The sequence below is a fragment of the Idiomarina xiamenensis 10-D-4 genome (genome assembly GCF_000299895.1).
GTDB lineage: Bacteria > Pseudomonadota > Gammaproteobacteria > Enterobacterales > Alteromonadaceae > Idiomarina > Idiomarina xiamenensis.
On the sequence record NZ_AMRG01000013.1, the window covers coordinates 1 to 55466 of the forward strand.

Sequence of the window (55466 nt, forward strand, 5' to 3'; positions counted from 1 at the left end):
AGTGGGTATTTCTTTAGTAAGCTATGGAAAGCCATCAAACCCGTTATCGGTGCTGTCGTGGTAGCGGTGGCATCAATTTATTGCCCAGCTTGTGGCAGCTATTTTGCGAGCTCGTGGTACGGAGCAGCAACGGCCGGTGCCATAGCGGGTGGAATTAGTGCGGGGGTGAATGGCGGCAACGTCTTTACCGGGGCGCTCAGGGGCGCAGTTTTAGGTGGTGCCACCGGTTTCAGCGGTGATAGTCTGTTTGAGCAGTTTATGGGAATGGCAGCGCAAGTCGCGTTAAGACAACAATTTGGACACAGTTTTAGAGCCGCCGGGTCGGGTTATGACACTCACCGCTCACCGGAACGATACTATGCGGGTGCCATATTGGGTAGTACTGTTTCTCACGTTAGTGGTAACAAGTTTGCTAACGGTGCGCATAGCGATGCGTTTTCACGGATGTTTAATAATAAGCCTAAGTCTAATGAGCGATTTTCTCAAGCAACTGAAAAGGGTAGGTGGATAAAAGTTGCTGAATTAGTCGGCGAAGGAAAAAGTATTACGGTTAGGTTAGGTCGGAAAATTAAAATTGTAGGTGGAGATGATAAAGCATCAGCGCATTTGAATCATGTAGCTTATCAGTTGACTTATACTGAAATTGATTCAACTGGAAAACCTCTTGCGGGTATTTATCCAACATATCGCGGAGTTTTATCCGCAGCAGCGTTTAATTCTGTTTCAACAGATAGAGTTTATGACCTTTATGGTCCATATGACGCGATCTTTGATTGGACATTGAGTACAAAATATTTAGCGAAAAGCTGCGATAACTGCGGTAATCCAATGATCAGCATTTATGAGTGGAGAGTTGAATAGTGTTTCGTTTTACACTTTTTTTGTTTTTTTTAATTGGGTTGAATTCTTGTGGAACAGACGCGAGATATACTCGTTCTGAATGTATAGTTCGAGTTAATATTGATTGGACGGGAACCCCCTTAGGAAAAAAAGAAGAGTTAATTGAAAGTATTACAAAAGCGATTAGGAATGCGCCTAATATGGGCTCTAATAAAGTTCCTATGGACTTTACAATTCAAGGGCAGAGTCGAGAATATATTTATTATCAATATAGTACCGACTGTGAAAACAGGTTTGAGAATACGGAAGCGTTGCTGGAGTTTGCTCGAGAACGTGTCAAAAGCCCCCCTTACCTCTCGGTAGATAAAAATAACTATGAACCAGGGAGCGATACTATTCGAGTATCAGGCCCATCATGGATAGATTAAACTAGAGGTACTTTCAATTAGAGTAAAAGATAGTTTTGTAGAATCAAATAATAATGCCCAGACAAACCTGCCAAAGCTGTTATTTTCCCAGCGTGGCCTGCGTATGTGCGCAGGTGACGCGCGTGAGTCATCGTATTGAGGTGGTGGTGTTGCAGCATCCGGCCGAGCGGCGGGCGGCAAAGAATACGGCGCGCTTGTTAGGTTTATCGTTGCAGCGTTATCGCTGTTATTGCGGCGAGTCAGCGGCGGACTTTGCAGAATTACAACAAGAATTACAACAACAGCCACTCTCGACTGAGTCATCTGCTAATCAGCATTTAACCACGGCGGTGCTTTACCCCAGCGCGACCGCGCAAGCAACACATACCCTGGCGCAAACGCACGCTATCAAGCGTTTGATTTTGCTCGACGCCACGTGGCGCAAGGCTTATAAAATGTGGCAGTTAAACCCGTGGCTACAACAGTTGCCGGCGCTTACGCTGGCCGCCGGTCGAACCAGTGCCTATCCCCGTAAAGCTGCTCATGCGCAGCAGTTATCGACTTTAGAAGCCTGTGCTTATGCGCTGCACGATTTGGAACAACTTGCGCCAGAGCCGTTGTTAGCACTGCAACGCCAGCGTATGCAAGCGCTGGTTAAGACAGAATAAATGCTAATCCGAAAGCGCTTTAAACGCCGTAATTGTGGTGTCGATATCGGCGCCGTTAATATCCAAATGAGTGACTAAACGCATCCGCTGACTGGCGGGTACAAGAATGCCCTGAGCGGCTAATTGCTGTTGTGCTTGCTGTGCCCGTTCAGCGTCATGAAAGCGCAAATACACCATATTGGTTTGCACCGATTCGACGCTAAATAGCGGGTGCTGTTGTAAGCCTTCGGCAAGCTGTTGCGCATGGTCGTGGTCGTCTTGTAGGCGGTCAATGTGGTGATCGATAGCGTAATTGATGGCGGCCGCCAATATACCGGCTTGACGCATACCGCCACCGACCATTTTGCGCAGTCGTCTGGCTTTGGCGATTAACGCCGGTGAAGCGCATAACAGCGAACCTACCGGTGCACCTAAGCCCTTAGAGAAGCACACCGATACGCTATCAAACGGCTGGCATAAGGTTGCGGCATCGCTGCCACTTGCTACCACCGCGTTAAACAGCCGCGCGCCGTCTAAGTGCATGGCTAAGCCATGACGATCCGCTACTGCCCGTGCTGCTAACATAAAATCTTGCTCGATGACTTTGCCGGTATGGGTATTTTCCAGCGCCAATAGCCGCGTGCGGGGAAAATGAGGGTCATCAGGTTTAATACGTGCTGCGACAGTGGCTAAATCTAAGCTGCCGTCGCTTTCAACCTCGATGGTTTGTGCTACCACGCTACCTAATACTGAAGCCCCGCCTGCCTCATAGCGATAGGTGTGATATTCCTGACCGACGATAAATTCGTCGCCGCGTTCGCAGTGTGCCAAAAGCCCTAACAAGTTGCTTTGCGTGCCGCTGCTGCAAAATAATGCCGCCGGTTTACCCAACAAGTCAGCCACGCGTTGTTCCAGCGCATTGACGCTAGGGTCTTCGCTATAGACATCGTCACCGACCATGGCTGTCGCCATGGCATCGCGCATAGCAGCGCTGGGTCGGGTCACCGTATCACTACGAAAATCGATAGCTCGAGCGCTCATGGTTAGCTTCCTTTGGTCAAAAAAACAGTGACTTATTCTTGGTAACCCCAAGCCTTGGGTGGTAACTCGACCGGCTCGGTTAAATCAAAGCGGATCTCGAACTCGCGATTGGGGCGCGTCAGTTTATAACTAAACTCGCTTTCATCAATAAAAGTCAGCGTCCAAACGTTATCGACAGAGGCTGCTAAACCATGTTCACGAAATAGCGCTTGGCTAGCCTGATCGACAGGAAACGCTTGTTGATGGCTGCTGCCTTTATCGGCGGTTTGACTCGTCGGGGCTGCCGTCTTCATGAACATGCACATGTTGTAACGAAAGCTGGTCATCTAGGCGTGTGATCACCCAAGTCCGAGAGCGGTCATCACCGACGTGTAAGGGAATTTCAATCTGTTGCGCACTGCAATTACGCACATGCATGATGATCCGTGACGATGCCCAAGCGGTATCTTGCAAGTTGTCGCTGACCACTTGACCGACATAAGCTTTGCCACAATGCTTGGCTAGCTGGGTCATAAAATGATCCTGGGGTGTATTTTTGGGCTGACAAGCACTTAGCAACATAGCTGATAAGCCGATACATAAAATGCCAACATAGCGACGGGGTAGCGCAAACATGGTGTGTTATCCTATTAGCCATCAAGGGGCTTAAGATTGCCATAGAATCAGCGCCGTTAATAGTCGCCTATAACCGAATTGCATGAGCTATGCTGAGCCGAGGTTGTCGGCGCCGGTCTGGTTCGAGATAATAGCCTCAACATTGTCAGATAACTGCAACAGTCGCCTACGTTTAGTGCAGGTTAGGCATTAAATGTATCGCCAACAAAGTGATGGACCCATGAAAGTATTTAACAACGTATTGGAAATGATTGGCCAAACGCCGATGGTGAAAGTTTCGAACATCGATACCGGCCCTTGCGAACTTTATTTAAAACTCGAGTTGATGAATCCGGGTGGTTCGATCAAAGACCGTATTGCGGTGAGTATGATCGAAGCCGCCGAGCAGCAGGGCAAATTAAAGCCCGGTATGACGATTATTGAAGCCACTGCGGGTAATACCGGTCTAGGTTTAGCGTTAGTCGCGGCCAGTAAAGGTTACCCGTTGCGCATCGTCATGCCTGACAAAATGAGCCAAGAGAAGGTCAATAATCTGCGTGCGATGGGTGCCGAGGTGATGATGACTCGCTCCGACGTGCAAAAAGGCCATCCAGAATATTACCAAGATATGGCGGCACGACTAGCCGAAGAAAACGGTTGGTACTACGTCAATCAGTTCGCTAACGACGCCAACGTTGCGGCTCATTACAACACTACTGGACCTGAGATTTGGCAACAAATGGATGGTAACTTAGACGCGTTTGTTTGTGGTGTTGGTTCGGGCGGTACGCTGACCGGTATCGGTCGCTATTTACGCGAGCAACGTGACGATATTGACTTAGTACTGGCCGACCCGGCCGGGTCAATTTTAGAGCCACTGGTCAATCGCAACGAGCAAGTGGAAGCTGGCAGTTGGTTGGCAGAGGGAATCGGTGAAGATTTTGTGCCGAGCATTTGTGATATCCAGTTAGCCAATAAAGCTTATGCCATCAGCGACAAAGAGGGTATGCAAACTGCCCGTATGTTGTTGGAAAAAGAGGGTGTGATGGTTGGCTCATCAAGTGGCACACTGATTGCTGCGGCGCTGCAATACTGTCGTCAGCAAAGCGAAGCCAAGCGGGTGGTGACCCTGGCTTGTGATACTGGTAACCGTTACCTGTCGAAGTTATTTAACGACGAGTGGATGCGCTCGAATAATTTGCTGTAATTCAACGTGTTTAAGGGTACGACAATGGCTAATAAATCGATGAAATTTGCCACTAAGGCAATCCACGGCGGTCAGTCGCCAGAGCCGGTAACCGGTGCGGTGATGCCACCCATTTTTACCAGCTCGACCTATGCACAAGAAAGCCCAGGTCAGCATAAGGGCTTTGAATACTCGCGCTCGCACAATCCCACTCGTTTTGCTTGGGAGCGTGCGGTTGCAAGCCTTGAGGGTGGCAAACAGGGCTTGGCTTTTGCTTCGGGGATGGCGGCAACATCGACCATTCTGGAACTGCTCGATCACGGCGATCACGTGGTCGCTATGGACGACTTATATGGTGGCAGTTTCCGTTTATTCGATAAAGTGCGTAAGCGTTCGGCGGGTTTGCAATTTGATTACGTCGATTTAGCCGATATTGACGCGGTGAGTGCGACGGTCACCGAGAGCACCAAAATGATTTGGGTGGAAACGCCCAGTAATCCAATGTTGAAGCTGGTCGATATCGAAGCCATTGTCAAACTGGCTAAGCCAAAGGGCATCATCGTTGTTGTTGATAACACCTTCGCCACGCCGTTTAATCAATTGCCATTGGCGTTGGGTGCCGACATTGTCATGCACTCGGCGACCAAATACTTAAACGGTCACTCAGACATGGTTGGCGGTATTGCCGTGGTTGGCGATAACGACGACTTAGTTGAGCGCATGTTATTTTTGCAAAACTCGGTGGGTGCGGTTGCTGGTCCTTTTGATAGCTATTTAGCCTTACGTGGCGTTAAAACCTTAGCTTTGCGTATGCGTCATCACAACCAAGCGGCGCTAGAGCTAGCACAATGGCTCGAACAACACCCGCAAGTCGAAAAAGTGATTTATCCGGGCTTGCCCAGCCATCCACAGCACGAGCTGGCAAAACGTCAGATGAGCGGTTTTGGTGGTATGATTTCGATTAACTTGAAAGGCGACTTAGCAAAAGCTCGACGCTTTTTAGAGTCGGTAGAAATTTTTGCCTTGGCGGAGAGCTTAGGCGGGGTCGAATCCTTGATTGAACATCCAGCGATCATGACTCATGCCTCGGTACCAGCCGAAAACCGCGCGAAGTTAGGTATTGCTGATAATTTCGTGCGTATTTCGGTCGGTATTGAAGATCTCGACGATCTGAAAGCCGATCTGGATCAAGCGTTAAACGCCTAAAATAGCTCAAAAAACCAGCAGGTAAAATTGAGCCCGACCTCGAGTCGGGCTTTTTTATTTTTATAAATCAGTTATCTAAACACTTTTTTACAATTCGGTCATAATTGAGTAGGCTTATAGCATAAGCATCTAGCATAAAAAAATCGCACCCAGTGCGTGTATAACAACAACCCTGTTTTACAGGAAGGAAGGTCATGCTATGAGTCTGTTAATTCTACAGAGCCTGCTTGCCGCACTGATGTTTTATGTGCTGGCCGGACAGTATCAGCGACAGCCGTTATGGGGCTTGTTAATGGTGCTATTCAGTGGTTTCGTACCGCCATTAAATTGGGCCATCGTGTTAATCGCGGTCGGTGTGCGGTTATGGAAACGCCAAGAAGCCTTAGCGACTGATTCGGTGCGTTAAGCTGTTACAACCGAGTGGTAACTGATGACAACTGAACACGCTGCCTTACAACCTTTTCACCTTGCCGTAGCTGTGGATTGCTTGCATAAGGCGCGTGAATTTTACGGCCAGTTATTAGGCTTATCTGAAGGACGCAGCAGCGATCACTGGATCGACTGGGATTTTTGGGGACACCAGTTTGTTACCCATTTAGCACCTGAGTTAGCCGGCCAATTACAACATAATCAGGTTGATGACCACGCGGTGCCGGTGCCGCACTTTGGCGTGGTACTGAGCTGGCAAGATTGGCATCAATTAGCCGACCGTTTACGCCACGCCCCGATTAAATTTGTTATCGAACCCTACATTCGTTTTCGTGGTTTGCCGGGTGAGCAGGCGACTATGTTTTTCCATGATCCGGCTGGTAATGCGTTGGAGTTCAAAGCGTTTCAAGATCCCGCACAGTTATTTGCAAAACAGTAACTAATGCCAAGGTAAGCGTTTCAGATCGACATTCCCCCCGCTTAAGATGATCCCGACCTGGCGCCCTGAAAAATACTCAGGATAAGCCAGAACTGCCGCAAGCGTGATGGCTGAAGAAGGCTCCACCACCATTTTTAAGTGTAGCCACAGCAACTGCATGGCGTCGATAACTTGTTCATCGTCGACTAACAGCACCCTATCTAAACCGGCTTGTAAGATAGTAAACGTATGTTCGCCCAAACTGGTGAGCAAACCATCACAGACACTTTCTGGTGGGCGCGCCGGTTGCAGTTGTCCGCTGCGTAATGATTGATAAGCATCGTCGGCGTTGGCGGGTTCGGCACCGATAACCTGCTCAATACCCAAACTACGGGCGACACGCACAGTACCACTGAGCAAACCGCCGCCACCTAACGGCGCCAATAGGGTATCTAACTGAGGTTGTTGCTGACAGAGTTCCCAAGCGGCAGTTGCTTGGCCCTGAATGATATGCGCGTGGTTATAGGGTGGGATCAAGGTACCCGGTTGCTGTTGCCGCGCGTTGATGAATTGCTCGCGCGCGGCCATACCGGGCGCTATTTCAGTGATGTGCTGACAATAACGGGCAATATTGTCTTTTTTAACTTGGGGCGCGTTGTTTGGCACCGCGACCTGTACCGGGATAGCTAATAATTGACCTGCACAAGCCAGTGCTGCACCATGATTACCCGATGAGACGGTAAAGACACCCTGCTGCCGTTGTTGCTGGCTAAGTTGCAGTAGCGCGTTACAGGCGCCGCGAAACTTGAACGCGCCGGTACGTTGCAGGTTTTCGCATTTAAACCATAGCTGTGCGCCGCTTAAGGCATCTAAATAGTCGTTACGTAAACAAGGTGTCAGCACATGATAGGGCGCCAATCGCTGGGCTGCTTGTTGAATATCTTGATGTTGCCAATCCATGCTGTTACCTCATGCTGGTTGCGTAAATGCTTAAAACCGCGAGTTGCTGCAATGATAACGAGTAGTGACCATTAGTAGTGACCACTGGTCAGTAACTTAACTGAACCGTGGTCAGAATATTATTGCTCGCGATGGCCGCATACATTGCTATTAAAATACCTGAAAATAGCTTGTGATTTTACTTTAACTGCTTGAAGTTAAATAAGGGTTTCGTAAATGCGCTCGGCTACTTTATCATAGTGACTGGCTGGGTAGATTAATGCTACCCATAGCGTCGTCATGCGTAACAACGCATGACCCTCTATCGCGATAACGTTTGGAAATAATGCTCTATGGATACTTGGTCCGCCGCTGTTACCCTATTTTTGATCATGGACCCGCTGGGTAACTTACCGGTATTTTTATCGGTGCTGCGTCATATTGACCCAAAACGTCGGCGCATGGTGCTGATTCGGGAGTTGCTGATTGCCTTAGCGATCATGTTACTGTTTTTATACGCCGGTAGCAGCATTCTGAATTTCCTCAACTTGGACCAAGAGGCAGTGAGCATTGCCGGTGCTATTATTCTTTTCATTATTGCGCTACGCATGATTTTTCCGTCGCCCGGTGGCGTGACTGGCTTAGCAATGGGCGAAGAACCATTCATTGTGCCCTTAGCGATTCCGCTGATTTCAGGACCGTCGGTCTTAGCGGCGTTATTATTATTGGCTAACCAGTCTCCCGGACGTATGTTTGATTGGACCTTGGCGTTAATCGGCGCTTGGGGCCTATCAGCGGCTATTCTGATGTTCAGCAATGTTTTTCATCGCTTATTGGGCGAACGCGGCATTACCGCGATGGAGCGCCTGATGGGTATGGTACTGGTGATGATTTCGGTGCAGATGTTTTTGGACGGCATCGCCGCCTACATGTCGCACACGGTCAGCTAAATCGGTAGCAACTGCATGAGTGACTGGCATTTGGTGTATCGTGCGGCGAATGACTTGGAGGCTGAGCTGCTAAAGGGTATGTTGGCGCAATCGGGTATTACCGTGCAGTCGGCCGATAGGCACTTAGCGGGCGGCTTGGGTGAGCTGCCCATGGATGCCGGGCAGGTGCGTTTGTATGTGCAGTTATCGGACTGGCAAACCGCACGCGATTTATTAGATGCCTATGAAGGGCGCGAACAAGTGGCTCGACCAACGACGGCTGATTGGTATTGCCCGCAATGTGGCGAAGCCAATCAGCAACATTTTGAAATTTGCTGGCGGTGCCAAGCACGGCCGCTGACCGACTCGGGACTTGAGAAATAACAGCATGGCAAAATTAAACACTTTCCAACGGATGCGCGATTTAAGCTTTCAACACAAAGCGGTATTGGCGCTTTACTTAGCGCAGCGTATGCTGCCGAATTACGAGCTATTTCATCAAGTGACCGGTTTCGGTGACCCCAAGCCCCTGCACGGAGCAATCAATGCTTGTTGGGGCTGGCTTAGCGCCCCTCAACAAACCAAAGTCAATTTTGCGCGCTGGCAAGAAAAAGTCGATGAAGTGACACCCAGCGAGCATGGTCACGATATGCTTGGCGTGTATCCGGCAATGGACGCCTGCACAGCATTGAGTACCTTACTACAAGGATTATTAGATAAAAATGATGGCGATTTAGTCAACGTCGCTAAAGTGTCGCAAGCCTCAGTGGCTAAATTTATCGAATTATCGGAGGGCGATAAGGTCGATAGCGACACTCTGCAAAAACTGTTGCGAGAACATGAGTTGGTCGAATACGAAATCGACATTCAACAGGCTATGCTAGGCTTCTTAGAGAGTCAGCCCCAGGTCAGCGCAAGTTTGGTTAAACAAGTGCAAACGATGGTCTATGACGAGGGTATGTCAAATATCGGCGTTATGCTGGCGGCGGACGACGAAGCAACGCCAACCAACCAATAATGCCAAATAGCAGTATTTGCCAGTAGTCACCGCGGCGCCACGTTATTTGCTGCCGATAGACGGCGACGAAAATACCCAACAATAAGCCGTGCATGATCAGCAGAACCACCAATAAGAATACCAGCAGCCACTTGCTGTTGGCTGCCATGGGCATCAGTAAGCCGGCGATGATGATCAGCCAGATGACGGCAAATACGCAGCGGCCAGCCCAAATTGCTAAGTTCATAAAAAGTCCTCGTGATCATTAAGCCGAGGTGTCGGCTACTTGATATAAGCGATAAGTTACTTGTCCGGCATGTTTTTCTCGTAATGCCTGCCATGTCCGCGGAAGTTGTCCTTGCCAGCCTTTTTCACTTTCAACATAAATGTAAGCGTTTGCTGCTAGCCAGCCGGATGCCTGTAATAAGTCGATACTCGGCTGCAATAACTGTTGCCGGAATGGCGGATCGATAAAGACGATTTGGTAAGTGTTTGCGGTCGCGGTTTGTAGTAGCTGCAAGGCGTCACTTTGTACGACCTCGGCTTGTGCGCTGTGTAGAGTTTGTAAATGCTGCTTTAGTTGCCGTGCCACGGCTGGCGCTTTTTCGACCATGGTCACGCTGGCGGCACCGCGCGATAAGGCCTCTAACCCCAAGCTACCGCTGCCGGCAAATAAGTCCAAACAGCGTGCGCCGCGAATATCAAATTGCAGCCAGTTAAATAATGTTTCACGCACACGGTCGGTGGTCGGGCGTAGTCCCTCGCTATCGGCAATGGCTAGTCGACGGCCACGCCATTGCCCGCCAATGATGCGAAAACTGCCACTACCTTTTGCGTTTTTCGAGCCTGCCATACTGAACCTGTGCGATTGACCCGCAACAACGGGCGGTTAGGGAATGTCGTCACCAGCGTTCCTGCGTGGTAGACTTGAGCAAATTATGTCGCGCTATTGTAGACGTTCCAGCAGTTGACTTCCAAGGTATTCAATTCATGGCAAAAGGATCATTTTTCTCCCTATTTGGGAAAAAGAAGAAAAAGCAACAGCAACAGGCTCAGGAACAGCAGGCCGAGCAATCATCGTTGCGTGAAGAGCCAGCCGAACCGGAAGCCGATGAGGCCGAGCACACGGCCGCTTCGGTTGCCGAGCTAGCGGCTCCTGATGCTGCCGAAATTTGTGCGCAAGTTAGCGCCGAAAATGCGGCGGCTCAGCTTGAGCAAACATCGAGTTCGGAGCCATCATCGCCACCCGAACCCGAACCCGAACCCGAACCCGAACCCGAACCCGAACCCGAACCCGAACCCGAACCGACGGTACAGAAAAAAGGGTTATGGGGGCGTTTAACGGGCGGTTTAAAACGTACGTCTGAGAATATCGGTTCCGGTTTAGCATCGATTTTCAGTGGTAAAAAAATCGATGATGAGCTGTTTGAGGAATTAGAAACACAATTATTAATGGCCGATGTCGGCATGGACACCACTACTCGCATTATCGAGCGTCTGACCAAACAAGCCGACCGACGTCAGCTAAAAGATGCCGATGCGTTATACGACGTTTTGCAGCAACAAATGACCGAGATCCTACAGCCGGTTGAGCAGCCACTAACGTTAGACAGCGGCGGTGAAATGCCCTACGTGATGTTGATGGTGGGTGTTAACGGTGTTGGTAAAACGACGACTATCGGTAAGCTAGCTAAGCAATTCAAAGCACAAGGTAAATCGGTCATGTTGGCCGCTGGTGATACGTTCCGCGCGGCGGCGGTAGAACAGTTGCAAGTGTGGGGTGAGCGCAACGATATTGCTGTGATTGCACAGCATACCGGTGCCGACAGCGCATCGGTGATTTACGATGCGGTGGCCGCGGCAAAAGCGCGTGGTATAGACGTGTTGATTGCCGACACCGCGGGTCGATTGCAGAATAAAGCCAATCTGATGGACGAATTAAAGAAAATTGTCCGGGTGATGAAAAAGATAGATGCCAACGCACCGCACGAAGTAATGTTAACCTTAGACGCTGGCACCGGCCAGAATGCCATTAGTCAGGCACGTTTGTTTAGCGAAGCGGTGGGGGTATCGGGCATTACCTTGACTAAATTAGACGGTACCGCCAAGGGTGGAGTGATTTTTGCTATTGCCGATCAGTTTAATATCCCTATTCGTTATATTGGCGTAGGCGAAGCGTTAGAGGATCTGCGGCCTTTTGTCGCCGACGATTTTATCGAAGCTCTGTTTGACCGGAATAAGTCAGCAAGTTAGTGGTTTTTAAGGCTCATTGATAGGACATCATTGCCATGATCAAATTTGACAACGTCAGCAAAACTTACGCCGGGGGCCACCAAGCTCTACGGCAAGTGAATATGCATTTGCAGCCCGGTGAAATGGCGTTTTTGACCGGCCATTCTGGTGCCGGTAAAAGCACCATGCTGAAATTGATCAGTTTGATGGAGCGACCCACTGCTGGCCACGTGTTTATCAACGGGCATGACCTAAATCGAATTAAGCCGGGACAAGTTCCTTACGTGCGACGTGATATTGGTATGATTTTTCAGGATCACCGCCTATTGATGGATAAAACGGTATTCGATAACGTCGCGTTGCCGCTGTTGATTGAGGGTTACAGCATTCAAGAGGCACGTAAGCGAGTACAAGCAGCGCTGGACAAGGTTGGCCTGCTGAGCAAAGAGCGTCATTATCCCGTCATGTTATCGGGCGGAGAGCAGCAGCGCGTGGGTATTGCCCGTGCGGTGGTGACCAAGCCGCCACTGCTGTTGGCCGATGAGCCGACCGGTAATCTGGACCCGAAGTTGTCGATGGACATCATTCGATTGTTCGAGGAATTCAATGCCGTCGGCGTGTCGGTACTGATAGCTACCCATGATTTAGGTCTGATCGCTCGTTTGCGTTATCGCACATTAACGCTGAAAGAGGGCACCATGGTTGATGATGGATTACAGGAGCCAGTGGTATGAGCTTACTGTTTCGTAATCGTCCCAGTAGCGCCTCGGGCGCCAAGAAAAATAATCTATCGCTAACAAAACGCTTCGTGATGTTTTTTGTTCATAACGCCCAGCAAGCCGTTGCCAGTTTGGGCGAGCTGACGCGCAATCCGATCGCATCGTTAATGACCATGGCGGTACTAGGATTAAGCCTGACGTTGCCAGCTACGCTGTATATTTTGGTAAAAAATACCGATGCGGTGGCTAATGAGTTTCAGCAGGCGTCAGAAATTACATTGTTTTTGCGTAAAGATTTATCCGACACTCAAATTCAAACGCTGTTAGAGCGGTTAAAGCTTGATTCACAGCTAGATGCGGTACGTTACATCAGCCCCGAGCAGGGGTTAGCAGACTTTAAACAGCGCGCCGGTTTTGGCGAGGCCTTGGATTACTTAACCAGCAACCCGCTGCCGCCGGTGGTGATTGCTACGCCGGGTGAGCTGTTTAGCGACCCGACTCAGGCACAACGTTTATTACAAAACTTAGAAAAACAACGCGAAATCGAGTTTGGCAAACTGGACGTGCAATGGTTAACGCGCTTGCAAGCGATGCAGCGATTAGTCAGCGATGTCTTTGTGGGCTTGGCGCTGTTACTCTGCTTGTCAGCACTGCTCATTGTCGGTAACACCATTCGTTTGAACATTTTGAGCAAGCGCGAAGAAATCGTCATTATGAAACTGGTCGGTGCGACCAATGCGTATATTCAACGGCCATTCTTATATACCGGCATTTGGTATGGCGTGGTGGGTGGCATCATCGCTTGGTTGGCGACTTTCTTGTTGGTGTGGTGGCTATCAAGCTCGGTGATAGCTATCACCGAACTGTATGACGGACAGTTCCGCTTGGCTGGCTTATCCTTTAACGAGATGCTGGTTTTATGGGGCATTGCTATTGGCTTAGGCTTGTTAGGTTCTTACATAGCGGTGCGGCGACACGTACTCAGTATTGAACCGCGCTGACACGACTTGTTACCGATCTTTTCATCAATTTGTCACGTAATTGTGATAGCGTTGACGACTAGTTAAGTCATATCGATGCAGACGAGTGCTTTAAATCGTCTTGATCGATACCGATCCTTTGCTAGAATGTAGAGTCCGGTGAACTCTCGACGCAAATGGTGGTCGAAGTTGACATGCCCGGTTGGGCGTTAAAAGTAGTCAGAAGAGGTGTAAAACGCATGAGCGCTGATTTAAAAACCATGGCTTTAACCGTTCCACAAAGCGGTAGCCTGGAATCTTACATTCAGTCAGTAAACCGCATTCCTATGTTGTCTGCGGAAGAAGAGCGTGATCTCGCTGAACGCCTGCATGATGGCGGCGACTTGGCCGCTGCGAAGCAATTGATCCTCTCGCATTTACGCTTTGTGGTGCATGTTGCTCGCAGTTATTCAGGCTATGGTTTACCGCAAGCCGATTTGATTCAAGAGGGTAACATCGGCTTAATGAAAGCGGTAAAACGCTTTAATCCTGCGGTGGGTGTGCGCTTGGTATCGTTCGCGGTGCATTGGATTAAAGCCGAAATTCATGAATACGTATTACGTAATTGGCGTGTAGTTAAAATCGCCACCACCAAGGCGCAGCGTAAGTTATTCTTTAACTTGCGTAAAATGAAAAAGCGTCTGGGCTGGTTTAGTCACGACGAGGTACAAACCGTAGCCGACGAGCTCGGTGTGAGCACTTCAGAAGTGATGGAAATGGAAGCGCGCATGAGCGCCCATGACCAAGCTTTTGAATTAAGTTCTGATGACGATGACGCGCGTGACGGTAATACCTATTCGCCAGCTTTATACTTGCAAGATCAACGTTCTGATTTGGCGGCTGAGGTTGAAGCAGAAGATTACGAATCTCACACTAATCAACGTTTGTGGTCAGCACTGAAGACACTAGACGAACGCAGCCAAGACATCGTCAAGGCACGTTGGTTAGAAGAAGACAACAAGACCACATTGCAAGAATTGGCCGACAAATATTCGGTTTCTGCAGAGCGTGTGCGTCAGCTTGAAGCGAATGCCATGAAAAAGCTACGTGCAGCCATGCAATAGCATTGACCGAACTGAACAGGTTATTGAAGAAGAAGCGCCCATCGGGCGCTTTTTTGTTTGTTTTGTCGCGATGTATGGTATCCCTAAAAATATCGAAATTAAGACTAAATTTTGAACTGTTATTGTTTTAATGTTAATTTTTTGATTCTAGATCTTTAGAAGGGACTCATCATGCTAAAAGACAGCCTCGGTTTTGTTGTGGTTATAGGCTTGCATGCTCTATTTTCACCAGCCAGTGATGCACAGGCTCTGCCTGAAAAAAACGTACAAGCATACACCTGTGACGACTGTAGCTTCAGCGAGGCCAAAAATCTGGTAAAAGCACATAGCTATCCGCTTTTACGCTGTGTGGCGAAAGACAACAGTGAGATCATATCGATTGATAATCAGGCTTGTTACAGCACGCCACGTTATGCTGCGGTATTGAACGAAGCCAGCGGCAGGCTTTGGGGATTTCAGCTGAGCCATAGCCATCAAGGCATGTTTCCACCAGTGATGCAGTTGCAGGTAGTCGCTTATGATCATCCGCAAACTGTCGACGCGATGATTCGTAACGGTGTTGAATACAGTAATCGATTGGCTGCTCGCGCGGATAGTATCGCCAATAACCTCAGTACAACCTTTGACACATCGCAAGCGTTCTACGATTGGCTCGGAGACCAAGCACAGGGGGCGACTAAAATAACGGCAGCTAACACGGCGAGTGCCAATGACTTTTCTTGCGCCAATGGGAGCTCACAGTATCAAGCCGTAAAAGCCGCAACTAGCGGAGAGTTTGAGAGTCGTTTGCAAATGCAAGTCAACGAGCAGTATGCAAATTTCGATGGCACACCGGGTGATTTTTTCGATGAGGTCGAATTCACCGGTATCGGCTTGGGCTTACAAAAGCTGGGATTTAATGTCTCGCTAAGTTGGGATAATAAACAAATACAAAAAAATGTTGCTTTCAACTTCCCGTTACCCGATGGCTTAGCTGCAGAGGGTAATAATCAACCCTCTAAGGTGATTTTTACATTAACGCCAAAAGGCTCTCATATCGAAATTTCGTTGAATCACAGCCTAACCTACATTGGTGGTCAGTCTTGGTCGGTATTGACCAATCCCGCGAAAAGTACAGTGGAGCTGTCTCCCTGCGTCAAAGTCGCACTAACCGAAGCTTTTGGTAGCCCGCAAACGACCCCCGCTGGTAGCGTTAGCGGAGGCGGTTACAAGCCGCTACCGACAACCGGTGGTGGCATTGGTGGTGGTACACCAATAGGCGGTGGTTGGGATTATCAACTTTGCGACGCTCATTTTTATGATCGCAACGGCAATCCGCTAATCACCATCAAAGTGCGTTGCTGATAGGGACGTTATGCCGCTTAGTGCTAAACTTTTATAAGTCAGGCTAGGAGTGTCTTAGAATGCAGTGTCGAATGGGTTGCGGTGCTTGCTGTATCGCGCCTTCAATTAGTTCACCCATCCCCGGTATGCCTGCTGGCAAAGCCGCTGGCGAACGTTGTGTACAATTAGATAGCGATAATCTTTGTCGACTATTTGGACAACCCCAACGGCCCGACGTTTGCGCTCAGTTTGATGCCAGCGAAGACGTCTGTGGTGAGCATCGCGAGCAAGCCTTATGGTTACTCACAGAACTGGAAAAAGCCACCGGCTGAGTCGCTTATTGAGGCATACTGACGGTCAATTCCGAAGCGAATACTAATTCGATGCCACGCCTCTCGATTTCGTTGATATGTGCTTGTAAGAAGGCAACGGTTTCTGGGTAAGGGTGGCCAATACCGATAGCGCTACCGTGGCGTTCCGCGTAGCGAAGTAGCTGATTAAACTGCCGACTCAGTGCGGCACTATCTAATTCGTTATCCAAAAACACATTACGCCGTGCCGTTGCTAAACCTAAACGCCATGCGATGTCTTCGGCAACGGTGTACTCGGTGGTACGACTATCGATAAAGTAAAGCTGTCGCGACGACAGTACCTGCATCACCCAGTTCATTACTGAGGGGAGTTGTGTCAGCTTACTGCCCATATGGTTATTAGCGCCCTCAACGAAAGGCACACTATCCAACGCTTGTAGCAAGGTGTTTTGAATGTCGATACGAGCCATATTGCTGGTTAGCGCATCGGGTCCTAAGGCATTGCCATTCAACGTTTCCATCGGCATATGTAACATCAGTTGTTTATTAGCGCGATGCGCGCGTAGCGCAAAGCTGCGCGCATAAGGCGTATGCGGCAATACCGCAAAGGTGATGGAGCCGGGTAAATCAAGCAAGTTCAGGTCGTGAGCGTTATTGCCAACGTCATCGATAATGATCGCGATACGTGGTTTAAGGGCAGGTGTTTGTCGCGAGTTGGCGTGGCTAGGAGAGCTCATTAACAACAGCAATAGCGACAACATCAGGCTGCTTAACAGTTGCCTAAAACGGCGATTTGTGTGCTGCTGACTAGTCACCGTTAACGGCACCATTGGGTCGGATTTTGCGGCTCACCGCGGTAACGAACTTCAAAGTATAAAGCGGGTTCGCTACGACCACCACTTTGTCCCATGAGTGCGATTTCTTCGCCTCGCCTAACGGTATCTCCGACATCTTTAATTAACGCTTGATTAAAGCCATACAGGGTCATGTAGCCTTCGCCATGATCGACCACTAACAGCAAACCAAAACCGCGCAACCAATCTGCAAATAATACCCGGCCGTCATCGACACTGTTAACCGATTGACCCAACTGCCCCTCGATCAACACGCCGCTCCAGTCAATCGGGCCACTGCGGGAGCGGCCAAACAAACGTTGCAGCTTGCCTTGTGTGGGCCAGTTCAGTTTGCCTTTTAAGGCGGCCAAACCATCCAATGAAACATCGTTGCGCATAGCGGCAATGATGGCATCTAACACCGCCTCTAGCTCAGCCTGATCTTGCTGTAACTGGGTTACGCTTTGTTCATCGTTGCGCTGTGCCTGTTGCAGTTTGGCGAGTTGCTGCTGTTGCTGTTGTTGTTGTCGGTCAAGAGCCTGTCGTTGCTGGCCTTGTTCGACTTTAATTTGTGCTAACAGCTGGCGCTGCTGCAGCAACTGTTGTTGCACTTCGTCTAGCTCTTGTTGAGTGGCGCGTAGCGCGTCAATTTCAGCCATGCGCGCTTGGTTCAAGTAGCGGTAATAGCTCAGCATACGCTCAAATTCGGCCGGGTTTTGTTGGTTAAGCAACATTTTTAAGAAATCGTTTTGACCGGCCGTGTAAGCGCTGACTAACTGAGCTTCTAACTGCTTGGCTTGTTCCTGCAAACGTTGTTGTAGTGTCGCCTGACGTGTCTCCAGCTCATCAATACGCTGTTGATTTTCGCGTAACTGCTGATCGGTTTGTGCCAGTTGTTTTGCCAACTGGGCTGTTTCTAACTCAAGCTTGCGCAATTGTTGCTGTTGCGCCGACATTTGCTCGCGGCGGCTAGCCATTTGCTCGCGACGTTTTTTTATCTCCGCCTGAATGGTGGCTATTTGTGCCTCTGTCTGCTGACGGTCGGCTGTTTGCGCCCACGCCGGCAGCGTCGACGTTAATGCGCCGACAGCGCAACTTAGCAACAAGCCGAGGCAAAGGCCACGGCTATGTTGTGACAGAGTCGTCCGTTGACGCGGCGACATCACTAGCGCTTCAGTTGCATCAACGGCGTGCCGGTCATTTCAGCCGGAATCTCCATACCCATTAAATGCAGCATGGTGGGCGCAACGTCGGATAATTTACCGTCTTTAGTGCTCGCTTCTCGGCCAACATAAATAAAGGGCACTGGCTCGCTGGTATGGGCCGTATGCGCCTGACCGCTGTGTTCATCGCTCATCTGTTCGGCATTGCCGTGGTCGGCAGTGATCAAGCACTCGCCGCCTACTGCTTGCAGCGCCTCAACAACGCGTCCAATACAATGATCAACCGCTTCTACTGCTTTGACCGCGGCGGCAAAGTTACCGGTATGACCAACCATGTCGCCGTTAGGGTAATTACAAATGATAACGTCGTACTGTCCACCGTGAATGGCATCGACCAACTTATCAGTGAGTTCGGTCGAACTCATTTCCGGTTGTAAGTCGTAGGTTTTCACATTAGGTGACGGGATCAAAATACGCTCTTCGCCAGCAAAGGTTTGCTCACGACCACCGCTGAAAAAGAAAGTGACATGGGCGTACTTTTCGGTCTCGGAAATACGTAGTTGCGTTTTGTCGTGTTTGGCTAACCATTCGGCTAACACGTTATTTAAACTCTCTGGTGCAAATGCAACCGGCGCGGCAATGTCGGCGGCATATTCGGTGAGCATCACAAAGCCACTCAGTTGTGGCTGACGTTGACGTTGGAAGCCGTCAAAATCGCTATCCACAAAAGCATGACTGAGCTGTCGCGCACGGTCGGCACGGAAGTTCATAAAGAACACCGCATCGCCGTCGGCAATCGGCGCTGCTTGACCAATAATGCTCGGCGCGACAAATTCGTCGCTCTCATCACGTTCATAGGCCGCCAATAACGCATGCTTGGCATTTTCATAGCGATGCTGAGCCTGACCATCAACGACCGCGTTATAGGCTTGCTCGACGCGATCCCAACGTTTGTCACGATCCATGGCATAAAAGCGTCCACTGAGCGTAGCAAAGCGTCCTTTGCCTAATTTAGTGAATAAATCTTCAAAACGTTCGATGCTAGGCCCCGCTGAACGCGGTGGTGTATCGCGACCATCTAAAAAACCATGGACATATATGTTTTCAGCACCGCGCTGCGCTGCTAATTCGACCATCGCTAACAAATGGTCTTCGTGGCTATGCACGCCGCCTGGTGAAAGCAGGCCCATAATATGCACCGCTTTGCCTTGCTGCACGGCCTTATCGACGTTGTCGGTGAGCACCGGGTTTTGGAAAAACTCACCGTCCTCAATGGCTTTGCTAATGCGAGTAAAATCTTGATAGACAACGCGCCCAGCGCCTAAGTTAACGTGGCCGACTTCGGAGTTACCCATTTGTCCATCAGGCAAGCCGACTGCCATGCCAGAACCATTCACAAAAGCATGCGGGTAGGTGGCCCATAAACGGTCCATGACGGGCGTGTTGGCGCTGGTGATAGCGTTGTCTGGTGCGGCTTCACGGTAGCCCCAACCATCTAATATCAACAATACCAAAGGTTTTTTGGTTGCACGTCCTGTTGCCGTCATAAACACCTCTATCGCGTTACCGAACTTATGTAGTCTATTTTCTGGCCTTATTCTACGGTATTTTGCTAGACTTCGCACCCACCCCCGATTTTACTGCAAAGTGGCGTCGCTAGCGGTATACTCGGGCCTGAATAGCTAAGGCTTTAACTTAAGGGAGTGTACGGTGATAGACGAGCAGCTCGTACAATTTTTAACGAACCACCCGCTAATGAGCGCGTTGTGGGCAGGTTTATTATTGGCGTTGATTTACACCACTGTGAGCGCGATGTTGTCGCCGGTGAAAACGATTACGCCGCAACAAGCGACCTTGCTGGTCAATCGGCAAGACGGTATCTTTGTCGATACGCGCTCGGCTGAAGAGTTTCGTAAGGGTCATATTATTGACTCTGAACATGTCACCGCTGCACAAATTCGCGACGGTGAAATCGGCAGCCTTGAAAAGTATAAAGGTGTCCCCATTGTAGTAGTCTGTGCAACAGGGTTAAGTGCCAAGGCTGTAGCCACACAATTGTACAAAGCGGGTTTTAAACAAGCTTCGGTACTGCAAGGTGGTATTACCGGCTGGAAGAACGCCAGTCTGCCGTTGACACAGAAACGCTAGTGTCACCTTTTATAATTTAAGATCACATCAGAACAAGATAGGAAGTAATAACATGGCTGAACAACAGCAAGCTAACGGCGCTGCCGCAGAACAACAACAGCAAATGGCTTTCGCTATTCAACGTATTTATGTGAAAGATGTTTCTTTTGAAGCACCTGACGCACCTAAAACTTTCCGTAAAGAATGGAAACCACACCTGAACTTAGACTTACAGGTTAAAAACGAAAAAATCGAAGACAATCTGTATGAAGTTGTTTTAACTGTCACCGCGACCAACAAAATCGGTGATGACGTGGCGTTCTTATGTGAAGTTCATCAAGCGGGTATTTTCACCATTGGCGACCATTTAGATGAAGAGCAACGCTCGCACTTGTTGGGTGCATTCTGCCCGAACATCTTGTTCCCATATGCGCGTGAAACGCTGTCGAGCATGGTTTCTCGTGCAACTTTCCCACAGCTTAACTTAGCCCCTGTTAACTTTGATGCATTATATGCGCAGCAGCTGCAACAACAACAGCAGCAAGCTGAAGGCGAAGCGCCAAAGGCTGACGCGTAAGCTTTTATGACGACTGCACAAACAGTCAGCGTACTCGGGGCGGGGTCTTATGGCACCGCCCTAGCTATATGCTTTGCCCGCAAAGGGGTCGATACGCTGCTTTGGGGACGCGATCAAACGCAAGTGGCGGCCATGGCCGAGCACCATGAAAACAGTCGCTATCTGCCAGATTGTCCATTCCCCGCTAGCCTATCGGTGACCAGTGATTTGACGCTGGCATTGGCGCACAGCCGCAATATTGTGGTGGTAGTGCCCAGCCAAGGGTTTGCTGATTTGTTACGCGACTGCAAGCCATTGTTGCAGACGCTGGCGCGAGTTGCTTGGGCAACAAAAGGGTTAGAGCCAGAGACTGGGCGTCTGCTGTACGAGGTTGCGCAGGATATTTTGGGCGATAGCTGTTCGTTAGCGGTGCTGTCAGGACCGACATTTGCTGCCGAGATGGCAAAAGGCTTGCCGACTGCTATTTCGATGTCGTCGAGCGACGACCAGTTTGTGCAAGAACTGTCTGAAATGCTGCATTGCGAACGCTCTTTTCGGGTGTACGTCAATAATGATTTTATCGGTGTGCAGCTTGGCGGTGCGGTAAAAAATGTCATCGCTATCGGTGCCGGCATGGCCGATGGTATTGGCTTTGGGGCAAATGCACGTACGGCCTTGATCACGCGTGGTTTAGCCGAGTTAACCCGATTGGGTTTAAAACTGGGAGCCAAAGCTGAAACCTTTACCGGTATGGCTGGCTTGGGTGATTTAATACTCACTTGTACCGACAATCAGTCGCGTAATCGACGCTTTGGCTTAGCGTTGGGTAAAGGTAAGTCGGTAGACGACGCACTGAGTAGTATCGGGCAGGCGGTTGAAGGTTATCGCAATACCCGGGAAGTGGTTGCCTTGGCACGCCGCAACGATGTCGAAATGCCTATTTGTGAACAGATTTATGACGTCTTATATAATGGTTTAGAGCCTCGTCAGGCCGCTATTAATTTGCTAAGTCGTGCAAAAACCTTTGAGTAAGCATTGATTCAAAAAAACGCACGGTTATCGAAACCGTGCGTTTTTTTATTCCTCATCAATTGTCTAACGCCGGTGTTATTCCGGTGCCAACAAACTAAGCTGCAATACTTGCCATTGCTGTTGAAATGCATCGGTCGGTTTGCGGGTAAAGTCAGAGCGTACAAATTGACCGATTTTACCCTCAGCGTAGCTCAGCAACAGGTTAGCCAATAATCCTTCGTCACTACTCAGTGGTGTAGCATCCTGTTCGCGGATACGACGCTCGCGTAAGACTTGCTTGAGTTGTGCTTCTAGCTTCTCAAATAGCAAAGCAATACGGTTGCGCAAGCGCAGTTGTTCGCCCAGCAAGGCGTCACCGGTCAATATGCGGGTAATGCCCGGGTTACGCTCGGTAAAACCCAGTAGCAAATGTAAGATAGCTTGGCAGCGCAATAAGGTATCTTTTTCTTCATCTAAAATGCGGTTGATACGGGTCAGTAGTGTATCTTCGATAAACTCTATCAAGCCCTCAAACATACGTGCTTTTGAAGGGAAGTGACGGTAAAGCGCGGCTTCAGACACGCCGAGTTCGGCCGCTAAGCGAGCGGTAGTGATACGTTGTCCGGGGCTGGTTTCCAGCATTGCCGCTAAGCACTGCAAGATCTCCTCGCGGCGATTGCGTTTTTGTGTAGCCATGTTGTCAGTCCTTGCTGCTTAGCGCGTGCCGGTATGGCCGAAGCCACCGCTGCCACGTTCGCTGCTGGTAAATTCGTCGACTTGCTGAAAGTCAGCCTGAATAACAGGCAGAATCACCATTTGCGCGATACGCTCGCCAACTTCCACCGTGAATGCTTTATCGCTGCGGTTCCAGCAGGAGACCTTGAGCTCACCTTGATAATCAGAGTCGATAAGTCCGACTAGATTGCCTAATACGATGCCATGCTTATGGCCTAATCCTGAACGCGGCAAAATGGTAGCTGCCAAGCCTGGATCGGCAATATGAATAGCAAGACCGGTACCAATCAGTACCGTTTCACCCGGGGCAATGGTGAGCGGTTCCGGCAGGCAAGCGCGTAAATCGATGCCGGCGGAACCCGGGGTGGCGTAGGTGGGTAATGGAATGTCATTCCCAATACGAGGATCTAAAATTTTATAGTTAATTCGTGTCATTATCGCTGCAAAATGAGTTAAGAAATCGGTTAAAAGATAACTAAAAAACGACTTTTTTATTGATTATGATGGTCCGCAATCAGCGCTATCAATGCTGTTGCGATGTCGCTTTTAGTCGCTAATGGTAAAGATTGTTGGCCATTCTGCCAATAAACAGTGAGCGCATTGTTATCGCTGTTAAAGCCCTGACCGTCAATGCTGACGTCGTTGGCGGCAATCATGTTCAAGTTTTTACGCGTTAACTTATCCTGCGCATAGGCCGCCAGGTCTTGTGTTTCCGCCGCAAAGCCAACGGTAAACGGCCGCTTAGGGTGTTGCCCGACGTAAGCAATGATATCGGGATTTTTAACCAAGGTCAGCGTTAATTCGTCGGCGTCGGTTTTCTTCATTTTATTGTCGGCGATTTGCGCCATACGATAGTCGGCAACCGCTGCACAGCCGATAAAAATGTCACAACCTTCGTCCAGTAATCGTGTAACCGCTTGTAGCATTTGTTCAGCACTGTCGACGTCGACGCGTGCGACCCCTGGTGGCGTGGTTAACTGGACCGGGCCACTGACTAATGTCACCGTTGCACCTGCGGCCTGTGCCGCCGCCGCCACAGCATACCCCATCTTACCGGAACTGAAGTTACTGAGATAACGAACTGGATCAATGGCCTCGCGGGTTGGTCCGGCGGTGATCACCACTTTTTTACCGGCTAACGCTGAACCGTTAGCCGCGCTTACAGCTGCTTGGCGTGGTTGCTGCAGAAACGCGACAATGGCGTCCGGTTGCACCATACGGCCGGCGCCGACATCGCCACAGGCTTGTTCACCACTATCGGGGCCGATAGTAATCACACCACGAGCGCTGAGTTGCGCCATATTGGCTTGGGTCGCTGCCGCTGCCCACATTTGTTGGTTCATCGCTGGCGCGACATAAATAGGGGCCGTGGAGGCCAAGCATAACGTTGTTAGTAAGTCATCGGCAAAGCCGTGAGTTAGGCGCGCTAATAGGTTGGCGGATGCTGGTGCTATAACGATTAAATCTGCCCATTTGGCCAATTCAATATGACCCATAGCCGCTTCTGCGGCGGGATCGAGCAAATTGTCGTGTACAGGGTTAGCTGACACCGCTTGTAAGCTCATTGCGGTGACGAACGCCTTTGCGCCTTGCGTTAATACCACCCGCACGTCGGCGCCTTGCTCTTTTAAACGGCGTACCAGCTCTGGCGTTTTATAGGCGGCGATACCGCCACTGACGCCTAGTAGTACACGTTTACCCGATAATTGTGGCATACCTGTGCCCCCGTTTTATTAACCCCTTTAGACTAACATGGGCGATGCTTTTCGGGTAGCCGTTCAATGTCGTCATTAACCGAGTACCCGCGTCGACATGTCGTCTTTTCATACGACGCTGACCGGCGCCACTATAATCAGTATTGTTCATTGCACAGTTACCGAGCGGACGCTAGCAATGATGCTAAGGTCAGCAAGGAGAAAGAACTATGTCCAATACGTGGCCACTGACAGAAAAGCCTCGCGAAAAGTTGATGCAATACGGCGCTAATGCGCTGTCTGACGCCGAACTATTAGCGGTGTTGTTAGGGCGCGGTATACGTGGACAAAATGTGCTGATTTACGCGCAGCAATTACTACATGGTTTTGGTGGTTTAGCCGCGCTACTCAGTGCCGGTACCGAGCAGTTGCTCAGTCATCGTGGTCTAGGCCCGGCTCGAGTATTGCAGCTGCAGGTGGTGATGGAGTTAGCCAAACGTTACTTGCAAGAGCGCTTAAGTCGCGAATGCTGCTTTTCTGAACCGGATCATGTTAAACAATATTTGACGGCGCAGTTACGTCATCAGCAGCGCGAAGTTTTCGCGCTGCTATTGCTCGATAGTCAACACCGTTTGTTGCGTTATGAGGAGCTCTTTCATGGCACTATTAACGCCGCGCCGGTATATCCGCGCGAGGTCATCAAGTTAGTTTTACAACATAACGCTGCTGCGGTGATTTTGGCGCACAATCATCCCTCCGGTGTTAGCGAGCCAAGCCAAGCCGACCAGCGTGTGACCGAGCGCCTTAAACGCGCGCTGAATTTAGTTGATGTGCGCTTGCTCGACCATTTTGTGGTGGGGGCTGGAGCGCCGGTGTCGTTTGCCGAACGGGGTTTATTATAAAATTATGCTGGGCTAGCGAATATTGCTTAACGGTAAGGCTGGCGCTTGTTGGCGGATTGCTGTAAAGTAGCGCCCGATGATCGGAATGGATCAAATTTTAGCCGTGATCACTTGATTGCCGGGCCAGTTTGCTGTATAAAATGCGCCCTCGGATTTCAAGGCAAGGCCACGTTGGGCGACAGGCGAGCTTGAAGCAATTTTGGAGTAATAACGATGTCACGAGTATGCCAAGTAACAGGTAAGCGTCCGGTAGTTGGTAACAACCGCTCGCACGCAAATAACGCGACTAAGCGTCGCTTCCTGCCAAACCTGCAAACTCACCGTTTCTGGGTTGAAAGCGAGAAGCGTTGGGTGAAGTTACGTATTTCTACTAAAGGAATGCGTATCATCGACAAAAAAGGTATCGACACGGTGCTGGCGGATCTCCGCAGCCGTGGCGAAAAAATCTAAGGAAGCTTAAGTTATGCGCGATAAGATTCGTTTGGTGTCATCTGCGGGTACGGGTTATTTCTATACCACAGATAAAAATAAGCGCACCATGCCAGAAAAAATGGAGATCAAAAAATACGATCCAGTGGTTCGTAAGCACGTGATCTTCAAAGAAGCTAAAATCAAGTAATCGTCTGATTATAGCGTTTAGCTTTAAAAACCCGGCTTTGCCGGGTTTTTTTATAAGCAAAACTGATATAAAGGATTGCCGATGAACATCAGAAGCTGGGTTAAGCCATTATATATCGCTGCGCTGGTTTCTTTTGCCGTGGTGTTTGTCTGGGTGTGGTTAACACAACAACGTCTATATACCAACTACCATCACATGTTGGTGGCATTACTTTGTATGGGAATGGCTACCGCTAGTTTTCGGCCACCGATGTGGCTGGCGGTGTTCATGGTTGCTTCGTTATTACTGAACTTCTTGGTGTTACTGTATGCAACCCTAGCGCAGCCGCATGTTGTGGGTTTTCTCACTGCAATCAGTCTGCAAGCGTTATCAATGCTGCTATTTTATGTTTGTTGGGTGAGGGCTTGGTGGCTAGCTCATGCACGGCGTTAACGTGAAGGGTCGATGCGCCCGCCAATGCTATTATTAACACGAAACCAACCGCTGATACTCAAACGTTGTCGTTTACCCGGCAACACTTCATGGACAAACACATCGCTCAAAAATAACACTAGCTTACCCGCCTCTGGCAGAATGCGCTCAAGTACTTCACCGTTATTGCCGTACATGACCAGTTCGCCGCCGTCGTCAGCCGACCAATCTTGATTTAAGTAAAACACCGATGTCAGAACTCGATTGCTACGACCTTTAAAAGCATCTAAATGCTTGCGGTAAAAACTACCGGGTGGGTACCAGGCGAGGTGACATTCGTAATCAAATAGACCCATAAACAGCGCACGATTGATTTGTAGACGCAAACTCTCCATCAATGCCAAATAATCGGCTTCGGCAGTTGTACTGTTGTCTAACCACTTAATGCGGTCGCGACGTACCTGCGAGTTGGTGGTTTTACTGTGCTCTCGGCCAATCGCTGCGTGTTGCCAACGATCCTCTTGCAATTGCTGTGCGTAATTTGCTAATAGCGCAACCTCATTTGGGGCAAGAAAGTCAGGCACAATCAAATAGCCGTTATCGACCAACGTATCGATGTTAGCCATGATCAGGGCAATTGATGGATGTAAACGACTCACGGCGGTATCCTTAATATGATCGCTGGCGAATATAGAGCATAATCAGTAATAACCACAAGCGCTTTTAAACACAATAATGACCGCGAATAGCGCTTAGCAAGGAGCAAACCATGGCAAAAGATAACAACGAATACCGGCGTTTTTTGGGCATGCGCTTGTCACGGCGTGCCAGAAACAATGTTTATATATATGCCATCTTGTTGTTTATGGTCGTTTTTTATGTGGTTACGCCCGGCAACAAAGACAGCGACGAAACAGTACCAGCCAATTCAACCGAAGCCAATGACTCGCTGCCGTCAGCGACTGCCAATGGTGATAGCGCCGACGCACTGATGCGCTTATTTCCTGCCGATTTAGAGTTGGTGGAGATCCGCATTGCTGATACCCAATTTGAGTCAACCGCAGAAGGCTGGCGTTGTACCGCCGATTGCGACTACAGCCAAACGCAAATTAGTGGATTAATCGAGGCTTGGTCAGCCTTGCAAGTGAAAGCGGTGGACGACACAAAAACCCCCGACGATTACGTCACCGATGTACAATTGCGCTTTGCCGATGGACGTCCATTAGTGACCGTGGTGCTATTTGATGGGCAGCCACCGCGATTGATGGTTAGCGACAGCGGTAAGCAAGTTTATGAAATTATAAAACCCTCCTTGGCAGCGTTGCTGGGTCGTTAATTGAGGCAATTGCCATTATGGTTTTCATGGTGCACTGAAAACCGCCAGTGAATAGGAAAGTTATGCCAGAATTACCCGAAGTTGAAGTCAGTCGCATGGGCATTAGCCCGCACGTTGAGGGACAGCAAATTATCGCCGTCAAGGTACATGACAGTCGCTTGCGCTGGCCGGTGCCCGAACGCGTGCAGGCGGTTGTTGGAGAGCGCCTGCAACGCGTACAACGACGCGCGAAATACCTGCTGTTAGAGACCGATGCTGGCACTTTGATCTTGCATTTAGGGATGTCCGGCGCGCTACGGGTAGTGCCGTCATCGACACCGTTAAAAAAGCATGACCATGTCGAATTAGTATTTGCCAATGGACAAAGCTTACGCTTAAACGACCCGCGTCGCTTCGGCGCCTTGCTCTATGTCGACGATGATGCAGAACAGCATGTTTTATTAAAAAACTTGGGGCCAGAACCGTTGACCGAAGCTTTTAACACCGATTATTTGTTTCAGCGTTCGCGAGGCCGACAACAGGCCATAAAGACCTTCATCATGGATAATCATGTGGTGGTTGGGGTGGGTAATATTTACGCCAACGAATCGCTGTTTAAAGCCGGTATTCACCCTAAACGTGCCGCTGGTAAGGTGAGTCGTCAGCGTTATCAGCGTTTAGTGCCGTTGATTAAAGAAACCTTGGCGCAAGCTATTCAGCAGGGTGGCACCTCGTTGCGAGATTTCACTCAAGTTGATGGTCAGCCAGGTTATTTTGCGCAGCAGTTAGCGGTTTATGGGCGTGGCGGCAAGTTGTGTATGCGTTGTAAAACACGGCTCAAGGAAATCCGTCTTGGTCAGCGCAGCACGGTGTATTGTCCGCAATGCCAGCGCTAAGCTGTGGCTTAACGCCAGCACATCATTACTGGGCATCACCGTTGCCTGGTACTAAACGCAATTGATGCTGGCTATCACCGCCGAGTAATGGTGTCGCACGTCCTTCGAGCCAGTCCTGATGGTGACTGCGATAATAGGGCGAGAGCGGGTGTCCTGATTGTCCGGTAGGCATACTCAGGATGCCGTTTTGTTCGTGTCCGGGAGCAACCACCAAACGCTCTGATGCGCCAAAGTCGCTACCCTGCACAAATGGCATAAAAGTGTCACCCGGTAACGCTTGCTGCGGCATATTTAGCCAGCGCGACAACGGCCCTAATGCAGCACTTAAAGGGTGCGCAAAATGGGCCTGATTAACGTGCCCCCAACGGTAGTCGGCCAGCGTCTCGGTATCCACCTGAGCCAATGTTGCAGTAATCGTACGTTGTTGAAATTGATGCCAGTCGGCAACGCCGTTGGGTAACCAACTGCGTGGCTGTTGCTGTAAAATTTGCCAGGCAGGTACTTCTAATATACTACGTACAGCGCGGATAATGTTGTCATCAAAATCGGCAAATAATAACTTCAGCGTTTGTTGGCGAAACAATTTCACTAACGCGTATCCCTGACTATCGACACTGGCTTCGGCTTGCCAATTATTAACCAGTTGCAACAGTTGCTGCTGTTGCTCGCTGAGGCTTTCTTGCTGTTCAAGTAAGCTGACCAAATAAGCTTGCCAGCGTTGTAAAAAACGCGCCTCGGCGTTGCGTTGAATGGCCAGCATATCGGTCTCGGTAAACTGTTCCTGCTGCGCTAGTAAGTCACGGATCTGCTGGGCTCTGGCGCCCAAAGCGTGACCACCGTTACCAATTTTGCTAAATGCCTCACCAGCAACGACACGACTGTTGGCTGTCCACAGCCTGCCTGAGCGAGGTTGAATAATACGAGGGTGCTCGGTTTCGCCATAGTAACCCTGCCAGCTTTGACTACCATCAGACCAGTCGCTGACTAAACGCCCGCTAAAGCCTTGACGGCGAGGAATGGCTCCCATAATGGTCCAACCGATATCGCCGTTGCTGTCGCTAACCACTAGGTTTTGTGCGGGCATACCGGCACCAGCAGCCACTTGCAGTGCGTCGTTAACGGTGGCTGCTTGAGTCAAATCAAAAATGCGGGTGTTGATACCGGCCAAGTCATGCGCTACCCAACGGTAGGCATACAGCTTATTGGGGGTGGCGGTTTTTTCTGCAGGCAGGATTGGCCCCCATTGCGTTTCGCGAATGGTGATGGTCTCGGCGTCAGCATTGGCAACTTCAATGGCCTCCTGCCGCGTCAGAATAGGCTTCCATCCGCTAGGTGTTAAGTATTCGCTGTTATCGTGGCGCGTTTTTAAGGCAATGACATCACTCCAATCGCCGTAGCTATTGGTAAAGCCCCAAGCAATGTGGCCATTACTACCGACAATAATGCCCGGTGTACCCGGCAGCGATACGCCAGCTAACCGCAACGCTGGGGAGCGCGTTTCGATAATGGTATGAAACCAGGTGTTCGGTACCCGAATACCAAGGTGCATATCATTTGCCAGCATGCCGGCTCGGTAGGGTGTCAGCGCGCCAGCGACTGCCCAATTGTTACTGCCGGGAAATTGCACTGGTGCAAATGCTGCTGCGCCAGCGCCGCCGCCCGCTTGGCGCGGTAATTCGGGTATCGCTGCGGTATCGCCGCGTTGCGCCAGCTGTGAGCCGTCAATAGCTGCATCCCAGCGGCTGCCTAACGGCGTTAAAAAGTCGGCCACAGCCGTTGGGTATTGTTGATATAACTGGGTTAGGCCGCGCTCGTAGGCACCGTCGCTTTGCTGTAGTTGCAGGTACATACTGTAAATAACCAGCAACGAATCACTGGTTTGCCACGGCTGTGGTGTCTGACCCAACAAGAAGTACTCAAACGGACGCTTAGCCAGCGCGTTCAAGCCTTGATTAACGCCTTCGGCGTAAGCTTGCAGTATGGCTTGATGATTGACCGGTAAATGTTGAAAAGCTTGTTCTGCGCGTGCGCGAAAACGGTGGATGCGGACGTTTCGGTCGTGTGTCAGAGTGCTGCTACCTAACAGCGCGGATAGTTCTCCTGCCGCGGCTCGGCGCAGTAAATCCATTTGAAAATAGCGCTCTTGTGCGTGTACAACACCTAAGGCATGAGCGGCATCCAAACGGGAGGCGGCGCGAATCGTGACGATACCCTGGGCATCGCGATCGACGCTAACCGACTGCGATAAACCGGTAACCGTTAACTGCCCGTCTAACTGCGCCAACGAGCCGTGTAAGAGCCAGTAAACCACCGCCGCAGACAACACCAGCAACGCCAATACAACCTTGAGTAATGTTTTCATAAACACCTGCTATCGTTAAGTTGTCCGACGCCGAAGTCATCGGTCTTGTTGCTATTGCCGCTGCGCGACTTTACGTGTGATAAAATTGCTGTAAGCGTTGTAAGAACGCTTCTGTAGCACTGACAAAAGGCGCATGTGCACAGCCTTGCGCAATCCATTGCTGGCTCATTGGTGCGTAGTCAGCAACGGCATCGGCTACCGCTACAGGCACTAAACTATCCAGTTTACCGTACATGCGTAAAAACGGCTGCTGAATTTGCGCCAGTTGCTCACGTAAATCGACTTGCGCGAGCAGCGCTAAACCACCTTTAAGCGCTTCAATATTGGGTTCGGGCTTGCTCAACACCCAGCTTTTCATCTGCTTGACCTGTGCTCGTGCAGTGGGGCTACCCATGGCTTGAATCGCCAAAAAGCGTTCGATAGTTTTGCGGTATTGGCCATTCAATTGTTCGGCAAAATTGGCCAGTATCTGGCTATCCATACCCGGCCACTCAGCGCTTGCCTGAAACTTTGGTGACGAGGCAACGGTAACCAACGATTGTACCCGTTGCGGAGCCACTAACGCCATCCGAGTAGCCATTAACCCTCCCAGTGACCAACCCAATACATGAAAGCGGTCAGGGAGGTGGGCCAGGAGTATATCGACACAGTTATCTAGGCTCACCGGTAAGCCTTGCGGCCAAGCCGACTCACCGTAGCCGGGTAGGTCGATAAGGTGCAAGCGATGCTGCTGCGCTAACTGTTGTTGTACCGGCTGCCAAACATGACTATTTAACCCCCAGCCATGGAGTACGACTAAATCCGAGCCTGTACCTAGGCTTTGCGACCAGATTGACACTACACTTTACTCTTTAAATGAACCGTAGGATCACCGATGTTAACGCGGCTACAAACGTTTGCCAATTTTCACGGTATTGGTCAGTGCGTTGCCTGCCTTTGCCGTAATGATTTACCTTTAGCCTGGTGCCGTGCTTGCTTAGCGGCGTTGCCACTGTTGCCACCGTGCAATGTGCTAAGTTGGCAACCGTCGTCACGTCTGGCACGTAGCTGTCGCTATGTGTTTTCTGCGGCTTACTATCAAGCCACCATGGCACGCTTAATCAAGGCTTACAAAGATAAGCAGCAGTTGGGGTTAACCGATTCTTTAGCGTGGTTATTAACACAGCACCTGCAGCGCTGTTACGCCCGTTACCAACAACCCTTACCACAATGTATCGTAGCGATGCCAATGACGTCGACGAATTGGCGTAAGCGCGGTTTCCATCAGACTGGGTTATTGAGTCAGGCGCTGGCGCAGCACTTGCGCTTACCGCATTACCGAGGGGCGTTGAAACGTTCATACCATCGCCAGCAACGCCAGGCGACGGCACAACAACGCTGGCTAAATACCCGTTATGCCATTCATTCGGCGGTGCGTTGGCAGCAGCAGCGCGTGGCACTGGTTGATGACGTGATAACCACCGGAGCCAGCGCTTGTGCCGCCGCGCGGGCATTAAAAAAGCGAGGTGCCGGCAGTGTCGATGTTTGGACACTGGCCTACACCCCGCCGTTACCATTGCCGGGTTAACAACGCTAACGCTGTGCGTTAGCGATTACCATCTAATGCGCTTCGTCGGCTTCATCGGCGGCAGCTTCGTCAGCACTGCTGCTGGCATAAGCTTCGATAGCTGGCGCCAAGTAAATAGCATTGCTAAGCAGTTTAGCGGTACCCCAGAAATAGGCTCGGAAGTTGATGTCATCGGCGAATGCGATGACTCGTCCTTGGCCTTGGCGATGCGCTACGATGGCCGTTTTACCGGCGATAATATCGCGATTTTGTTTTGCCGCGTAGCCGCTTAGCAACGGTTGCTCGGTGTAACGGGCAACATCAATAAACGGCGCGGCTGAGGTGGTCATCGCGGTTAGCGAGTTTTTAAACACCGGCAAGTTATGCGTCGGGAAGCCAAAGGTCAGGGGGTGGCTGTTATCCAAATCTAACTCGAATATCGCCCCAGCTACACGTCGTTGAGCGTAATAGCTGTCGCGATCGGCATAACTCATGTTGCTGGTATCAAAAGCGTCGCGGAAAACTTGGTTGTCGACAAAGTCCGCCTGCAGAATTTGTTGTTTTGCCAACCATTCGGCACCGCCTTGCTGCGCAATGACAACACCACCGTCTTTGACCCAAGCGGCCAAACGTTTAGCGTCGCCTTCGCTCAGCGTGTAGTAGCTGCCATCGACTAATAGTATATGGCTATAGCGATTTAAATCGACGCGGCTAAAGCGGTCGGTGTCGACCATCGACAGTGGAATACCAACGTGGCGATCTAAGTAGTACCAGGCTTCACCCGCCTCGTATTGATTGACGCCGCTACCAACCAGCATCATCACCGCTGGCTCATTAACTGGGCGCACATCGCGACTACCCATATCGGCGCCAGCATTGGCCAAGCCGCTATCGATGGAGATTAATTCGATACGGTGTTGTTTGGCTAGCGCTGCCAGTTGCTGTTGTACAGCCTGCCAATCTTGTTGCTGATAAGCGTGCGTAACCAACACTGCACCGGGCGCTAATTGCCGATCACCGTTGGCGGTTTTCAAGGTCATGGGCACGGCCGTTTGACGCGCGTGAATACCGGCTTCTAAGATATCTTGTAATAACGCTGGCGCTGCGTAGTCTTGCCAGTTAAAGGCGTACGCATAAGCGTCCGGTACCAGTTCGCTGGTCGCTCGCTGCGGCGCCGCCCAAGCTTGTTTGTCCATGCTGGGGCTATCGTCATAGCGGCTGTATTGAACGTTAAATGCCATCGGTAAGGTCCAGCCCGAGACATCATAGAAGGTGTTGTCTGGAAATGATGTATCACTGTTAAAGATGGCACGGATCAGCGTATATTGGCGCTGCTGTAGCGGCACATAATAGCTCTCACCGGCACGATAAGTACGGTCATCAATTTCTACATTGTCCGTTAGGCGGTACGCGTTGATATGGTGCTGGCGTAAAATATCCAACATACCTTCTAACCGCGTGGCGTCTTCGCTGCCAAACAAATAACCGGCAAAGTCAGCGTCGTCAGCCAGCTCTTCAACGTCCTTAAATACGCGCTGCTGAAAATCTAGAAAACGCTGCTTATTAGCGTGTGCACCGTAAACCGTGGTCAACGAAGTAATGAACTGGTTGCGAATGGTAAACGGAAAGCTCAGTTCGCCATTAATCGATTCCTGTAAGTGACCGCGACTTGAGCCTTGTTCAAATAAGATGCCAACCGCACCCTGAATGTCGGGGTAAGTCGAACCTTTACCAACATAAAAATCATCAAACGCTTGCTTAGTAAAGTACAGATTACCGAGCTTATCTAACGCGGCGGCATGTTTTTCGGCCAACAATTGCGTTAAACGCTGGTTTTCTTCTGGCGTCAACGGGTTGGTACGTGACGGAATCCCCGGTTGAAAGAAAAAAGTGCTGTCGGTACCCATTTCGTGGAAATCGGTCAGAATGTTCGGCATCCACTTTTGGAAGTTAGCGATACGCGCCCGCGACTCAGGATGCTGTAACAACAACCAATCACGGTTTAAGTCAAACCAGTAATGGTTCACGCGCCCGCGCGGAAAACCTTGTACGTGTTCGCGGCTTTGCGGGTCGCTGACTAGGTTCTGACTGCGATGTTGATTGGCCCAACTGGCAAAGCGAGCCAAACCATCAGGGTTTAGGCTGGGATCCAGCAGAATGACCGAGTCCTGCAACACCTGTTCGATAGCGTCGCCCTCGGCGGCGGCTAAGTAATAGGCAAATAACAGCGCAGCGTTGCTACCGCTAGATTCGTCGCCATGGATACTGTAGCCCATGTAATACACTAATGGCGCTTTGTTGGTGTCTGCATTTTTTGTCGCATCGCTCACCGCCAAATGACGCTGGCGAACGTCATCGATATTAGCGTGATTGTTAGCTGAGGTTACTGTCAGCAACAATAGCGGCCGTTGCTCATGGGTGCGGCCGGTCACTTCGAGCGTAATGCGATCGGATTGCTCGGCGAGAATTTCCATATAACGCACTAACTGGTCATGGCGCACGTGCCATTCACCAACTTGATAGCCTAGCACCTGTTCGGGTGTGCTAATGTCTGGGTTATAGCTGACATCTTGCGGCAAGTAATAGGATAAATCCGCAGCTAATGCGCTTGAACTGAAGCTGAGTACTGCCAGGCTGAAGCAGAGCTTTCGCCAGCAACGCTGGGTTAAAGCAGTGATGGAAGACATAGGTGTTTGTTCCCCTTATTAGTGTTATGCCACCAGACTAGCAACCACATCGACCAGCGCCAAGCGTGTTACTATGCAACGACAGGAATTTGCGATAAGATATACCCTAGTAATTTACTCAGGTATACACGATGAGCGTGTATGGCAGTTATACCGAGGTGAGCGATTATGATTCGTATTAGTGAAAGTGCACAACAGCATTTCTGTAAGTTATTGGCCGACCAACCGGAAAATACCGGCATTCGGGTTTTTGTGGTCAATCCTGGCACGGCCAACGCCGAGTGTGGTGTTTCTTATTGTCCACCGGACTCGGTTGAAGCTGACGACGAGCGTTTTCCTTATAACGGTTTTGATGTCGTGGTTGATAGTGGCAGCGCACCTTTTCTTGAAGCCGCAGAAATTGATTTTCAAGAGCAGGATCTGGGTTCGCAATTAACGCTAAAGGCGCCGAATGCGAAAGCGCGTAAGGTCGACGACGATGCGCCGTTAATTGAACGAGTTGAATATGTGATTCAAGCTGAAATCAACCCTCAGTTAGCCAACCACGGCGGTCAGGTGATGGTTAATCAAATTACCAAAGATGGTGTTGCTGTACTGCAATTTGGCGGTGGCTGTAACGGTTGCAGCATGGTTGATGTGACCCTAAAAGAGGGTATTGAGAAAGAGCTGTTAAAGCGCTTTCCTGACGAACTCAATGGTGTACGCGACATTACTGAGCATGAACGCGGCGAGCATTCTTATTATTAACATCGGTTAGCAAAAAGCGATTCAGATCATGACAAGGTCGCTTTTTGCGTTTAATTGTAAGTTAATTGTAAAAGATGTAACCCATTTGTGATCGTTTTTCTAACTTATTCTCGTAGCGGTTAAGGATTAACCAATGCGAGGATAAGGAAATGAATCGGATAACCAAACTGGCCCTAATCGGCCTTTTTACCCTACCACTAGCCGCTTGCGACTGGTTTGACGGAGATGATGACGACGATGTTGTTGTCGAACCGGATCAGGCGGCTGTACGAGTTCACCATGCTGTCGCCGACGCACCCAATGTCAATGTCGCCAATAATGACGATGTGGTTGTTGAAGATGCCGCTTATCAAGGTGTTAGTGGCTACCAAGTCTTAGATGTTGGTGACTACAGCGTTAGCGTTGATGCGATTTTACCGGACAACACGAGCACTACCGTTATCGGTCCTGTTGACGTAAGCCTAGCGGCTGAAATGCGATATGACGTCTTTGCCATTGGTAGCGTGGCTGACGAATCGTTGGAAGCCTATACGTTAAGTTACGCCTCGTCGACCATCGCTGATGACACGGCTAACGTCTACATCGTGCACGCCGCCTACGATGTGCCAACGGTGGATATTTATGTGACCGAGCCGAGTGCTGACTTATCTGCGGCTGCTGTCACCGCGACGTTAAGCTATGGCGAAGATTCTGGCCTGATCGAGGTACCCGAGGGTAATTATCAGGTACGCATCACCGCTGCCGGTGGTAGCGATGTGTTATACGATTCGGGTAGCTTAGAAATCGATGGCGGCGAGCCGACTGTGATCGCCGCAACCAATAATGTGAATGCTGGAGAAACACCTGTCTCGTTGGTGGTTTCGGACGATGATGACAGCATGGTGGTGTACGATGTTAACGCCGGTAGTGATGTCCGTGTTGTACATGCTGCCGCTGATGCGCCCAATGTCGATATTTTTGTCGATAACGCCGCCGACGCTGCGATCACCGACCTCGCTTTTGGCGAAGCCTCCGACTATTTGAATATCAGTGCTGACGATCATTTGATCGACGTCAATCAAAGCGGTGGTGCTGCGGTACTCAACGACGTTGAAGTGACCACCGAATTAGCGGCTCAGTATAGTGTGTATGCGATCGGTAGCGTTGCAAACGATGATCTAGGCTTAGCGGTGCTGACCGAGATGACGCGCCGTATTGCCACGCAAGGTCAATTGCAGGTGGTACATGCCTCGCCAGCGGCTGGTAACGTTGATGTTTATATTACATCCGACGGTAACGTTGCGGGCCTGGAGCCAGCGTTGGCCGATATCGCTTTTGATGCCAGCGATTTATATAGTTCGGGTAACGTCGCGATTGCTGCAGGCGACTATCAAATCGTAGTCACCGAGGCGGGTACCGAAAACGTCCTGATTGGTCCGCTAGAAGTGACCATCGAAAATGGTGGTTTGTATACTGTGGTAGCGGTGGATGCCGACGGTGGTGGTACGCCGGCAGGTGTCATTTTGTTAGACGACTTAGCACCCATTTTGTAAGTCTTCTAGCCTAAAGCAGTGTTTGCGGGTGTCGCTTGAGCCAGATAGCTTGGGCGACACCTCGCATCATCAGAAAGCCGGTTAATGCCAACCACAAACCATGATTTTCGAAGCGTTGTCCCCACCACCAGAGCGGTAAAAAGCCTAGCAACGCGGCAAATAACATGGTGTTACGCATACCACGACTTTGTGCCAAGCCGATAAAAACCCCATCAAAGTAGTAACTCCAGTGACCAATTAAGGGCAACACCATTAGCCAGGGTAAATAATGCCCAGCGGTATCGATAACGCTATCAATATCGGTCAGCAGGCGAATAATGTGTTCGCCAAAGGCGATAAAAATCAAGCTGTAAGCCACGGCAAACAGGCATGACCAAAGCAGCGTCAAACGACACCAGTGGCGCACGCGGTCGCTACGGCCTTGTCCTTTTGCTTGCCCGACGAGCGCTTCCACCGCGTAAGCGATGCCATCTAAACCCAGTGAAATGAGCAACAGAAACTGCATTAATACCGCGTTTACCGCGACATAAATGGCGCCATAACGGGTAGCATAGGCGGTCATACTGGCCATGCAGAGTTGCAGGGTTAGGCTACGAACAAAAATGTCGCCGTTTAGGCGCAATAATACTAATAGCTGCTTTAGGTTAAGACGTAAGTGGTGCCAGCCTAATGCTAAGCTTTTTCGTAACCAAAATAGGCCGAGCAAACAACTGCTCCATTCAGCCGCGGCTGAGGCGACCGCGGCTCCTTGCACGCGCCAATCTAAAATCACAATTAACCAGACATCCACGATGACGTTAACGGCATTGGTTGCGATGACTAACCACATGGCTTGGCGACTTTGTTGGCGACCCAGCAACACCCCTAAAATAACGAGATTCATCAATGCTGCTGGCGCCCCCCAAAGACGGATACTAATGTAGTCACTGGCTAGATTTTGTAACGCTGGCGCGGGAACCATTAACCACCAACTGAGCTCTAATACCGCGGGTGTAAGTAGTATCAATAGGACGCCCAGTAAAGCTGCTAGAAATAACCCGTTAATGCTGTTGTGGCGTTGCGCCGCCATATCGTCGGCGCCAAAGTTCTGCGCCACCAACGCGGTCATCGACATACGCATGAAAACTGCTAAAAAATAGATGAACCCGATAACGGTGGCACCAACTGCCACCGCGCTTAAGTAGATTGCATCGGGTAAATGGCCTATGATGGCGGTGTCGACTAAGCCCAATAGCGGTGCAGCGATGTTGGAAATGATCATCGGCAGGGCGATGATAAAGACGCGCCGATGATCAGCAATGGGAAAACCTAGCAGACGTGTCACTGAGCGCTCCAGTCGGTGAATAACATAGGTGAAATATGCGATTTTTTAAACATGCTCTGTATACCACGCTATTACTAGCCAGTACTGGATTAATGAGCCTGTCCGCCGCCGCCAATGTGGTGATTTTACAGTATCATCACGTCAGTGAGACGACCCCTCGGGTAACGTCGGTTACACCGGAGGAGTTGCGGCAACATATGCGTTATTTAACCGAGAATGACTTCAAGGTTATTCCATTAACGCAAGCGGTCGACGCTTTTCAAAACGATAACGCCGATAGCTTACCCGATAAAGCGGTGGTCATCACCTTTGACGACGGCTATCAGAACGTATTTGATTATGCGGCACCAATTTTAAAAGAATTTAATCTGCCCTATACGGTGTTTGTTAATCCACGGCTGTTGGCTAACCACGACTTTTATATGGGCTGGGATGAATTACGCCAACTGCAGCAGCAGGGCGCTCTGATCGTTAACCATAGTCAAAGCCACCAGCACTTGATCCGGCGCTTAGCCGATGAAAATGAACAGCAGTGGCAGCAACGTGTTAGCGACGATATTCGCTCGGCACAGCAAGCTATTGATGACGCTTTAGGTCAGCAACCAAAGTACTTTGCTTATCCATACGGTGAGTACAGCCCCGCGTTAGAGACGCTTTTGCAAGAAATGGGCTATGTGGCCTTTGGTCAGCATTCAGGACCGTGGGGTAAATATACACCGCTGACCGCTATTCCGAGATTTCCTGCCTCAGGTCGTTATGCCTCGTTGGACACCTTAAAGACCAAGCTGTTGTCGTTAGCGATGCCGGTTACCGAGGTTAAGCCAGAACAATCGTTGTTGGCGCCGGACCAGGTCAAGCCTGAGTTGCAGGTAACGCTGGCGAACAGTGATGACATGCGTAATAGCCAACTACAGTGCTTTGCTGGCGCCGAAGTGTTGGCGCCGACTTGGCTAAGCGCGACCCAATTTACCGTAAAGCCGCGTGAAGCGCTGGGTATCGGTCGTTCGCGTTATAACTGCACAGCGCCGAGTGAAAGTCAGGCTGGGCGTTATTATTGGTATTCTAAGCCGTTTATTCGTACCGACAGCAAAGGTAACTGGCCCGATTAACGGGCCAATTCTAGCTTAGTAGTCTGCGCTGATGATGCTAAAGTCATCAGCCAACTGCTGCATATCGACTGTCGGCACTTTGCCTTGTTCGTGCTTGGCGTTGAAAATGGCTTGCCGATTACCGTCAGGGTTGACCAAAATGATGGCCGCGCTGTGGTTAACCAAATAATTTTCATCGCCTTCTTCGGGTATGGAGTACATCAAGCCTAAATCTTGTACAAATGGATATAAGCGCTTGTGTTCAGCTCGAACCCCGGCAAAGGCGTCACCAAAAAAACCGGTGTAATCGCGCAAACGAGCGACGCTATCGCGCTTCGGATCGACCGACACCATCCATACCTTGACCGGTTCGTTAACGCTTTGCTGTAGTTGCGGCAAAATATCGCGCAGTTGCGCCATCGTCGTGGGACAAATATCGGGGCAATAAGTGTAGCCGGTGAACAACAGTGTCCATTGTCCTTGTAGTGACTGATTGTTGACCGTGGTCGCTTGAGTACCATCGAGTTCAAACGTTGCTAAAGGTCTGGGTGGTTGATATACCAAGGCCTTTGGCTCCGGTTTAGGAATTAACTGATAAACGCCAAAGCCGATGCCCAGCGCAAATACGGCAATAACGATGTACAGCAGACGATTCATAATACACTTCCTAATGCTGACCAGTCGCTAAACAAATAGTGGTCAATCAATAACAACACAAACAACAGCATTAAATGCCAAATCGAGAAAGCGAACATATTAAAAGCGGTTTTACGCTGTGGTGCAAACTTCAACTTCCATGCGTAACCCAAAAATACACAGTTTAGTAAGGTCACGCCGAGCAAATACACCACCCCTGACATACCCACTAAGTACGGCAGCAAGCAAACTATGGCGAGTAGTAAGGTATAGAGCAGTATACAAGTTTTGGTAAAGGCAATGCCGTGCGTCACGGGTAGCATAGGAACATCGGCTTTGGCATAGTCTTTGGCGCGATGCACCGCCAGTGCCCAAAAATGTGGCGGCGTCCAAGTGAAGATGATCATCACCAGTAAAATAGCGTGTGCATGAATATTGTCGGTCACCGCGGTCCAGCCCAATAGTGGCGGTGCGGCACCAGCTAAACCTCCTATCACGATATTTTGTGGCGTGGCGCGTTTTAAGTACATGGTATAGACCACCGCGTAGCCAACTAGGCTGGCCAGGGTTAGCCATGCGGTGAGCGCGTTGACCCAAGCCATCAACATCGCAAAACCGGCACTGCCGATGAGTGCTGCAAAGGCCATCACCCGAGCGGGAGACAAGCTACCTTGTGGTAGCGGTCGGCGTAAGGTGCGAGCCATTTTAGCGTCGATGTGGCGGTCAACCAGATGATTAACCGCGGCGGCTGAACCCGCCATCAAACCAATACCGGTCAAGGCGGCTAACATTAACCAGCCATTGACCCAGGTATCGCTGGCTAAACACATGCCGACTAAGGCGGTGAGTAGTAATAGTGCCACCACCCGAGGTTTGGTCAGGGTTAAGTAGTCGCGCCAGCTGGCGCGCTTATGCAATGGCTTGGTTTGAGTTTTTTCTAAAGCCAGCGGTTGTGCCATAAAACCTCCCTGAAAGATCTACGCCTTTCTTGCAATATTGTAGTTAAGGGCGACTAAAGATATCAGCAGCAATACGCCAACAGCGTTGTGAGCAACGGCTACTGGCAGTGGTAAGCTGAACCAAACGTTGCTGATACCGAGGGCAACCTGTACCAATAATAGTAGGCCAACGATTAACAAGTTGCGCCGGAAAAAGTTTGAGACTGCCTGACGCCAGCACTTAATCAGTAAGGCCAATACCACGATGCTGGTGATGATGGCACCAATACGATGGGCAATGTGCATGGTCATGCGGTCATCATAATCGTGCGCACCGTACAAGTAGTTGTCGGCAGCGGGTACCGAAAAGGCTCCGGCAACGTCCAAACGCTGCCACCAGTTGCCTTCACAAAAGGGAAACTCGGTACAGGCTAGCGCTGCGTAGTTGGCGGCGACCCAGCCGCCCAAGGCTATTTGTGCCAGCACCACGAACAGTGCGATAAGCGCAAAACTTCGATAACGACGTAATAACGGGTCACCACCCGCCAACCGATAAGGCTGTATACGTAACGCTAATAAAAATAATAACGACAGCGTCGCAAAACCGCCCAAAAGGTGACCCATAACGATCAGCGGCTGTAAGTTCATGGTCACTGTCCACATACCTAAGGCAGCTTGAAAAATGACCAGGCCAAGCAATAATATTGGCAGTTTGAGCGGGCTATTGGGTTGCTTGGTACGACGTTTTATAGCAACCACCGCAATCGCTGCGATTAATAAGCCTAAACTACCGGCCAAATAGCGGTGCACCATTTCGTTGCGTGCTTTGTGGTGTTCAACCGGGTTATCGGGAAAGCGTAGCTGCGCCTGATTCAGTTGCTCGGTGGTTTTTGGCACCCCGACAAAGCCATAGCAACCTGGCCAATCGGGACAGCCTAAGCCAGCGTCGGTAAGGCGTGTATAGGCACCCAAAATGATCACGCAAAAAGCCACTAACACAGTAAATTTAACCAATAAACGCATAGCGCCTGCTCCTAACCGACTCGAGAAAGTTTTAGCAAACGACGTAAATCGGCGAGGATATTTTTACCCTCAGCCAGCGTTTCTTGCTCTGATAGGTGCAGCGGGTAATGCATCACCACGTTGCCCATTGGGTCGATGATCATGACCGTCCGTGCTGGCAGACTATGTAAGACCTGATACAACGTATCTGACTCAATCCGGGTGACACTCTGGTATGCGCTGATATTGAGGTGGTTAAAGTCGGAATGGGTGAGTAACACTGGGGTAACCCGTTGGCTATCTTTGCCCAGCGCTACGTCGACTTGATTTAGCGTAAATAGCGCACGTTCACAGTAGTCCGAACAAGCTTGCGGTTGTCGGTACAGTAAGCGCCAACCGGCAGGCAAAGCCGCGGTGGTTTCTTCACTTAAGGCTAACGGCGGCACTAATAAAGTGCCACGATTGGTCACTGCGCCTTGATACCAATGCTGATCCAAGACTAACTTGGCAATAACAACAGGGATAATAAACAATACCACCACTGCAATAATGGCAATGCGTGAGCGAGTTAACGAACTCATGATGACGCCTCTTGTTGTTTTTGTTGTCGATAATGGCGACGCATTAAAGCACCGTATACCACTGCGCACGCTAACGCTAGCGAAAACCATTGCAACGCATAAGCTTGATGCTTTTCTGGCGGCATAACCTGCGGTTGCCAATGGCGTGGTAAACCCCAATCGGTGTTTTCATCTAACAGCACGACGGCGCTGATTAGCGGCAAATCCAGTTGCTTACTGAGCGTATTTAAATCCAACTGTTGAATGCGAATAGGCCATTGCGTACCGTCGACCAAGGTCTGTTGTTGTAGCCAGTTGTCACTGGGTTGGTAGGTATAACCGCGAACCCTGACTTGCCCTTGTGGCAAGCTTACCGAGGGTAACTGATGGCGATGGCTGGGCGCGGCTATCCAGCCGATATTGACCGGTACCAATGAAGTAGATTGCTCGCTTTGCAACAGCGCAATAACTTGGTAGCCAACTCGGCCTTGATAGGTTTGATTGTCGAGTAACCAGTAGCGATCTGGTGCGAATTTGCCATTCACGCTGACGGTTTGATAACGCCGCAGCGGTTGCTCTGCGAGCACCTCGGCTAATGGTTGTGCTTGACTCATGTCGGCGGCGGCAAAATCGTCAAACAAGTGCTGTTTTTGTTCGGCTCGGTGTAACTGCCAAAAGCCTAACTTGACTAGCAGTGCAACTGCCAGCAAAGTGATAACAGATGGCCATAACGGCGGACGCCAAAGTGTCATAAGAAACACTCGGCAAAACAAGGATGCACTATGCTTTTAACATTTAAAATAATCATTGTACTGCTACTGCTCTATATGGGCTTTAACCTGTTTAAAGCGCTATTTATTATGTTGCGTAACGATCCAAATAAACCACCGATGAGTCGTTACTTAGGGCGGCGTGTGGCACTGGCAGCTTTAGCTTTGGTGCTGATTATTATTGCTGCCAGTGTCGGTTGGTTGCCGTTAAACCCTCGTCCTTATTAAGCGCGGCTGCTACAGCACATAAACAATCACGAATAGCGCTATCCAGACCGCATCGACGAAGTGCCAGTACCAACTGGTCGCTTGAAAGGCAAAGTGGTTGTCAGCGCTAAAGTGACCTTTCAGTATGCGCAGGAACATGATGATCAACATCAACGTGCCCAAGGTGACGTGCATACCGTGAAAGCCGGTTAATAGATAAAAGGTGTTGCCGTATACCCCCGACTGCAGGGTTAAGCCTAGCTCGTGATAGGCGTGGACATATTCAGCGCCTTGCAGATACAAGAAGATAGCGCCAAGAATGATAGTCAATCCCAAAAACAGCTTCAGTTGACCACGTTTGCCTTTCTCTAAACCCATATGAGCAAAGTGGCAGGTAAACGACGAGGTCACCAGAATAGCGGTGTTGATCAACGGTAAACCATACCAGCCCATCGCTTGTGTTTCGGTACCGCCCGGCGTCTTAACCAACGGCCAAATGGCATCGAAGGTTGGCCACAATACTTCGTTGGTCATGGCGTTGTTGCTAGCACCTCCGAGCCAAGGTACGGCGACCATACGGGCGTAAAACAGCGCACCGAAAAACGCGGCAAAGAACATCACTTCTGAGAAAATAAACCAAGCCATGCCTTGACGGTACGAATTACCGAGCTGGTCCGAATAAAGGCCACGCATGGATTCATTAATTTGGTCACGGAACCAGCCAAATAGCATCACCGCAATAACGACTAAACCGGCACTGAGTACGGTACTACCGTAACCTTCTTGTTGTTTGCTGACATCTAATACAGTGTGACCGGCGCCAAAGGCGATTAAGCCCAAGCCAATGGCGCCAACTATCGGCCATGGACTCTGCGCGGGAACGTAGTAACTTGCATGTTTTTCAGCCATAACCTGTCCTTATTATTCTGTTTGCTTGAATTGAGCTAAGGCATCAGCCGTTGCATTGGCCGTCATATCGTACAGCGTGTATGACAGCGTCATGGTTGTAATGTGTTCGGGAATGTCTGGGTCTAAATAAAACTGCATCGGCATTTTGGCGTCATCGTTAGCCGCTAAGGGTTGCTGATTAAAGCAAAAACATTCCACTTTGTTCAGATAAAGCGCGGCTTCGCCGGGCGCGACCGAAGGAATAGCCTGCGCTACCATATTATTGCCGGTACGATTGTGGACTAAAAAATTGACCAGTTTGGTTTCGCCAGGATGCACACGAACCTCACGAGTTTCCGGGGCAAAATCCCAAGGCATGCCCTTAGCGGAACGCGTAATGAACTGTACGGTGACCCAGCGGCTATCATCGACCGGATGAGTGGCGGCCTGGTTCTGCCGTTAAAGCCAGTCACCTCACAAAAGACGTTATATAACGGCACCAACGCAAAGCCAAAGGCGAACATGGCCACCACGGTGAGCAGTAGGCGTTTGATCACTTTGGCGTTATCCGGGCGTTGTTGCGGCGTAGTCATAACGACTCCTTAATCGATTTTTGGTGGCGTTTCAAAAGTGTGATACGGCGCCGGCGATGGCACTGTCCACTCTAAGCCTTCAGCCCCTTCCCAAGGTTTAGCTGGGGCGGGCTTACCTTTGCGCACGCACTTAACCACGATGTATAGGAACAGCAACTGAGTTAAGCCAAAGGCGAAACCACCAATACTGACGATTTGATTAATGTCGGCAAACTGTACCGAATAATCTGGGATACGACGCGGCATTCCGGCTAAACCGGCAAAATGCATGGGGAAGAACAGCACGTTAACCGAAATCACCGAAAGCCAAAAATGCCAGCGCGCCAACACTTCGTCATACATGTGACCGCTCCACTTCGGTAACCAATAATAGCAAGCGGCCATGATAGAAAAGATGGCGCCGGTCACCAGCACATAGTGGAAGTGGGCTACCACAAAATAGGTATCATGATATTGGAAGTCGACCGGCGTGATCGCCAGCATTAGGCCGGAAAAGCCGCCGATAGTAAACAAAATCACGAACGCTAAGGCAAATAACATCGGCGTTTCAAAAGTCATGGCGCCACGCCACATGGTCGCCACCCAGTTAAACACTTTGACCCCAGTCGGTACGGCAATGAGCATGGTGCAATACATAAAGAATAGCTCTGCGAACACTGGCATGCCGGTAGTAAACATATGGTGTGCCCAGACCAAGAACGAAAGCACGGCAATGGATGCGGTGGCGTATACCATGGATGAATAGCCGAACAGCCGTTTTCGGGTAAACGCTGGAATGATAGCCGAAATGATACCAAACGACGGCAATATCATAATGTACACTTCGGGGTGCCCAAAGAACCAGAAGATGTGCTGGAACATCACTGGGTCACCACCCCCTGCTGCATCAAAGAAGCTGGTGCCAAAATACTTGTCGGTCAATACCATGGTGACTGCCCCGGCCAATACAGGCATAACGGCTATCAACAAGAATGCGGTAATAAACCAGGTCCAGACAAACAGCGGCATTTTCATATAGTTCATGCCGGGTGCACGCATATTCATGATGGTAACGATGACGTTAATCGCGCCCATAATGGAAGATATACCCATGATATGAATTGAAAATACAAACAGTGCTGTTGAATCTGGGCTATAGGTGGTCGACAGTGGTGCGTAGAAAGTCCAGCCAAATGCCGGTCCGCCGCCGGGCATAAATAGCGACGACAGTAATATGGCAAAAGCAAAAGGTAAAATCCAAAAACTCCAGTTGTTCATGCGCGGCAAGGCCATATCTGGTGCGCCGATCATCATCGGTATCATCCAGTTGGCCAAGCCAGTAAAGGCCGGCATGACGGCACCAAATACCATGATCAAGCCGTGCACGGTGGTCATTTGGTTAAAAAAGTGTGGCTCGACTAACTGTAAACCAGGTTGAAACAGTTCTGCGCGGATCACCATAGCCATGGCGCCGCCGGTTAAGAACATTAAAAAACTGAACCACAAGTACAACGAACCGATGTCTTTATGGTTGGTGGTAAATAGCCAACGGGTAATGCCCGACGGCTTATGATGGTGATGGTCGTGATGGATATCGCCAACTGCGGTACTCATAGCCGTCTCCTTATTGATTCATGTGTTGATTGACATCGGCAGCTTGCACCAGATCACCGGTGTCGTTGCCCCAAGCATTACGTTCATAAGTAATGACGGCGGCTAACTCACGCAGCGACAGTTGCGCGCCGAATGCCTGCATGGCGGTGCCTGATTTACCGTGTACAACAATTTCGATGTGGTCGGGCAAATGCTCTTTTTTGCTGGCAATCGCGCTGCCTTTCAGAGCCGGGAATACACCCGGTACGCCCTCACCGGTAGGTTGGTGGCAAGCAGCGCAGTTGGCTAAATAAATTTTTTCACCCAAATCCATTAATTCGTCTTTATCCATTTGCATCGCTAACAAACGTTGTTCTTCTTCTTTTGCCTTACGTTGTTGTGCCTCGGTTTCTTGCATCCATTGGTCGAACTCAGCGGGACTTTTGGCGATGACTACGATGGGCATAAAACCATGGTCTTTACCACAGAGTTCAGCACACTGGCCGCGATAAATACCGGGTTCTTCGATGCGCGTCCACGCCTCGTTAATAAAGCCAGGGTTGGCGTCTTTTTTGACTGCAAAATCCGGCACCCACCATGAGTGAATAACGTCGTCCGAGGTGACTAAGAAGCGAATTTTTTGGCCGGTAGGAACGACCAATGGCCGATCGACCTCAAGTAAGTAGTTTTCGCCTTTGTCGAATTTATTACGAATCTGCTCCTGTTGTGTGGCGAGCAAGCTGAAGTACTCAACCTCATGACCGAAGTATTTGTAGTGCCACTTCCATTGCGAACCGGTAATTTGCACGGTTAAATCGGCGTCACTAGGGTCTTCCATGGCAATTAGGGTTTGTGTGGCAGGAATTGCCATACCGACCAAAATTAGGAATGGAATAACGGTCCACAAGACTTCCACTTTAACGCTTTCGTGAAAACTGGCGGGTTTTGCACCGCGTGATTTGCGGTGTAAGTACATCGAAATAAACATGGCCCCAAATACCAGTACGCCGATGACGCAGCAGATATAAAAAATGGTCATGTGTAAGTCGAACACACGGGCGCTGATATCGGTGACACCACGAGTTAGGTTCAGTTGCGTCTCAGCATATGTTGGAACGCTCGTCAAAGCGCCTACCGTTACAACAGGTATGGTTTTCATTCGACTTCTCCTCTCATTCTTCCCTGGCGGTGTTAGCGCCGGTATGGCATCGCTGACATACCTTCCGAAGAACAAAGAGGTAAGCAGAAAAAGGGTACTACTTCTTCTACGAAATCTCTTTCTCTACCAACCCTTTGTTATATTTATTGTTAGCTATTTGTCGTTGTTGTGTTACTCAAGCCGTATATGAATTAACCAATTTACCGACAAAGATCCAGTGAAAAATGTCTGTTTGCTCAAAAAGTAAGCTAAATCGTTAATTCTTCTGACAGCTGTAAGCAAAAACTTAACAAAATCCGAGGCGGGTTGCGACTAATAAAAAAAGAGGCTGTGTGGGCAGCCTCTTAAAACAACTTGTTTTACACCCGACGTGCTAGGGATTTAGTGGATAGCAGGTTGGAGAGTGTCGGGGGTAAACAAGAAACTGACGGTTTGACTGACCCGGCTAGCCATTTGTAGGCGCCGTTGGCTACGTGGTGTTAATGCCGATAGCCAACCCACCACAATACCGCTAGTACCGGATAAAATAGCCTGTTCGGTAGCCCACTCGCGTTGCTCTTCATCTCGTGCATGGATCCAGCGAATGCGATTGCGGTTAACCCCCGCCATCACTAAGCGCTCCAACAGTTGTCGCGAAGCACCGACTACCGTAACCCATTTTTGTGACTTGGCTGCTAAATGAACCACCTGTTGCACTAAATGCTCAAATTCGTCGGCTTGATGCATAAGCGACCACTGCTCAGTTAATGGTGCCGTTGCCAGCGGCGAGGGTGCCGCTTGCCAAAGACCGGGGTGACGCGTTTTTGAATAAGATGGCATTGTCATAACCAGGCTCCATTGCGAATGACGCCGACGGCCAAGCCTTCGACGGCAAAAAACTGTTGCGCTAAATCGACACGAATGACATCAAACGTTTCATTTTCGGGGTGCAGCAGCACTTGGCGGCCTTTTTGTTCGAAACGTTTCACCGTGACCTCGTCTTCTACCCGGGCAACGATCACTTGACCATTGCGGGCTTGTTCGGTTTTGTGAACGGCGAGTAAGTCACCGTCCAAAATCCCAATATTTTTCATACTCATGCCATGTACTCTAAGTAGAAAATCGGCATGCGGCTTAAACAGATTTTGATCGACTTGATAATGGCTTTCGACATGTTCCTGCGCCAGTATGGGCTCACCAGCAGCGACTTGACCGATTAAGGGTAAGCCAGACTGCTCCAGCGCGTCAGCTTCGTCAGCGGTCAAGCGAATACCGCGTGACATGCCCGGTAAAATTTCGATGAAACCTTTTTTAGCCAATGCTTTTAAATGTTCTTCAGCGGCATTGGCCGAACGAAAACCAAGTCGTTGAGCAATCTCGGCACGAGTTGGTGGCATACCGGTGGCAACCAGGTTGTCTTTGATAAGCTCTAAGATTTCACTTTGTCTTGGTGTTAACGGACGCATCTCGATACCTGTTTATGTATACAGTATTACTGTGAGTATATACAGGTATTTGTAAATGACAAGTTTTTTATCGAGCTCGGTTAGTTACGCGGATAAACATCCAGTTGCGACAAAAATGCGGTTAAATGCTATGCTAGCGCGGTGCTATTGCTGAGGAGTTTACATGAGCCAGAGTGGTTGGTTTTATCGTATCATCCGTCACCCCATCCGTTGGCTGACGCGCTTTGAGACCATCGTTGATAATGCTGATGAGCAAGCGTTGAGTGAGCTGCGCCAAGCGCAAGTTGTTTATGTGATGCGATCGACGTCAAATGCCGATTTGTCGATTGTGCAGCGCGCAGCTAAGCGTTTGCAACTGCCCGATCCAACCCAGCCACTGTTGATTGGCGGCAAAAAGCACGATCGTGTGATGTTTGTTGAAGAAGCGACAGTCGATGGCTCACAACGTGCGATTCGCGCTTTTGAACAACTGTTACAAGCGCATAAGAACGATACTGAGCTTGATGTTAGAGTGGTGCCGATCGGTGTTTTCTGGGGCCGTACCGCTGGTCAAAAAGGCCGTGCCGGTAATGCCATGGTGGGTGACTTGGATAATCCAGGGCACTGGCGTAAGTTTTGGTTGATCATGTTGTCGGGGCGACAGGTTTTAGTGCGCTTGAGTCGCACCGTATCGTTACAAAGTATGGCTCGGCAACACGGCAGTGACCACAGTTTAGCGCAGAAGTTAGCGCGTGTGGCTCGGGTGCATTTTGCGCGATTACGCTACGCCGTGGCAGGACCTAAACTCGATGACCGCAACGCGGTTATGTCGAGCTTGCTGGATACCCCAGCAATGCAAGCCGCGATCGCCGACGAAGCGCGAGTAAAGAAAATCACGCCTGCCGCTGCTCGTGAACGCGCGCACAGTTATCTTGATGAAATCGCTGCCAACTACAGCGAAACCCTGATTCGCGTGCTGGATCGCTTTATGACATGGATGTGGAGCCGCATCTATAACGGTATCGAGGTTAAAGGCGGTGACCGCATTCGCGAGTTAGCTCAGCGTGGCCACGAAGTGGTTTATATGCCTTGTCATCGCAGTCATATGGATTATTTGCTATTGAGCTATGTGATTTATAAGGAGGGCTTGGTGCCTCCTCATATAGCGGCTGGGGTGAATCTTAACTTTTTCCCGGTGGGCAGTTTGTTCCGTCGCGGTGGTGCATTTTTTATTCGCCGCAGTTTTCGCGGTAATAAGCTGTATTCGACGCTTTTTCGTGAATACCTATGCTGGTTATTCCAACAAGGCTATCCGGTTGAGTTTTTCACCGAGGGCGGGCGTAGTCGCACTGGTCGTTTACTAGCACCAAAGACAGGCATGGTGGCGATGACTGTACAAGGTATGTTACGCGGTCAGCAACGTCCGGTTACCATTGTGCCGGTTTACCTGGGTTATGAACATGTCATGGAAGTTGGCACTTACTTAAAAGAACTTAAGGGTAAGTCTAAAGAAAAAGAGTCGATGTTCCAAGTGCTGGGATCGATTCGTAAATTACGTAACTTTGGTTACGGCTATGTCACCTTTGGTAAGCCAATTAACCTAGGCCAATACCTCGACCAGGCGCAGCCAGATTGGCGCGATGATGTGACCTTGGGAGCGCAAGAGCCGACCCGCCCACGTTGGTTAACGCCGACCGTCAATCGCTTAGCCGAGAGCATCATGCGCAATATCAACGATGCCGCCGCCGCTAACGCGATGAACTTAACCGCCACAGCCTTACTCAGTGCAGACCATCATGCCTTAACCGAGGACGAACTGGTGGCACAACTTGATGTGTATCTGGGTGTACTGCGTGAGGTGCCTTATAGCATGGATTGCCATGTACCTGACAATGATGGTCGTGGGCTTTGGCAACAACTGTCTAAACTGGATAAGTTCAATGTCAGCGAAGATAGCATGGGCAAGGTGATCCGCTTAGATAACCCGAATGCTATCGCGATGACTTACTATCGCAATAATATTGTACATTTGCTGGTGGTGCCGGGTATGTTGGCCAGCTATGCCTTGGCGAAAGGTCGCTTTAGTGAGGCGGAAGCCGTTGATCTACTGCAGCGCATTTACCCGATGTTGCAAGCAGAATTGTTTTTAAGTCACGAGGCCGACGGTCTGCATTTGTGGTTGGCAGCGTTATGCGAGGAGTTCGCGCGACAGCAACTGCTGCAGGGCAATAGTCAGCAATGGCAAGTGCCTGCGCGTGATAGTAAGCGTTATTTTCAGCTTGAATTGTTAGCTCGTTCGGCGAGTGAAACACTGCAACGCTACGCCATTGTGCTGGAACTGTTGCAACAGTCTAAACCGTTGTCGCGCAACGAGCTTGAACAGCATTCAACCACGCTGGCCGAACGTCTAAGTGCGATGCATGGTATCAATGCGCCAGAATTTTTTGATAAGAAAGTCATGAGCACTTTTATTGCAAGCCTTAAACAAGAGCTGCTAATTGAGCTTGATGAAGAGGGCGGCATGCAGCCAAGCGCCGGTGTCGCGAAACTCAGCGACGATATTGATAAGCTGATAGACCCCGCGGTGCTACAAACTATTCGGCAGTCAGTAAAGAGTCTACTAGCACAATAACCGTTGCGACTGCGCTTGCTGAAGCGCCGCTAAAGCAGACCAAGCTTTAGCGGCGTTATGACCAGTAATGCAGTGCCAAACCGATAGTCAACGCCATACCGACATAATGGTTATGCAAAAACATACGGAAGCAGCTATGCGGGTCGCGGTGACGGATATGCCAATGCTGATACAAGAATAGTCCTGCAATCACGACTAAGCTGCCGTATAACGGCCATTTGCCACCCAAATAATGAGCTAAATAAAGCCAGCATAACAGGGTTAATAACTGCAATAAGGCAATGATCAAGCGGTCGTAGCGACCGAATAAGATTGCGGTCGATTTGATACCAATTTTTAAATCATCACGACGGTCAGCCATGGCGTATTCGGTGTCGTACGCCACTGTCCAAAGAATATTGGCGAAGAATAACAGGCCAGCTGACCAACCCAAGCTGGCTTCTTGTGCGGTAAAAGCCATTGGGATGCCGAAGCTAAAAGCCACGCCCAATACCAATTGTGGCAACTGTGTAAAGCGCTTACATAACGGGTACAGTGCTGCGACTGCCAACGCCGCAAAACTTAACTGGATAGTGGCGGTATTCAACTGCAACACCAATAGCAGGGCTAATAGCAACAGCAATAATGTCAGTATTGCCGCTTCTAAAACACTGACTTCTCCGGTCGCTAACGGGCGTTGGCGGGTGCGCTCAACTTGGCCATCAAAGCGGCGGTCGGCAATATCATTGATGACACAGCCCGCCGAGCGCATCAAAAAAGTGCCCAGCATAAAAATCGTAATAATACGTAGATTGGGATCCCCCTGCGCGGCGACAAGAAGTGCAGCGAGGGTTGGCCAAGCTAATAAATAGGTGCCGATGGGGCGGTCGGCGCGCATCAAACGCCAATATGCACTGAGTTTATTCATCGTCGCCTTTTTCCTCTCTACTACTGATTTTGGCTAATTTGCTACTCTACTTATTGCGCTTGATACAACGGGCAAGGGCTCAAAAATATCTCAGCGACTAGACACTGCTGTCCGGCAGCCGAAAAAATACTGCGGCGGCCGAATAAGGCATGATGTCTGCCCGTCAGTTGTGTATTGAGTCTAGCCATCGCCGAATCGGTAGGAAAACGACTGACTTCAATGTCGCTTCGAGTTAAATCGGGCTGGCGGAATAAATGCTCACCGAGCGGATTATCGCCTAACTGTGCTAATCCCAATTGTTCTTCGCCTAATGTCGATTCCGGTAGAATGCTACGCGCAAATACCCAAGGCTGGTTATCGCAACACAGTAACACCTCGCGCACTACCGCGGCATCGGTGACTTGCAGGCTGCGCTGTTCATCAGCAAACAACTGGGCAAATTGTTGACCAATCAAACTGACACGAAATTGCCGACTACGGTGTTTCAGTTTGGCTGTTAACGACTGCGGATCGAGTAACCAGCATTGTTGTTCACGGGATAATTCCATGGTCTCTGCGGGTCGCCACTGAGCTGGACTACCGCAGGGAAATTCAAGGGTGACGTCGCGCATGTTTGCGTGTCTTCCTAACAGCAATGAGCTTTGTCTCTATCATAACAAACATTAGCTAAAATAAAGCATTGTGCTGTAGTTATCGGCTTCAATTAATGCCAAAGCTGGTCGATAACAGATAAGGTCTTTATAATACTCAGCGCCTTAGTGGCTTTGCTAATCATTAAATAGTGGTGAAATTATGACAATTCGTCATGCCTTGACGGGCTTATTCTTGTTGCTAGCGATGGCTGTCGTGCAACCCGTACAGGCGCAAGATAACTACGCCTACTATGGTTTCGAGCCGGATATCACCACCAATTATATTCGCGATGCTGAACAATTTCGTATGGGATATATTCGCGTCGCCATTGAGGTGATGTTGGACGACAATAAGTATATTGATGTGATCGAACACCACTCACCGGTATTACGCGATGCTTTTTTACAAATTTTTAGCACCGCCACCGAACGTCAAATCAAGTCATTAACAGGCCGTGATGAATTGCGCTTGGACTGTTTAGAGAGGGCGCGCGAAATCATGCGGCGCGAAACCGGGCAAGACTTGATCCGCGACGTAATTTTCACCAAATATATTTACCACTAAAGCGCCGTCTGGCGTGGTTTAGGATTGAGTATCCGCACTATCGCACCGGCAATGCAACCGCTAATTAGCCCGGCTAAATGAGCGGTATTAGCGACGTTGACCCAAAGTAAATCGGTATAGCCGATGACTAACCAAATCAATAGGAAACCGATGACCGCGGGGGGTAACCATAATGGCGTGCGGCGGCCAAAACTATATATCCAGAAAAAGCCCAGCAGACCGTAAACGACACCCGATAAACCGCCAAAAAATGGTCCGCCAACATAAAATTGCATGATGTTAGAGCAAATAGCGCTGAACACAAACACGGCGATCAACCACTGGCTGCCTATATAGCGTTCTAAGCGACCGCCTAGATACCACCACCAGAATACGTTAAAGACAATGTGAGTGGCGGAAAAGTGCAACAATGCCGGTGTCAGTAAACGCCAGGGTTGCGACCATTCAACATGATCGAAGTAATCACTGATACGTAAATAGCGAATCACATCGTCCGCCATGGGTGTTTGCATGAGTAGGTAAATCAGCACAGCTACAGCGGCATAGGCAATGGTGAACCAGCCGGCTTGCCGCAACAGGTTGTGCACTAACGATGGTGATTGAGAACGACTATTGGCATTGTCGATGGTGCTTTGAAAACGGCTAGGATCGGCTTTGTACTCGTCTAAAGTGGCTTTGGCTAAGGCGTAGTAACTACTTTCAATGACCCAGATCTCTAGCTGCTCACCGCGTTCGCTGACATTGATAGGAATGCCGCGTTGGTGTAACACTTGGTAAACTTGGTTAACCCACGCTTGATCGCGACTTGCCAACAGCTTTTTCATGATTGACTCTCAACCGCCTCGGGATAATGTTGCGCCCATGCGGTGAAGCCACCATCCATGCTGGCAACATTCTCAAAGCCTTGATTGATCAAATACTGGGCCGCGCCTTGGCTGCTCACGCCGTGATAGCAAACAACGATGACCGCCTGATCGGGGTCAACGTCCTGCATAAAGTCGCTGAAAGTGGCATTGCTTAGCGGTCGCGCACCGGGAATATGGCCCAGTGCGAACGACTGCGGATCACGAATATCGGCGATCACTGCTGCCTCGGCTTGCCAGCTTTGATGCGCTTCGGTCAGACTGATACG

General features: G+C 49.9%; 63 protein-coding genes and 1 pseudogene (1 of these 64 running past the window's edge). 32 read left to right on the plus strand and 32 right to left on the minus strand.

The window, feature by feature from the left end; all coding sequences use genetic code 11:
* From A10D4_RS14190 to A10D4_RS10135, 3 genes are all read left to right on the plus strand, one after another.
* Nucleotides 1-861 (plus strand): hypothetical protein (locus A10D4_RS14190; protein WP_008489360.1); only part of this gene is annotated, 861 nt, incomplete at its 5' end.
* A complete protein-coding gene (locus A10D4_RS14110; protein ID WP_008489361.1) occupies nt 861-1268 on the plus strand; it encodes a hypothetical protein in 408 nt (135 codons plus the stop codon). The genes A10D4_RS14190 and A10D4_RS14110, both read left to right, overlap by 1 nt.
* 53 nt (nt 1269-1321) lie before the next feature.
* Nucleotides 1322-1915 (plus strand): tRNA-uridine aminocarboxypropyltransferase, encoded by a 594-nt coding sequence (locus A10D4_RS10135; RefSeq protein ID WP_040502860.1) that lies wholly within the window; start codon nt 1322-1324, stop codon nt 1913-1915.
* 3 nt (nt 1916-1918) lie between these two features.
* Here A10D4_RS10135 and ltaE read toward each other — a convergent pair whose 3' ends face one another.
* The 3 genes from ltaE to A10D4_RS14260 are packed head-to-tail and all read right to left on the minus strand — an operon-like array spanning nt 1919 to nt 3448.
* Entirely contained in the window at nt 1919-2935 is a 1017-nt protein-coding gene (gene ltaE, locus A10D4_RS10140) for a low-specificity L-threonine aldolase (protein WP_008489364.1), read from the minus strand.
* A 32-nt stretch (nt 2936-2967) separates the two neighbouring features.
* Entirely contained in the window at nt 2968-3228 is a 261-nt protein-coding gene (locus A10D4_RS14255; protein ID WP_008489365.1) for a hypothetical protein, read from the minus strand.
* On the minus strand, nt 3191-3448 hold the full coding sequence (locus A10D4_RS14260) for a hypothetical protein (RefSeq protein WP_202801438.1): 258 nt from the start codon (nt 3446-3448) through the stop codon (nt 3191-3193). Before A10D4_RS14260 ends, A10D4_RS14255 begins: the two co-directional genes overlap by 38 nt.
* Before the next feature lie 322 nt (nt 3449-3770).
* Between A10D4_RS14260 and A10D4_RS10150 the strand changes: the two genes are divergently transcribed.
* The 4 genes from A10D4_RS10150 to A10D4_RS10165 all read left to right on the plus strand — a co-directional run bounded on the left by A10D4_RS10150 (nt 3771) and on the right by A10D4_RS10165 (nt 6789).
* Nucleotides 3771-4736, plus strand: coding sequence for a PLP-dependent cysteine synthase family protein (locus tag A10D4_RS10150; protein ID WP_040502866.1), 966 nt, complete (start codon nt 3771-3773; stop codon nt 4734-4736).
* 24 nt (nt 4737-4760) lie between these two features.
* Entirely contained in the window at nt 4761-5921 is a 1161-nt protein-coding gene (locus A10D4_RS10155) for a cystathionine gamma-synthase (RefSeq protein WP_040502861.1), read from the plus strand.
* A 199-nt stretch (nt 5922-6120) separates the two neighbouring features.
* Nucleotides 6121-6327, plus strand: a complete 207-nt coding sequence (locus tag A10D4_RS10160; RefSeq protein ID WP_008489370.1) for a hypothetical protein — start codon at nt 6121-6123, stop codon at nt 6325-6327.
* 24 nt (nt 6328-6351) lie between these two features.
* Nucleotides 6352-6789, plus strand: coding sequence for a VOC family protein (locus tag A10D4_RS10165; protein ID WP_008489371.1), 438 nt, complete (start codon nt 6352-6354; stop codon nt 6787-6789).
* Here the strand turns inward: A10D4_RS10165 and A10D4_RS10170 are convergent, their stop codons facing one another.
* Complete coding sequence (locus A10D4_RS10170) at nt 6790-7728, minus strand: pyridoxal-phosphate dependent enzyme (RefSeq protein ID WP_008489372.1); 939 nt, start codon at nt 7726-7728, stop codon at nt 6790-6792.
* A 332-nt stretch (nt 7729-8060) separates the two neighbouring features.
* On the opposite strand from A10D4_RS10170, the gene A10D4_RS10175 reads away from it, so the two are divergent.
* Genes A10D4_RS10175 through A10D4_RS10185 form a run of 3 tightly spaced genes read left to right on the plus strand, consistent with a single transcriptional unit; the run spans nt 8061 to nt 9654 of the window.
* Nucleotides 8061-8657, plus strand: coding sequence for a YhgN family NAAT transporter (locus A10D4_RS10175; protein ID WP_008489373.1), 597 nt, complete (start codon nt 8061-8063; stop codon nt 8655-8657).
* Between the two features lie 15 nt (nt 8658-8672).
* Nucleotides 8673-9020, plus strand: coding sequence for a putative signal transducing protein (locus tag A10D4_RS10180; RefSeq protein WP_008489374.1), 348 nt, complete (start codon nt 8673-8675; stop codon nt 9018-9020).
* Between the two features lie 4 nt (nt 9021-9024).
* On the plus strand, nt 9025-9654 hold the full coding sequence (locus A10D4_RS10185; protein WP_008489375.1) for a YjaG family protein: 630 nt from the start codon (nt 9025-9027) through the stop codon (nt 9652-9654).
* On the opposite strand, the gene A10D4_RS10190 is transcribed toward A10D4_RS10185, so the two are convergent.
* Together A10D4_RS10190 and rsmD are read right to left on the minus strand one after the other, a co-directional pair.
* The gene (locus tag A10D4_RS10190; RefSeq protein ID WP_008489376.1) at nt 9611-9880 is read right to left on the minus strand and encodes a DUF1145 domain-containing protein; all 270 of its coding nucleotides are present in this window, start codon (nt 9878-9880) and stop codon (nt 9611-9613) included. The genes A10D4_RS10185 and A10D4_RS10190 overlap by 44 nt on opposite strands.
* 18 nt (nt 9881-9898) lie before the next feature.
* On the minus strand, nt 9899-10486 hold the full coding sequence (gene rsmD / locus A10D4_RS10195) for a 16S rRNA (guanine(966)-N(2))-methyltransferase RsmD (RefSeq protein ID WP_008489378.1): 588 nt from the start codon (nt 10484-10486) through the stop codon (nt 9899-9901).
* A gap of 137 nt (nt 10487-10623) precedes the next feature.
* On the opposite strand from rsmD, the gene ftsY reads away from it, so the two are divergent.
* The 6 genes from ftsY to A10D4_RS10225 all read left to right on the plus strand — a co-directional run bounded on the left by ftsY (nt 10624) and on the right by A10D4_RS10225 (nt 16322).
* On the plus strand, nt 10624-11886 hold the full coding sequence (gene ftsY / locus A10D4_RS10200) for a signal recognition particle-docking protein FtsY (RefSeq protein ID WP_008489379.1): 1263 nt from the start codon (nt 10624-10626) through the stop codon (nt 11884-11886).
* Nucleotides 11887-11921: 35 nt separating this feature from the next.
* A complete protein-coding gene (ftsE, locus tag A10D4_RS10205) occupies nt 11922-12599 on the plus strand; it encodes a cell division ATP-binding protein FtsE (protein ID WP_008489380.1) in 678 nt (225 codons plus the stop codon).
* Nucleotides 12596-13585, plus strand: coding sequence for a permease-like cell division protein FtsX (gene ftsX / locus A10D4_RS10210; RefSeq protein ID WP_008489381.1), 990 nt, complete (start codon nt 12596-12598; stop codon nt 13583-13585). The genes ftsE and ftsX overlap by 4 nt, the downstream gene beginning before the upstream one ends.
* A 218-nt stretch (nt 13586-13803) precedes the next feature.
* On the plus strand, nt 13804-14667 hold the full coding sequence (gene rpoH / locus A10D4_RS10215; protein ID WP_008489382.1) for an RNA polymerase sigma factor RpoH: 864 nt from the start codon (nt 13804-13806) through the stop codon (nt 14665-14667).
* Nucleotides 14668-14838: 171 nt separating this feature from the next.
* Nucleotides 14839-16011 carry a hypothetical protein gene (locus tag A10D4_RS10220; RefSeq protein WP_008489383.1) on the plus strand — a complete coding sequence of 391 codons (1173 nt, stop codon included), beginning with the start codon at nt 14839-14841 and terminating at the stop codon, nt 16009-16011.
* A gap of 59 nt (nt 16012-16070) precedes the next feature.
* Nucleotides 16071-16322, plus strand: coding sequence for a YkgJ family cysteine cluster protein (locus A10D4_RS10225; protein ID WP_008489384.1), 252 nt, complete (start codon nt 16071-16073; stop codon nt 16320-16322).
* 5 nt (nt 16323-16327) lie between these two features.
* On the opposite strand, the gene A10D4_RS10230 is transcribed toward A10D4_RS10225, so the two are convergent.
* The 3 genes from A10D4_RS10230 to gpmM are packed head-to-tail and all read right to left on the minus strand — an operon-like array spanning nt 16328 to nt 19844.
* A complete protein-coding gene (locus A10D4_RS10230) occupies nt 16328-17062 on the minus strand; it encodes a divergent polysaccharide deacetylase family protein (protein WP_237738542.1) in 735 nt (244 codons plus the stop codon).
* 56 nt (nt 17063-17118) lie between these two features.
* The gene (locus A10D4_RS10235) at nt 17119-18297 is read right to left on the minus strand and encodes a murein hydrolase activator EnvC family protein (RefSeq protein ID WP_008489387.1); all 1179 of its coding nucleotides are present in this window, start codon (nt 18295-18297) and stop codon (nt 17119-17121) included.
* A 2-nt stretch (nt 18298-18299) separates the two neighbouring features.
* Nucleotides 18300-19844 carry a 2,3-bisphosphoglycerate-independent phosphoglycerate mutase gene (gene gpmM / locus A10D4_RS10240; RefSeq protein ID WP_008489388.1) on the minus strand — a complete coding sequence of 515 codons (1545 nt, stop codon included), beginning with the start codon at nt 19842-19844 and terminating at the stop codon, nt 18300-18302.
* 208 nt (nt 19845-20052) lie between these two features.
* Between gpmM and A10D4_RS10245 the strand changes: the two genes are divergently transcribed.
* The 3 genes from A10D4_RS10245 to gpsA are packed head-to-tail and all read left to right on the plus strand — an operon-like array spanning nt 20053 to nt 22012.
* Nucleotides 20053-20445, plus strand: a complete 393-nt coding sequence (locus tag A10D4_RS10245) for a rhodanese-like domain-containing protein (RefSeq protein ID WP_156812141.1) — start codon at nt 20053-20055, stop codon at nt 20443-20445.
* Between the two features lie 52 nt (nt 20446-20497).
* Nucleotides 20498-21001 (plus strand): protein-export chaperone SecB, encoded by a 504-nt coding sequence (gene secB / locus A10D4_RS10250; protein ID WP_008489390.1) that lies wholly within the window; start codon nt 20498-20500, stop codon nt 20999-21001.
* 6 nt (nt 21002-21007) lie between these two features.
* Nucleotides 21008-22012 carry an NAD(P)H-dependent glycerol-3-phosphate dehydrogenase gene (gene gpsA / locus A10D4_RS10255; protein WP_008489391.1) on the plus strand — a complete coding sequence of 335 codons (1005 nt, stop codon included), beginning with the start codon at nt 21008-21010 and terminating at the stop codon, nt 22010-22012.
* 75 nt (nt 22013-22087) lie between these two features.
* Here the strand turns inward: gpsA and slmA are convergent, their stop codons facing one another.
* From slmA to coaBC, 3 genes are read right to left on the minus strand one after another with little or no spacing between them, the layout of a single operon-like run.
* Nucleotides 22088-22687 (minus strand): nucleoid occlusion factor SlmA, encoded by a 600-nt coding sequence (slmA, locus tag A10D4_RS10260; protein ID WP_008489392.1) that lies wholly within the window; start codon nt 22685-22687, stop codon nt 22088-22090.
* An 18-nt stretch (nt 22688-22705) separates the two neighbouring features.
* Entirely contained in the window at nt 22706-23161 is a 456-nt protein-coding gene (gene dut / locus A10D4_RS10265; RefSeq protein ID WP_008489394.1) for a dUTP diphosphatase, read from the minus strand.
* Nucleotides 23162-23217: 56 nt separating this feature from the next.
* Nucleotides 23218-24441, minus strand: a complete 1224-nt coding sequence (coaBC, locus tag A10D4_RS10270) for a bifunctional phosphopantothenoylcysteine decarboxylase/phosphopantothenate--cysteine ligase CoaBC (protein ID WP_008489396.1) — start codon at nt 24439-24441, stop codon at nt 23218-23220.
* A gap of 209 nt (nt 24442-24650) precedes the next feature.
* On the opposite strand from coaBC, the gene radC reads away from it, so the two are divergent.
* The 4 genes from radC to A10D4_RS10290 all read left to right on the plus strand — a co-directional run bounded on the left by radC (nt 24651) and on the right by A10D4_RS10290 (nt 26373).
* Nucleotides 24651-25322 carry a RadC family protein gene (radC, locus tag A10D4_RS10275; RefSeq protein WP_008489397.1) on the plus strand — a complete coding sequence of 224 codons (672 nt, stop codon included), beginning with the start codon at nt 24651-24653 and terminating at the stop codon, nt 25320-25322.
* Between the two features lie 213 nt (nt 25323-25535).
* Nucleotides 25536-25772, plus strand: coding sequence for a 50S ribosomal protein L28 (rpmB, locus tag A10D4_RS10280; protein ID WP_008489398.1), 237 nt, complete (start codon nt 25536-25538; stop codon nt 25770-25772).
* 13 nt (nt 25773-25785) lie between these two features.
* Nucleotides 25786-25941 carry a 50S ribosomal protein L33 gene (rpmG, locus tag A10D4_RS10285; protein ID WP_008489399.1) on the plus strand — a complete coding sequence of 52 codons (156 nt, stop codon included), beginning with the start codon at nt 25786-25788 and terminating at the stop codon, nt 25939-25941.
* 81 nt (nt 25942-26022) lie between these two features.
* Complete coding sequence (locus tag A10D4_RS10290; protein WP_008489400.1) at nt 26023-26373, plus strand: hypothetical protein; 351 nt, start codon at nt 26023-26025, stop codon at nt 26371-26373.
* Here A10D4_RS10290 and A10D4_RS10295 read toward each other — a convergent pair.
* Nucleotides 26370-27011: a 2OG-Fe(II) oxygenase gene (locus A10D4_RS10295; RefSeq protein ID WP_008489401.1), complete on the minus strand. Its 642-nt coding sequence runs from the start codon at nt 27009-27011 to the stop codon at nt 26370-26372. The two genes, A10D4_RS10290 and A10D4_RS10295, sit on opposite strands and share 4 nt — an antisense overlap.
* Nucleotides 27012-27121: 110 nt before the next feature.
* Between A10D4_RS10295 and A10D4_RS10300 the strand changes: the two genes are divergently transcribed.
* Both A10D4_RS10300 and mutM read left to right on the plus strand, forming a co-directional pair.
* Nucleotides 27122-27688: a hypothetical protein gene (locus A10D4_RS10300; RefSeq protein WP_008489403.1), complete on the plus strand. Its 567-nt coding sequence runs from the start codon at nt 27122-27124 to the stop codon at nt 27686-27688.
* Nucleotides 27689-27750: 62 nt separating this feature from the next.
* The gene (gene mutM / locus A10D4_RS10305; protein ID WP_008489404.1) at nt 27751-28563 is read left to right on the plus strand and encodes a bifunctional DNA-formamidopyrimidine glycosylase/DNA-(apurinic or apyrimidinic site) lyase; all 813 of its coding nucleotides are present in this window, start codon (nt 27751-27753) and stop codon (nt 28561-28563) included.
* Nucleotides 28564-28588: 25 nt separating this feature from the next.
* Here mutM and A10D4_RS10310 read toward each other — a convergent pair whose 3' ends face one another.
* Together A10D4_RS10310 and bioH are read right to left on the minus strand one after the other, a co-directional pair.
* A complete protein-coding gene (locus A10D4_RS10310) occupies nt 28589-30925 on the minus strand; it encodes a penicillin acylase family protein (RefSeq protein ID WP_008489405.1) in 2337 nt (778 codons plus the stop codon).
* Nucleotides 30926-30995: 70 nt separating this feature from the next.
* Entirely contained in the window at nt 30996-31763 is a 768-nt protein-coding gene (gene bioH, locus A10D4_RS10315) for a pimeloyl-ACP methyl ester esterase BioH (protein WP_008489406.1), read from the minus strand.
* Between the two features lie 36 nt (nt 31764-31799).
* Between bioH and A10D4_RS13710 the strand changes: the two genes are divergently transcribed.
* Nucleotides 31800-32492: a ComF family protein gene (locus tag A10D4_RS13710; RefSeq protein WP_008489407.1), complete on the plus strand. Its 693-nt coding sequence runs from the start codon at nt 31800-31802 to the stop codon at nt 32490-32492.
* A gap of 32 nt (nt 32493-32524) precedes the next feature.
* Here A10D4_RS13710 and A10D4_RS10325 read toward each other — a convergent pair whose 3' ends face one another.
* Nucleotides 32525-35158: a M14 family metallopeptidase gene (locus A10D4_RS10325; RefSeq protein WP_008489408.1), complete on the minus strand. Its 2634-nt coding sequence runs from the start codon at nt 35156-35158 to the stop codon at nt 32525-32527.
* 168 nt (nt 35159-35326) lie between these two features.
* Here A10D4_RS10325 and nfuA point away from each other — a divergent pair, with 168 nt between their 5' ends.
* Nucleotides 35327-35905, plus strand: coding sequence for a Fe-S biogenesis protein NfuA (gene nfuA, locus A10D4_RS10330; protein ID WP_008489410.1), 579 nt, complete (start codon nt 35327-35329; stop codon nt 35903-35905).
* 149 nt (nt 35906-36054) lie between these two features.
* The gene (locus tag A10D4_RS10335) at nt 36055-37437 is read left to right on the plus strand and encodes a DUF4397 domain-containing protein (RefSeq protein ID WP_008489411.1); all 1383 of its coding nucleotides are present in this window, start codon (nt 36055-36057) and stop codon (nt 37435-37437) included.
* A gap of 10 nt (nt 37438-37447) precedes the next feature.
* On the opposite strand, the gene A10D4_RS10340 is transcribed toward A10D4_RS10335, so the two are convergent.
* Entirely contained in the window at nt 37448-38761 is a 1314-nt protein-coding gene (locus A10D4_RS10340; RefSeq protein WP_008489412.1) for an MATE family efflux transporter, read from the minus strand.
* Between the two features lie 35 nt (nt 38762-38796).
* Here A10D4_RS10340 and A10D4_RS10345 point away from each other — a divergent pair, with 35 nt between their 5' ends.
* On the plus strand, nt 38797-39870 hold the full coding sequence (locus A10D4_RS10345) for a polysaccharide deacetylase family protein (RefSeq protein WP_008489413.1): 1074 nt from the start codon (nt 38797-38799) through the stop codon (nt 39868-39870).
* A 15-nt stretch (nt 39871-39885) separates the two neighbouring features.
* Here A10D4_RS10345 and A10D4_RS10350 read toward each other — a convergent pair whose 3' ends face one another.
* From A10D4_RS10350 to A10D4_RS10370, 5 genes are read right to left on the minus strand one after another with little or no spacing between them, the layout of a single operon-like run.
* Nucleotides 39886-40506, minus strand: a complete 621-nt coding sequence (locus A10D4_RS10350; RefSeq protein ID WP_008489414.1) for an SCO family protein — start codon at nt 40504-40506, stop codon at nt 39886-39888.
* Nucleotides 40503-41444 carry a heme o synthase gene (cyoE, locus tag A10D4_RS10355; RefSeq protein ID WP_008489415.1) on the minus strand — a complete coding sequence of 314 codons (942 nt, stop codon included), beginning with the start codon at nt 41442-41444 and terminating at the stop codon, nt 40503-40505. The genes A10D4_RS10350 and cyoE overlap by 4 nt, the downstream gene beginning before the upstream one ends.
* Nucleotides 41445-41462: 18 nt before the next feature.
* Nucleotides 41463-42446, minus strand: coding sequence for a COX15/CtaA family protein (locus A10D4_RS10360; RefSeq protein WP_008489417.1), 984 nt, complete (start codon nt 42444-42446; stop codon nt 41463-41465).
* An 11-nt stretch (nt 42447-42457) separates the two neighbouring features.
* Complete coding sequence (locus tag A10D4_RS10365; RefSeq protein WP_008489418.1) at nt 42458-43006, minus strand: hypothetical protein; 549 nt, start codon at nt 43004-43006, stop codon at nt 42458-42460.
* A complete protein-coding gene (locus A10D4_RS10370; RefSeq protein WP_008489419.1) occupies nt 43003-43737 on the minus strand; it encodes an SURF1 family protein in 735 nt (244 codons plus the stop codon). The genes A10D4_RS10365 and A10D4_RS10370 overlap by 4 nt, the downstream gene beginning before the upstream one ends.
* A 30-nt stretch (nt 43738-43767) precedes the next feature.
* Between A10D4_RS10370 and A10D4_RS10375 the strand changes: the two genes are divergently transcribed.
* Nucleotides 43768-43983: a DUF2909 domain-containing protein gene (locus A10D4_RS10375; RefSeq protein ID WP_008489420.1), complete on the plus strand. Its 216-nt coding sequence runs from the start codon at nt 43768-43770 to the stop codon at nt 43981-43983.
* A 9-nt stretch (nt 43984-43992) separates the two neighbouring features.
* On the opposite strand, the gene A10D4_RS10380 is transcribed toward A10D4_RS10375, so the two are convergent.
* From A10D4_RS10380 to lexA, 6 genes and pseudogenes are all read right to left on the minus strand, one after another.
* On the minus strand, nt 43993-44871 hold the full coding sequence (locus A10D4_RS10380) for a cytochrome c oxidase subunit 3 (RefSeq protein WP_008489421.1): 879 nt from the start codon (nt 44869-44871) through the stop codon (nt 43993-43995).
* A gap of 12 nt (nt 44872-44883) precedes the next feature.
* Nucleotides 44884-45443 (minus strand): annotated as a pseudogene (locus A10D4_RS10385) (cytochrome c oxidase assembly protein).
* Between the two features lie 9 nt (nt 45444-45452).
* On the minus strand, nt 45453-47036 hold the full coding sequence (gene ctaD, locus A10D4_RS10390) for a cytochrome c oxidase subunit I (RefSeq protein ID WP_008489423.1): 1584 nt from the start codon (nt 47034-47036) through the stop codon (nt 45453-45455).
* Between the two features lie 10 nt (nt 47037-47046).
* Complete coding sequence (gene coxB / locus A10D4_RS10395; protein ID WP_008489424.1) at nt 47047-48174, minus strand: cytochrome c oxidase subunit II; 1128 nt, start codon at nt 48172-48174, stop codon at nt 47047-47049.
* Nucleotides 48175-48555: 381 nt separating this feature from the next.
* A complete protein-coding gene (locus A10D4_RS10400) occupies nt 48556-48999 on the minus strand; it encodes an SOS-response cell division inhibitor (protein ID WP_008489425.1) in 444 nt (147 codons plus the stop codon).
* Nucleotides 48996-49619, minus strand: a complete 624-nt coding sequence (lexA, locus tag A10D4_RS10405; RefSeq protein ID WP_008489426.1) for a transcriptional repressor LexA — start codon at nt 49617-49619, stop codon at nt 48996-48998. Before lexA ends, A10D4_RS10400 begins: the two co-directional genes overlap by 4 nt.
* A 163-nt stretch (nt 49620-49782) precedes the next feature.
* Between lexA and plsB the strand changes: the two genes are divergently transcribed.
* Nucleotides 49783-52230: a glycerol-3-phosphate 1-O-acyltransferase PlsB gene (gene plsB, locus A10D4_RS10410; protein ID WP_008489427.1), complete on the plus strand. Its 2448-nt coding sequence runs from the start codon at nt 49783-49785 to the stop codon at nt 52228-52230.
* A gap of 55 nt (nt 52231-52285) precedes the next feature.
* Here plsB and ubiA read toward each other — a convergent pair whose 3' ends face one another.
* Nucleotides 52286-53137, minus strand: a complete 852-nt coding sequence (gene ubiA / locus A10D4_RS10415; RefSeq protein ID WP_008489428.1) for a 4-hydroxybenzoate octaprenyltransferase — start codon at nt 53135-53137, stop codon at nt 52286-52288.
* Between the two features lie 50 nt (nt 53138-53187).
* Nucleotides 53188-53748, minus strand: a complete 561-nt coding sequence (locus A10D4_RS10420) for a chorismate--pyruvate lyase family protein (protein WP_008489429.1) — start codon at nt 53746-53748, stop codon at nt 53188-53190.
* Between the two features lie 181 nt (nt 53749-53929).
* Between A10D4_RS10420 and A10D4_RS10425 the strand changes: the two genes are divergently transcribed.
* Nucleotides 53930-54334, plus strand: coding sequence for a flagellar basal body-associated FliL family protein (locus A10D4_RS10425; RefSeq protein WP_008489430.1), 405 nt, complete (start codon nt 53930-53932; stop codon nt 54332-54334).
* On the opposite strand, the gene A10D4_RS10430 is transcribed toward A10D4_RS10425, so the two are convergent.
* Complete coding sequence (locus A10D4_RS10430) at nt 54331-55158, minus strand: rhomboid family intramembrane serine protease (protein ID WP_008489431.1); 828 nt, start codon at nt 55156-55158, stop codon at nt 54331-54333. The genes A10D4_RS10425 and A10D4_RS10430 overlap by 4 nt on opposite strands.
* A protein-coding gene (glpE, locus tag A10D4_RS10435; RefSeq protein ID WP_008489433.1) for a thiosulfate sulfurtransferase GlpE crosses the window boundary here: on the minus strand, nt 55155-55466 show its 3' portion. Its footprint extends 15 nt past the window's final position; the window shows 312 of its 327 coding nt (coding positions 16-327); its start codon lies beyond the right edge, outside the window; it ends in the stop codon at nt 55155-55157. Before glpE ends, A10D4_RS10430 begins: the two co-directional genes overlap by 4 nt.

Coding starts and splice junctions, on each gene's coding strand:
- A10D4_RS10135 (WP_040502860.1), top strand. CDS start 1,322: ATGCCCAGACAAACCTGCCAAAGCTGTTATTTTCCCAGCGTGGCCTGC.
- ltaE (WP_008489364.1), bottom strand. CDS start 2,935: ATGAGCGCTCGAGCTATCGATTTTCGTAGTGATACGGTGACCCGACCC.
- A10D4_RS14255 (WP_008489365.1), bottom strand. CDS start 3,228: ATGAAGACGGCAGCCCCGACGAGTCAAACCGCCGATAAAGGCAGCAGC.
- A10D4_RS14260 (WP_202801438.1), bottom strand. CDS start 3,448: ATGACCCAGCTAGCCAAGCATTGTGGCAAAGCTTATGTCGGTCAAGTG.
- A10D4_RS10150 (WP_040502866.1), top strand. CDS start 3,771: ATGAAAGTATTTAACAACGTATTGGAAATGATTGGCCAAACGCCGATG.
- A10D4_RS10155 (WP_040502861.1), top strand. CDS start 4,761: ATGGCTAATAAATCGATGAAATTTGCCACTAAGGCAATCCACGGCGGT.
- A10D4_RS10160 (WP_008489370.1), top strand. CDS start 6,121: ATGAGTCTGTTAATTCTACAGAGCCTGCTTGCCGCACTGATGTTTTAT.
- A10D4_RS10165 (WP_008489371.1), top strand. CDS start 6,352: ATGACAACTGAACACGCTGCCTTACAACCTTTTCACCTTGCCGTAGCT.
- A10D4_RS10170 (WP_008489372.1), bottom strand. CDS start 7,728: ATGGATTGGCAACATCAAGATATTCAACAAGCAGCCCAGCGATTGGCG.
- A10D4_RS10175 (WP_008489373.1), top strand. CDS start 8,061: ATGGATACTTGGTCCGCCGCTGTTACCCTATTTTTGATCATGGACCCG.
- A10D4_RS10180 (WP_008489374.1), top strand. CDS start 8,673: ATGAGTGACTGGCATTTGGTGTATCGTGCGGCGAATGACTTGGAGGCT.
- A10D4_RS10185 (WP_008489375.1), top strand. CDS start 9,025: ATGGCAAAATTAAACACTTTCCAACGGATGCGCGATTTAAGCTTTCAA.
- A10D4_RS10190 (WP_008489376.1), bottom strand. CDS start 9,880: ATGAACTTAGCAATTTGGGCTGGCCGCTGCGTATTTGCCGTCATCTGG.
- rsmD (WP_008489378.1), bottom strand. CDS start 10,486: ATGGCAGGCTCGAAAAACGCAAAAGGTAGTGGCAGTTTTCGCATCATT.
- ftsY (WP_008489379.1), top strand. CDS start 10,624: ATGGCAAAAGGATCATTTTTCTCCCTATTTGGGAAAAAGAAGAAAAAG.
- ftsE (WP_008489380.1), top strand. CDS start 11,922: ATGATCAAATTTGACAACGTCAGCAAAACTTACGCCGGGGGCCACCAA.
- ftsX (WP_008489381.1), top strand. CDS start 12,596: ATGAGCTTACTGTTTCGTAATCGTCCCAGTAGCGCCTCGGGCGCCAAG.
- rpoH (WP_008489382.1), top strand. CDS start 13,804: ATGAGCGCTGATTTAAAAACCATGGCTTTAACCGTTCCACAAAGCGGT.
- A10D4_RS10220 (WP_008489383.1), top strand. CDS start 14,839: ATGCTAAAAGACAGCCTCGGTTTTGTTGTGGTTATAGGCTTGCATGCT.
- A10D4_RS10225 (WP_008489384.1), top strand. CDS start 16,071: ATGCAGTGTCGAATGGGTTGCGGTGCTTGCTGTATCGCGCCTTCAATT.
- A10D4_RS10230 (WP_237738542.1), bottom strand. CDS start 17,062: ATGTTGTCGCTATTGCTGTTGTTAATGAGCTCTCCTAGCCACGCCAAC.
- A10D4_RS10235 (WP_008489387.1), bottom strand. CDS start 18,297: ATGTCGCCGCGTCAACGGACGACTCTGTCACAACATAGCCGTGGCCTT.
- gpmM (WP_008489388.1), bottom strand. CDS start 19,844: ATGACGGCAACAGGACGTGCAACCAAAAAACCTTTGGTATTGTTGATA.
- A10D4_RS10245 (WP_156812141.1), top strand. CDS start 20,053: ATGAGCGCGTTGTGGGCAGGTTTATTATTGGCGTTGATTTACACCACT.
- secB (WP_008489390.1), top strand. CDS start 20,498: ATGGCTGAACAACAGCAAGCTAACGGCGCTGCCGCAGAACAACAACAG.
- gpsA (WP_008489391.1), top strand. CDS start 21,008: ATGACGACTGCACAAACAGTCAGCGTACTCGGGGCGGGGTCTTATGGC.
- slmA (WP_008489392.1), bottom strand. CDS start 22,687: ATGGCTACACAAAAACGCAATCGCCGCGAGGAGATCTTGCAGTGCTTA.
- dut (WP_008489394.1), bottom strand. CDS start 23,161: ATGACACGAATTAACTATAAAATTTTAGATCCTCGTATTGGGAATGAC.
- coaBC (WP_008489396.1), bottom strand. CDS start 24,441: ATGCCACAATTATCGGGTAAACGTGTACTACTAGGCGTCAGTGGCGGT.
- radC (WP_008489397.1), top strand. CDS start 24,651: ATGTCCAATACGTGGCCACTGACAGAAAAGCCTCGCGAAAAGTTGATG.
- rpmB (WP_008489398.1), top strand. CDS start 25,536: ATGTCACGAGTATGCCAAGTAACAGGTAAGCGTCCGGTAGTTGGTAAC.
- rpmG (WP_008489399.1), top strand. CDS start 25,786: ATGCGCGATAAGATTCGTTTGGTGTCATCTGCGGGTACGGGTTATTTC.
- A10D4_RS10290 (WP_008489400.1), top strand. CDS start 26,023: ATGAACATCAGAAGCTGGGTTAAGCCATTATATATCGCTGCGCTGGTT.
- A10D4_RS10300 (WP_008489403.1), top strand. CDS start 27,122: ATGGCAAAAGATAACAACGAATACCGGCGTTTTTTGGGCATGCGCTTG.
- mutM (WP_008489404.1), top strand. CDS start 27,751: ATGCCAGAATTACCCGAAGTTGAAGTCAGTCGCATGGGCATTAGCCCG.
- A10D4_RS10310 (WP_008489405.1), bottom strand. CDS start 30,925: ATGAAAACATTACTCAAGGTTGTATTGGCGTTGCTGGTGTTGTCTGCG.
- A10D4_RS13710 (WP_008489407.1), top strand. CDS start 31,800: ATGTTAACGCGGCTACAAACGTTTGCCAATTTTCACGGTATTGGTCAG.
- A10D4_RS10325 (WP_008489408.1), bottom strand. CDS start 35,158: ATGTCTTCCATCACTGCTTTAACCCAGCGTTGCTGGCGAAAGCTCTGC.
- nfuA (WP_008489410.1), top strand. CDS start 35,327: ATGATTCGTATTAGTGAAAGTGCACAACAGCATTTCTGTAAGTTATTG.
- A10D4_RS10335 (WP_008489411.1), top strand. CDS start 36,055: ATGAATCGGATAACCAAACTGGCCCTAATCGGCCTTTTTACCCTACCA.
- A10D4_RS10345 (WP_008489413.1), top strand. CDS start 38,797: ATGCGATTTTTTAAACATGCTCTGTATACCACGCTATTACTAGCCAGT.
- A10D4_RS10350 (WP_008489414.1), bottom strand. CDS start 40,506: ATGAATCGTCTGCTGTACATCGTTATTGCCGTATTTGCGCTGGGCATC.
- cyoE (WP_008489415.1), bottom strand. CDS start 41,444: ATGGCACAACCGCTGGCTTTAGAAAAAACTCAAACCAAGCCATTGCAT.
- A10D4_RS10360 (WP_008489417.1), bottom strand. CDS start 42,446: ATGCGTTTATTGGTTAAATTTACTGTGTTAGTGGCTTTTTGCGTGATC.
- A10D4_RS10365 (WP_008489418.1), bottom strand. CDS start 43,006: ATGAGTTCGTTAACTCGCTCACGCATTGCCATTATTGCAGTGGTGGTA.
- A10D4_RS10370 (WP_008489419.1), bottom strand. CDS start 43,737: ATGACACTTTGGCGTCCGCCGTTATGGCCATCTGTTATCACTTTGCTG.
- A10D4_RS10375 (WP_008489420.1), top strand. CDS start 43,768: ATGCTTTTAACATTTAAAATAATCATTGTACTGCTACTGCTCTATATG.
- A10D4_RS10380 (WP_008489421.1), bottom strand. CDS start 44,871: ATGGCTGAAAAACATGCAAGTTACTACGTTCCCGCGCAGAGTCCATGG.
- ctaD (WP_008489423.1), bottom strand. CDS start 47,036: ATGAGTACCGCAGTTGGCGATATCCATCACGACCATCACCATCATAAG.
- coxB (WP_008489424.1), bottom strand. CDS start 48,174: ATGAAAACCATACCTGTTGTAACGGTAGGCGCTTTGACGAGCGTTCCA.
- A10D4_RS10400 (WP_008489425.1), bottom strand. CDS start 48,999: ATGACAATGCCATCTTATTCAAAAACGCGTCACCCCGGTCTTTGGCAA.
- lexA (WP_008489426.1), bottom strand. CDS start 49,619: ATGCGTCCGTTAACACCAAGACAAAGTGAAATCTTAGAGCTTATCAAA.
- plsB (WP_008489427.1), top strand. CDS start 49,783: ATGAGCCAGAGTGGTTGGTTTTATCGTATCATCCGTCACCCCATCCGT.
- ubiA (WP_008489428.1), bottom strand. CDS start 53,137: ATGAATAAACTCAGTGCATATTGGCGTTTGATGCGCGCCGACCGCCCC.
- A10D4_RS10420 (WP_008489429.1), bottom strand. CDS start 53,748: ATGCGCGACGTCACCCTTGAATTTCCCTGCGGTAGTCCAGCTCAGTGG.
- A10D4_RS10425 (WP_008489430.1), top strand. CDS start 53,930: ATGACAATTCGTCATGCCTTGACGGGCTTATTCTTGTTGCTAGCGATG.
- A10D4_RS10430 (WP_008489431.1), bottom strand. CDS start 55,158: ATGAAAAAGCTGTTGGCAAGTCGCGATCAAGCGTGGGTTAACCAAGTT.